Origin of the sequence: Pseudonocardia sp. CA-142604 (genome assembly GCF_050948475.1) — a bacterium.
Taxonomy (GTDB): domain Bacteria; phylum Actinomycetota; class Actinomycetes; order Mycobacteriales; family Pseudonocardiaceae; genus Pseudonocardia; species Pseudonocardia alaniniphila.
In genome coordinates this window covers 3,112,501-3,169,488 of sequence record NZ_CP192045.1, presented here as the reverse complement: position 1 = coordinate 3,169,488, position 56,988 = coordinate 3,112,501, and the positions used below count along the sequence as shown (strand labels likewise).

Sequence of the window (56,988 nt, the reverse complement as noted above, 5' to 3'; positions counted from 1 at the left end):
CGCAGCGGGATGTTCGCACGGACTCCGTGGGGCAGGATCCAACTACGGGCCTCGTCCTCGACGCTGATGTGGTGCCTGCCCATCACCACCGCCCTCCTTCCGGCGCGTCGGCGTGCACACCGTGTAGCTCCGCGGTGATCGCCTCGTTACGGCCGTCGCGGTCGGTGCACTCGCGCCAGTCGATGCGCGAGTCGTCGGTCCAGGTCTGGTGGGTGCTCTGCGGGGTGGGTGGCATGGGTCCTCCCGGGCTCGGCGTCGCGGTGACGCAGCCCGGGGTCAGCGCGCCCGGGGCGGGGGCCCGCAGGGACGGCGGCGGTTCCGGCTCGCCCATGCCGGCGGGATCGCGCTGGCCGTTTTCCGACGGTTGGTCGGCGTGTGCGCGGTGTCGCTGGCATGGTGTGGGCCGGGTTCGTCGGCGCTCGCCCTGCCGCGGTGTGCTGCCGTCGGGCGGCCCGAGACGCCGAGCAGCAGGCGTGCGCGACCGGCCGGTGTGACCACGTGCTGATCTACTGGTCGTCGTGGCAGCGGTATGGGCTCGAAGACGATTCGTCATCAGGAGGTCACTCGTACCGTCGCAGCGCCCTGGGTCGCGGGGAAACCACGAATCGACATGAGGGCCGCTGAACGTTGTCGGCTTCGCGGCACGGCGGACGTTGCCCTCGCTCCGCCGAGCGGGGCCGCCGGATGCGGTCGGTGAGACCGTGGATGGCCTCACCGACCGAGTGGGGATGGGCGTCAGCCGTCTTCTCGGTGACTGTCGCTGACGGTGTCCGCGTCGACGTTCTGCTCGATGGCCCCCGTTGCCTCGTCGACCTCCTGGCCCGTCGCCTGCATGGCGTTGGTCTCGTTATCGGTGGCGTTCTGGTTTTCGCCGTCAGCGCCACCGCCCGCCTGCTCCGCGTCGGTCGTGGAGGCGTCCGGGGTGAGCACGAGCTGCTCGACCGGGGACAGCGGGTAGCCCCACCGCTGCAACGCAGCGAAGTAGGCGCGGGTCTCGCTGCTAGGGGTGCGCCAGCTGTGCCGCCCGGTGCCCTGCTCGCCGGCACCAAGCAAGATCGCCAGCATCAGCATGGTCGCCCGGATCGGCGTGGCCGTCTCCGCCGCGGCGGCGATGGGGTTGGTCGAACCGTGGTCGACTACGGCGTCCATGCCCAGCAGCTGGCGGGCGGTGGCGTGGCCGGACTCCATGGCCCTGCGCACGTCGTGGCTGCCCCGACCGAGCGTGGCCGCGATGAACTGGACCGCGTCCTTCGGAGCCGACTTGCGGGCCAGAAACGTGGTCCGCAACCACTCGCGCCGGACCGTGGTCGCCGAGTCCCAGTCCTTGTTGTTCGCGATCACCCGGCGGCGTTCGGCCTTCTCCGCCTCACTCATCCGACCACCCGGACGACCACCACCACCTGCCGGCGCTGCCGAGGTGTTGTCCCAGCGCGCACTGTGCCCGTTCGCTTCCGCGTCGATGCACACCTCGGTGGTGGTGAGCGTGGCTTCGCGGGCGCCCCAGCCGCGGCGGACCTCGACACAGACGGCCTGGCCCGGGCAAGCCTGGTGGGCCACGGGGGTCAGCTCGGTGCCGCTGGGATCCGCCGCGCTGGGCCGCAACCCACTGATCGGCGACGCCCCATCAGCTTCGGTGACGACCCGGACACCGGCGGCGGTGAGCTCGGCTACCCGCTCGGCGACCAGACGTTGTTCCTCACGCTGGTCACGCAACCGCTGCGCGACGTGGTCGAACTGGGCCGGCTCGCTCTGCGCGGTAACGGTCAGGGCCTTGACCGCCTCAACACCCTTCTCGCTGCCATCATCGAACTCGGCGATCACCGCGACCTGATCCAGCGGAATGTCGTACCGGTTCAACACCGCCGCCGCGAGCTCGCTGCGCGCGACCGCAGTGGTGACCTTGACCCGCTTCACCGGAGTGTGGGTCCGGCGAGCGATCTGACCCGCCGTCAACCCCAAGTCCAGCAGCTGCTGATGGGCCGCCACCTCCTCCGCCTCGGAATTGCCCGCCCGGTGCAGGTTCTCCTCGAGCTGATCCACAATCCGCTCGATCTGCCCCGCACTGTCCTCCTCCGGGTCGGCGTCCGGCTCGACCAGAACCCGCACCTGGGCCAGGCCGGCCTCGATCGCGGCCAAGGTGCGGCGCTTACCCTTGCGCACCACCAGCGCCCCATCCTCGGCCCGGCGGCGGACCTGAATCGGCTCCCGAACGCCACGGTCACGGATCGAACGGACGAACCCCTGGTCCAGGACAACCTGGCGGCGGATGTTCGGGCCGACGATCAGCTCGCGTGGGTCAGCCTGCAAGAGTTCGCCGAGCGGATTCTCGGAGTCGCTTGCGTGAAGCTCGGCGCCGGAATCTGGGTGGATCTCGTGCTGATCGAGCTGTGGGTCAGTCATTGCGGGCTCCTAGCCGCTTGGCCGCTGTCGCTGTGCTGCAGCGGATGGTGTGTCCCGGTGTGGGACGCACCCCGCTCGGCAGCGCTCGCCCGGCTCGGCCGGAGGTTCCGGCTGGCCCGCCCGGCGTGGACCAGCAGGCGATGCACACACACGACGCCGAAGAAGCTGGTTCACCCGGCGCGGGCCGGCACGGGTTCATCGGCATAGAGACCGGGCGGCGATGCCAAGGTGCGTCGGCCCACTCGGAGCCGACAACGCGCGCGGCAATCGGCCCGCGGCCACAGAAGGCCAAGCCGGATCCCTGGCCAGCCGCATCTTCACGCGGACGTCGATGAAAGCCGTTAACGATCCAGCTGGCATAAGAAATATGTGGGCGATGTCCTTCGCGACGAGCCCGTGCACCATCACGCAGACCTCGAGCCGCATCGGCTCGAAGAGGTCGGCGGTCCGCAGACCCCGCATCGCCAGCTCCGACACGCGACTCACCCGGGGACGATGCGCCCAGTCGAAACGACCACGGCCCGTTCGCCCGTGGCTCGGTCGCCCAGTGGACTGTCGTCTGCGACGCGTCTCCGGGGAACAGACGCCGAGGACGACGATCGGCTCTGGCCCCGGTCTGCCGCGTTCAGCAGAGCTGACAGCAGTTATCCACAGTTGATCGATCCCGACTACCCATGCGTTATCGACAGGGAACACGCTCTGACCTCGTGAGAGCACAGAGCCACCACCGTATGGCCACGCATGGACCACGTCGCGGGCACTCGCGCCAGCAGGCTGAGGGACGGCTTTACCTATTCCGTTCACCGTCCCTGCTGGAGAAGTTGATGAAGCCAAACGAGCGCCGACTCGGAACCGCCGAGCGCGCAGAACCCCGCATCAGCCAAAAGGAGCTCTACCGCGTCACAGAGGCAATGGCGCTGCTGTCAATAGGTCGCAGCGTCATCTACGAGCTCCTGAGGAGCGGACGGCTTCGATCGGTGCGCGAAGGCCGAACACGTCTGATCCCGGCTTCCGCGATCAGCGAATATGTTGCGCTTCTCGAACGGGAGGCCGACACCGACGGCTTCGGCGCTGTGTCATGACATCCCGGCGAAGTCGCGGAGAAGGCGGGCTCCATTGGGACGAGGGGCGGCAGCGCTGGATCGCGACGGCCAATCTCGGGTTCGATTCCCGCGGAAAGCGGATCACCCGAAAGGCAAGCGGCACTACCAAAACCGACGCCAAGAACAAGCTGCGCAACATGCTCCGCGAGCACGAGGACGGCCTCACAGTCACGGCCGCGAACAACTACACCGTGACCGACGCCGTGCGCGATTGGCTCGCGTTCGGGCTTGCGGGTCGTTCGGCGAGCACGACCGCCAACTACCGCACCATCGCCGAGACACACATCATCGCCCCACTCGGGGCGCGCCGACTTCGCGATCTGTCGGCCGACGATGTCGACCGCTGGCTGCTCGCGGAATCTCGCAAGGTCAGCACGCGCACACTCCGACTCATGCACTCGCTGCTCAACCGCGCGATGCGACACGCAATGGCACGCGACAAGGTCAAACGAAACGTGGTAGCGCTGTGCGACGTACCGACCGGACTGCAAGGACGGCCCTCGAAGTCGCTGACCTTCGAACAAGCCGAGGCGGTACTGGCCGCTGCCGAGGGTTCACTACTCCACGCATACATCGTGATGTCGCTGCTGACCGGCGCCCGAACCGAGGAACTGCGCGCGCTGCACTGGCACGAGGTCGACCTCAACGGCCGTCCGGACGCCGGCCCACCGATACCCCCATCGGTCGCGGTCTACCGATCGATCCGCGCCGGCGGCGATACCAAGACCGTCAAGTCACGACGGCGACTCGCGATGCCACAACGCTGTGTCGACGCCCTCCGCCGCCACCGCGACCACTCGCCACACCCACCACCACCAGACGCGCTGGTGTTCGCCACGGCCAACGGCACCGCGCTCGACGCCCACAACGTCCGTCGGTCATTCCGCCGCGTAATCTCCGCCGCCGGCCTCAACCCTGCCGCGTGGACGCCCCGCGAACTCCGCCACAGCTTCGTGTCCCTGCTCTCGGCGTCGGGAGTCCGGATCGAGGACATCTCCCGCCTGGTCGGACACAGCGGCACCGCCGTGACCGAACGGGTCTACCGCCACCAACTGCAGGCCGTGCTCGACGAGGGCACCACCGCGATGGACGACCTCTTCCCACGCGACGAGCGAGACAGTCACTCAGATAGTCACTCAGCAAGAAACCATGATCGAGAACCTGCGTCCCACGACTTCAGGCTCAGGCGAGGTACGAGCCCTCCCGCCCAGCCTTTCCGCAGGTAGAAACGCTGATGGGCGGCTCCCCCGACGTAGGGAACCGCCCATCGTGCCGTCGGGACGACAGGATTTGAACCTGCGACCCCTTGACCCCCAGTCAAGTGCGCTACCAAGCTGCGCCACGTCCCGGCCGCCCCCGAGGGAGCGCGATCAGCTTACCCCATCGCCAATCCGCCCCCACCGGCCGGTCGCGGCTCCCCCCACTGCCCCGGTAGCCCCACTCGCCCGCCCGCTCTCGCCCGGATGTCCGGGGATCACGGCCCGGCCAGTCTCTGACGCGCCGGGCCAGGACACCACCGCCCTCGGTCGCCCTTCTGAGGCGACCTTCGTGGGTACCGTCCGGTAACCGTCAGATTCCGGAGGGTTGGGCCAACAGGTCTGCAACCGCTGCGTCGATGAAGGCGGTGTCGACCGGGTTGGCGCCGCCGCCCGCGAAGTGGCCCCAGACTCCGGGGATCACGCGCAGCTCGGCGTTCTGCATGTGCGAGACCGCCCACTTCTCGTCCTCGGGAGGGAAGTAGAGGTCCTTCTCCGCCGGCATCACGATGGCGCGGGCTCGGATCGAGGCCAACGCCTCCTCCGTGGACCCGAAGCCCGGCGTGGTGCCGACATCTCCCCGCCACCAGGTGTCGAGCATCGTCAGGAGGTTGTTGGGGTCGCGGTCGTCGAGGAAGAAGCCCTCCCAGAAGCCGACGGCGAAGTCCTCGAGCGAGGTGAACCCGAGCTCGCGCCATACCTCGTCCCAGTAGAACGCCTGGGAGAACCCCCAGCCCGCGTAGATCCGGGCGAACGCGCGCAGGCCGCGTACCGGCAAGGCGTCCGGCGCGTACCAGCCCTCGGCGAAGGCGGCGTCGGCGCGCATGGCCCAGCGGAGGGAGTCCAGGAAGACCTGGTTGTGCGGGGCCGTCCGCGATGACCCGCAGAACGGCAGCATCCGCTGCACCATCTCCGGGTGACTGACGGCCCACTGATAGGTCTGCCCCGCACCCATCGACCAGCCGAGCACGAGCGGGAGCGTCTCGATCCCGAACACCTCGGTGACGAGGCGGTGCTGCGACGCCACGTTGTCGCGGACCGAGATCCGCGGGAACCGGGCCCGGTCCCACGGCGGCGGCGTGTTCGACGCCGACGAGCTCAGGCCGTTGCCGAGCATGTTCGGCACGATGATGAACCAGCGATCGGGGTCGAGTGCCATGCCCTCGCCGATCAGCCACTCGTTGTCCCAGTGCCTGCCCGAGTACCAGGTCGGGTAGACGATCGCGTTGTCCTTCGCCGCGTTGAGCGTCCCGTAGGTCTGGTAGGCCACCTTCGCCGGGCGCAGCGTCGCGCCGCACTCGAGGGTGAAGTCCGGGATCTCGTGGACGTCGTAGGGCGCGTCCGGGCCGGTCATGACGACACCGCGCAACTCCCCCGGTCCGCGGACACAGGGCCCGAGGCCGACGGCTTGATGTCGAAGTCGAAGATCGCTGTGGGCAGGTATAGCGAGCAACAGGCGTTCGGGATGTCGACCACACCGCTCACCCGGCCCTCGATCGGCGCCGAGCCGAGCAGCAGGTAGGCCTGCGCACCGGAGTAGCCGAACTTCTTGAGGTACTCGACGGCGTTCAGGCACGCGTTCCGGTAGGCGGCGGTGGCGTCGTTGTAGAGCTGGGTGTCGCTCGTGTGGTCCACGCCGATGCCGATGAACGTGACGAACTCCGAGTAGCGCGGCTCGACGTTGCCGGGCATGAGGATCGGGTTGGTGGTGACGCCGTAGGTCTCCATGCCGCCCTTGATCAGGTCGACGTGGAAGTCGATGAACCCGCCCATCTCGATGGCGCCGCAGAACGTGATCTCGCCGTCGCCCTGGCTGAAGTGCAGGTCGCCGCCGGAGAACAGCGCCCCGGGCACGTGCACCGGGTAGAAGACGCGCGAGCCGCGGGTGAAGTTCTTGATGTCGTGGTTGCCGCCGTTCTCCCGGGCGGGAACGGTGCGGGCGCCGTCGCGGCCGATGGCCGACAGCGCGTCGCCGGTGGCGGTGCCGCCGAGCACGGACTCCTCCAGCGGCGGGAGGGCGAGCGGCGGGACGCGGTCCGGGTCCGTGGCGATCAGCGCGCGCTCGCGGGCGTTCCAGCGGGCCAGGAGATCGGCGGACGGTGCGGTGCCGAACAGGCCGGGGTGCGTGATTCCGGTGTACTCGACACCGGGGATGTGCCGGGAGGTGGCCTTCTGCCCGGCGAAGTCCCAGATGGCCTTGTAGGCGTCCGGGAAGGTGTCGGTGAGGAAGCCGCCGCCGTTGTGCTTCGCGAAGATCCCGGTGTAGCCCCAGCCCTGGCCGGGGGCATCACCGACCTCCTGGGGCACCGGGCCGAGGTCGAGGATGTCGACGACGAGCAGGTCGCCCGGCTCGGCACCCTCCACGTAGATGGGCCCGGACAGCATGTGCGCGTGGGTCAGGTCGACGTCGCGGACGTCGTTGGCGGAGTCGTTGTTGCCGATCTGCCCGTCGGTCCACTCACGACACTCGACCCTGATCGACTGGCCGGGGCGCACGGTGACCGCGGGCGGGATGTCCGGATGCCAGCGGTTGTGGCCGGGTACCGCCTGGTCGCGCATGGACTTGGCCTGGTCGACGGAGAACACGACATCGGGCATGAGGACCTCCGGAAGGCGCGTGCGGTTGCGATCGGGTCAGGGGCGGGGCAGCCGGGCGTGACGCGGGTCCCTGGTGACGGGCGTGGCCCGGCGGGACCGGCCGGGGACGGACGTCACGACCGGCGGGGAGTCGGCGCTCTGCTCGCCGGCGTCGAGCGCTCGGCGCAATGAGGGGTCGAGCCTGCGGAGGGCCGGGCCGCCGAAGACTCGGCGGGCGACCTCCCCGCAGTCGGGGCAGCTCGCCGGGTCGGCGGCCTCCGCCATCGGCCGGACGAGTTCGAAGTCATCACCCGAGGGGCACCGGTATGCGTAGGTCGGCACGGCTGGTCACCTCCTGGAGCTGAAACTGTCAGATGAAACTATTTTGATCAAAACATCGAGTCAAGCCTGGAGCTGGGCGACGACGTCCAGGTCCAGTCCGTCGGCGCGGGCCAGGTAGACGCTCTGCATCAGGTGGTTGCCCGCCATCCGAACCGTCCCACGTGGACTGTCGTAGGCGAGGGTCTCGGCGGCTGCTGAGAGCTCGTCGGACCCGAGAGTCCCGGCCCTCTCGGCCAGCCTCGCCAGCAACGTCACGCCCTCGTAACAGGATTCGCCGAGCGATCCGGGCACCGGGGCCTGTACGCCGAATCGCGCGGCGTAACGGCGGGAGAAGTCGAGTCCGGACGCTGTGGCGAGCGCTTCGAAGTAGCCGGACGCGGCGTAGAGCTCACGGGTGGCGGCTGCGCCTGTGGCGAAGACCATGTTCTCGTCCATGAGGGGGCTGAGCCGTACGCACGCGTTGTCCAGCCCGACGGCGGCGAACGCGCGGTTGAACCGGACGGCGTCCGAGCCGACCAGCAGCATCAGCACGCCGTCGGCACCGCTGCGCTCGACGCGTTCGACGGCCGCAGCGAAGTCCTGGGTGCCCAGCGGCACGAACACCTCGTCGAGGATCCGGATGTCAGGCGAGTGCTGCGCGAAGCGGCGCGCCACCGCCGCGGAGGCGAGCGGCCACACGTAGTCGTCCCCGACCACACACCACGTCCGGACGCCGAGTTCGCCCGCCATCCAGCGAAGCGCCGGGAGCAGCTGCCGGTCGGGCGTCTCCCCCGCCATGAACACGCCCGGGGTTCGCTCGCCGCCCTCGTACAAGGGGCTGTACACGTAGGGCACACGGCCGGACACGAGCGGCGCGAGCTGCTGGCGGACCGCAGAGATGTGCCAGCCCGTGACCGCCTCGACCGATCCCGTGCTGAGCAGCATGTCGATGTCGCCTGCCACCACCTGCGGGGCGCGTCCGCCGTCGACGACCTGGAGCCGCAGCTCCCGCCCCAGCACCCCGCCGGCTGCGTTGACCTCGTCGGCCGCCAGCAGACCGCACGCCTCGCACGACGGGCCCACGATCGCCGCCGGCCCGCTGCGCGGTACCACGAAGGCGACTTCCAGCGTGTCACGGCTCATGGCTCATCCCCGGTCCCGCTCTCACCCGGTGTCGAGGTGACTTCGTGCGATATATGGCTTCCTGCCGTTGACGATGCCCGACGACGAGGCCCGATGAGGAGACCCCGTCGGTGACAGTGTTTACGATGACGACGGCTACGTCACGCGGCCGAAGGAGGATGACGTGACCCTCTCTCGGGTGCCTGCGGCTGACCCGTCCGCGCTCACGACCGCGGTTCCGGAGCTGCTCGGCCAGGTGGCGTACCAGATGTCCCGCCGCCTCGAGGCCGCGCTCGGCCCGGACGGCCCGACGCTCGAGCAGTGGCGGGTGCTCGCCCTGCTCGCCGACGGGACCGGCCGCCCCATGACGGAGATCGCGGGTCACGTGCGGGTGCCCCCGCCCACCCTCACCAAGATCGTCGACCGGCTCGTGGACCGGGCGCTGGTGTACCGGCGGGCCGACGAGGTCGATCGGCGGCGCGTACTCGTGTTCCTGTCCGAGCACGGCCGCAGGACCCACGCCCGCCTCGCACCGGCCGTGGCAGGTGTCGCGGAGGCGCTGGTCGACGAGCTCGGCGCCCAGGACGCCGCGCGGCTCGCGCAACTGCTGGAGCGATTGCGCGCGCTCCCGGCCTGACCGCGGGCTACGCGGGCTGTTCCTCGCGAGCCGGGGCGGCGGGGGGCGGCACGGTGCGCAACGGGAAGCTCGCCTGCACGACGAACCCGGCGTCCACCACGGGTCCCCACGAGAGCCGGCCGCCCACCGACTCGACGCGCTCGGCGAGGCCTGTCAGGCCGGCTCCACCGCCGCCCAGCGGCTCGCGCCGCGACCGCACCGGAGAGGCCGGGGCAGAGTTGCCGACCTGCACCTCCAGTTCGTGCGGGAGCCACCGCAGGTCGACGCGGACGGCGGTGCCGGGCGCGTGGCGGGCGGCGTTCGTCAGCGACTCCTGCACCACGCGGTAGACGGCACGCTCGACGGCGGGGGCGGCATCGCCGGGTGTGCCGGTGTGCTGCAGCTCGACGTCGACGCCTGCGGCCCGCGACCCGTCCACGAGGGCCGCGAGGCCCGTCAGCCCTGGGGTGTGCTCCTGCCCGTCGAGCATGCCGAGAGCGACCCGCATCTCCGCCAGAGATCGCTTGGCGAGCGCCCGGAGCTGCTCGGCCCCACGGCGCGTCTCGTCCTCCGTGGTGGTGGTGGCGATCGCCGCGGCCCCCACCGCGATCAGTGTGGCGTGATGGCCGACCGAGTCGTGGATCTCCCGGCCGATCCGTGCCCGCTCCTGCGCCCGAGCCGCCTCCTGGGAGGCTGCGAGTGCTTTCTCACGCGCGCGTTCGAGGTCTCGGAGGCTCTCCGTCAGGCGTTCCCGGGTGGTCATGAGCAGGCCCAGTGAGGTGGGCGCGATGGCGTACAGCGCGACGAACGCCACGGTGAGCACGATCCGCTGCCAGGGCAGCGCCTGGGTCAACAGCACCGGGGTGACGGCCGCGACGACCGGGGGCACGAGCCACGGAACGGTGGTCGCCGCGCGTGCGCCGCGCCTGCCGAGGGCGTAGAGCGCGACCAGTGCGGCGGGCCATGCGAGACCGCCCGCGAGGCCCCACAGAGCGGCGAGGACGGCGAGTGGGGGCCAGATGTGGCGCAGCGGCAGCAGCCCGCAGGCCACGAGGGCCGCGGACACCGACCACGAGAAGGGTGGCACCGCCCAGAGCACCGCGATCGCCGGCACCGAGATGACGGCCAGCTCCGTGGCGAGACGACGTAGTCGCATCCAGCTCATCTTCACATTCCCCCCGCTCAGGGCACCCGTCACGCACTCCTCACGTGATGCCCCAGTTCTGCGCCATCAGCGCTGCCTGCACCCGGTTCTCCGCCCCGAGCTTGGTGAGCAGTGCCGAGACGTACTTCTTGACGGTGGCCTCGGCGAGCCCCAGCCGGGACGCGATCGCGGCGTTCGACTCGCCGGCCGCGAGCCCGCGCAGCACCTGCTGCTCGCGCAAGGTCAGCCCGGCGGGCGGCGGCGAGGGCCACCCGGCCGCGAGGCGGGGCAGCAACCGGGCTGTGATGCGCGGGTCGAGCACGGCGCCGCCGGCGGCGAGGTCGCGTACGGCCCGGATGAGCGCGTCGGGATCGGTGTCCTTGAGCAGGAAGCCCTGCACCCCGATCCGCAGCGCCTCGGCGACGTAGTCGTCGTGGTCGAAGGTGGTGAGGATCGCGGCGGGCGGGGCGTCGGGCCGGGCCCGCAGGACGCGCAGGGCCGAGAGTCCGTCGGTGCCCGGCATCTGGACGTCGGCGAGCACCACGTCGGGCCGGTGGGCGTCGACGGCGGCGAGCAGTTCGGCCCCGTCTCCGGCCTGGCCGACCACTCGTACCGAGCCCCCCGCTTCGAGGACCGTGCGCAGCCCGGCGAGCATCAGGGGCTCGTCGTCGGCGAGCACCACACGGACGGGCGCCCTCCCCTGCGCCCCGTCGACCGCCATGTGGCCGAGAGTAACCGGAGCACACCGGTCATCCCCAACCCCGCTCAGCGCTTGCGGGGCCGCTTCTCGCGCACCCGTACGGAGATCCGCACCGGTGACCCGGTGAACCCGAACTCCTCGCGGAGCCGCCGCTCCAGGAAGCGCCGGTAGCCCGCCTCCAGGAACCCGCTCGTGAACAGGACGAACGTCGGCGGCCGCGTCTGGGCCTGGGTCGCGAACAGAACCTTCGGCTGCTTTCCCCCACGCACCGGCGGCGGGGTCGCTGCGACCACCTCGGCCAGCCAGCCGTTGAGCCTGCCGGTGGGGATCCGCCGGTCCCAGGACTGCAGCGCGGTGCGCAACGCGGGGGCGATCTTCGCGACAGCACGGCCGGTCAGGGCGGAGACGTTGACCCGTTCGGCCCATTGGACGCGCACGAGGTCGCGCTCCAGCTCGCGCTTCATCGCGAGCCGCCGTTCCTCGTCGACGAGATCCCACTTGTTGAAAACGAGCACGAGGGCCCGGCCAGCCTCCTCCACCATCCCGATCACACGCTGGTCCTGCTCGGCGATGGGCTCGCCGGCGTCGATCAGGACGACCGCGACCTCCGCGGCCTCGATCGCCGCGCGGGTGCGCAGGCTCGCGTAGTACTCCATGCCGCTCGCGGTGTGGACGCGCTTGCGCAGGCCCGCGGTGTCGACGAACCGCCACACCTCGCCGTCCAGCTCGACGAGCGAGTCGACGGGGTCGACGGTGGTGCCCGCGACGTCGTGGACGACCGAGCGGACCTCGCCGGACACGCGGTTGAGCAGGCTGGACTTGCCGACGTTCGGCTTGCCGACCAGCGCCACCCGGCGTGGGCCCGCGGTGCCCCCACCGGGAAGGTCCCGCGGGCTCTCCGGCAGTGCCTCGAGCACGGCGTCGAGCAGATCGCCCGAACCGCGGCCGTGCAGGCCGCTGACGGGGTGGGGTTCGCCGAGCCCGAGCCGCCACAGGGAGGCGGTGTCCGAGGTCAGCCGGTCGTCGTCGACCTTCGTGGCGGCGAGCAGGACGGGCCGGTCCGAGCGGCGCAGCACCCTGGCCACGGCCTCGTCGGTGGTGGTGGCGCCGACGCTCGCGTCGACCACCAGCAGCACCGCGTCGGCGGTCTGGATGGCCAGCTCCGCCTGCGCGGCGACGGCGGCCTGCAGCCCGGTGGCGTCGGGCTCCCAGCCGCCGGTGTCGACGAGCGTGAACCGGCGGCCGTTCCAGAGCGCGTCGTAGGCGATGCGGTCGCGGGTGACGCCCGGAATGTCCTGCACCACGGCCTCACGGCGCCCGATCAGCCGGTTGACCAGCGTGGACTTGCCGACGTTCGGACGCCCGACGACGGCCAGCACCGGCGCGGGCGGCAGCACATCCGACGAGGCGAAGCCCTCGTCGCCGGACCCGGGGCCGTCCTCGTCGTCTGCGCTCACGAACTCGCCGGGGTGGAGCCCCAGCGCTGCCATCGCGGCGACGTCACCGTCGTCGATCGGCCGGGTGTCGTTGCTCGGCCCCACCCGCGGGCCCTCGGTACCACTCACGTCCTGCTCCGAACATCATCGAGTTCACGGACCATCCCGGCCAGCTCGGCCCGGACGGTCTCGGTGGCGGTGGCCAGGCCGGCCCGGCCACCACCGGTGGCCACGGTCAGCGGCTCTCCCACGAGAACGTCCACCTTGGGGCGCCACCGCCTGCCCGAACCATCGGGACGGCGAGTACCCCGGCAGACCACCGGGAGCACCTCGGCTCCCGAGGTGCGGGCCAGCCAGGCCGCCCCGTGCTGCGCGGCCGCGACCTCGCCCGCGCCCCGCGTGCCCTCGGGGAAGACCCCGATCAGGCCACCGGCACGCAGGACGTCGAGCGCGGTCGTCAGCGCCCGTCGGTCGGGCTCTCCGCGCCGTACCGGGAGCTGCCCGATCCGCGGCAGCCACCAGCCGATCACGCCTGAGAACATCTCCTGCTTGGTGAGGAACACCGCGCGGCGTCCCAGTAGTCCGAACAGCAGCGGCCCGTCGACGAACGCGCTGTGGTTCGCGACGAGCACGACCGCTCCGGTGGCCGGGATGCGGTCGCGGTGGTGCACCCGCACCTGGTAGAGGGGCAGGAAGAGCCACGTGCCGACCCAGCGGGCGAGGTCGTGCAGCCATGGCAGTGAGCCAGGCGGTAGATCGTCGCTCACGTCAGGAGACCTCTCTCCCGTACCAGCCGCAGCAGCTCCTCCAGCACGGCGTCGACGCTGAGGTCGTCGGTGTCGAGCACGACGGCGTCGGCGGCCGCGTGCAGCGGCGAGGTCTTGCGCGTGGAGTCGAGGCGGTCACGGCGCCGGACGTCGGCCAGCACCGTGCCGATGTCCGCGCTGCGACCCGCCTTGCGGTCCTGGGCGCCGCGGCGGGCGGCCCGGACCTGCTCCGATGCCGTGAGGTACACCTTCAGCGGGGCGTCCGGCACCACGACGCTGCCGATGTCGCGGCCCTCCACCACGATGCCGCCCTCGGTCGCGAGCGCATCGGCCACGATCGCGCGCTGCCGCTCCACCAGCGCCGTGCGCACGGCGGGCACGGCCGAGACCGCGCTCACCGCTGCCGTCACCTCGGGGCCGCGGATCTCGGTCTCGACGTCCTCGTCGGCCAGCAGGATCCGGGGCTCGCCCGGATCGACGACCGACCGCAGGTCGGGCACGGCGGCGAGCGCGACGCTCCCGGTGGCAGGCTCCGAGCCCTCGAGGCCCGCGCGTAGCACCGCCAGGGTGAGCGCCCGGTACATGGCACCGGTGTCGAGGTACGCGGCCGAGCCTGCGAGGGCCAGGCGCCGCGAGACCGTGGACTTCCCGGTGCCCGAGGGGCCGTCCATCGCAACGACCCCGCGCAACCGCCCTGTCACCGTTCGCCCCTGTCCGGGCCAGCGGCCCTACCACCTTGCCGCACGCCGTTCGCGGATCGCGACCCATCATGCCGTGCAGGCCGACGATGATCTCAGCTCGGGGCCGAAACCGCAGGTCGCGAAGCCCTCGAAGGCTACTGGGGCAGATCGGTGCGCAGCGCCGTGGCTCCCCGCAGGTACACGTGCCGCAACTGGGCGCGCGACCGTTCGGTCTCCACGTGCGCGAGCAGTCGCAGGGTGCGCGGCAGAGCCCCCGGAACCGCGATCTCCGACGCGCAGAGCAGCGGCACGTCGGTCAGGCCGAGCAGGCGCGCCGCGTACGCGGGGAACTCGGCGGTGAGGTCCGGCGTGGCCGTGAAGACGATCGAGATGATGTCGTCGGCCGTCAGTTCGTTGCGTTCGAGCACGGTGCTGACGAGCTCCGCCGAACCGTCGAGGATCTCCTGCCTGCTGTCGCCGTCCACCTGGATCGCACCGCGTACCGCGCGAACCGCCACCGTCACATCCCGACCGAGCGGTAGAGCGACCCCACCTCGTGGTGGGTGAGCGGACGGAAGCGCCCCGGCCGCTGGTCACCGAGGCGCACGTCGCCGATGGCCGTGCGCACCAGGCGCTGCACCGGGAACCCGACCTCGTCGAGCAGCCTGCGGACCACGTGCTTGCGCCCCTCGTGGATCACCAGCTCCACCAGGGACCGTCCGGCGGTGGAGTCCACGAGCTTGAACGAGTGGACCGCGACGAGGCCGTCCTCCAGCTCGATGCCCTCGCGCAGCCTGCGCCCGAGGTCACGCGGCACCTGGCCGATGACCTCGGCGAGGTAGGTCTTCTCCACCTCGTACGACGGGTGCATGAGGCGGTGGCCGAGCTCGCCGTCGTTGGTGAGCAGCAAGAGCCCCTCGGTGTCGGCGTCGAGCCGCCCGACGTGGAACAGCCGCGCGCGAGGTGCACCGTCGAAGTGCTCGTCGACGATGCCACGCTCGACGACGAGGTCGCCGACGCACGGCCTGCCGCGGTCGTCGGACATCGTGGAGAGGATCCCCCGGGGTTTGTTCAGCGCCAGGTGCACGAGGTCGTCGCGCAGCACGATCCGGGCCCCGTCGACGTGCACCACCGCGGTGTCGGGGTCGATCCTGCGGCCCATCTCGCGCACGATCTTGCCGTCGACGCTCACCCGGCCCGCCGCGATCAGCTCTTCCGCCGCACGGCGGGACGCGACGCCGGCCTGGGCCAGCACCTTCTGCAGCCGCACCCCATCGGGCCGGGCTTCCGTACTCATCTGACTCATCTCGATGCTCATGTCTCGGTACTCAGTCGTCACAACTCGTCGATCGCGTCCACATCGGGCAGCAGCGGCGCCAGGGCCGGCAGCTCCTCCAGCGACGACAGTCCGAGCCGTTCGAGGAACAGCTCGGTGGTGCAGAACAGGGTGCCCTGCGTGGAAGGATCCGCCCCTGCCTCCTGCACGAGCCCGCGGGTGAGAAGCGTGCGCAGCACACCGTCGCAGTTCACCCCGCGAACGGCCGACACCCGGGCCCGCGTGACGGGCTGCCGGTACGCCACCACCGCAAGCGTCTCCAGCGCCGCCCGCGTGAGACGGGCGCGCTGGCCGTCGAGCAACAGGCGCTCGACGTAGGGGGCGTAGGCGTCGCGTGTGTAGAACCGCCATCCCCCTCCCGTCTTGCGCAGGTCGATGCCGCGCCCTGTCTCGGCGTAGTCCGCCGACAGGCGCAGCAGCGCCGCACGCACCCGCGCGACGGGCTCCTGCACGGCCAGCGCGAGGGCCTCGTCCTCGGTGGGGGCGTCGACCACGAGCAGCAGCGCTTCGAGGGCGCCGTCGAGCTCGGCGTCGCCCAGCGTGATCTCGTCCGGGCCGATCTCGCCGGGGGTGTCCTGGTCCGGGCCGATCTGTTCCGGGGAGACGGGCCCGGCGTCGTCGGGACCGTCGGGATCGGGAGAGGTGCTCACATCCATGAGGCTCACTGGCCTGTCGTCACTCATCACTCTCGTCGGGGCCGGCCGCCTGTGCGGTACCGGGCTCGGGGAGGGATCCAGGCTGGTCAGGCGGACTCCAGCGTACCGTCAGCTCGCCGAACGGTTCGGGCTGCTCCAAGTGGACGGTGGCCTCGCGGTAGAGCTCCAGCAGGGCGAGGAACCGCGCCACCACCTCGAGCGGCCCGGCGCAGTCCGCGGTGAGCACCGCGAAGGTGGCCACACCCAGCTCGGCGAGCCGCTCCCGCAGGATCGCGACGTGCTCGGACACCGACACCTTGGCGGCGTGCAGGTGGTCGAGGCCCACCGTCGGCGGTGGCTTGGGCCGGAACACCGAGGCGGCCAGGTCGGCGAACGTGGCAGGGTCGACCCCCAGCAGCACCTCGGGCAGCAGCGCGGCGAACCGCTCCTCCAGCGCCACCGACCGCGGGAACCGGCGCATCGCCCCGGCCTCGAGCTCCACGAACAGCGCCGCCACCTGCTTGTACGCGCGGTACTGCAGGAGCCGGGCGAAGAGCAGGTCACGCGCCTCCAGCAGCGCGAGGTCCTCCTCGTCCTCGACGTCGGCGTCGGGCAGCAGCCGGGCCGCCTTGAGGTCGAGCAGGGTGGCCGCGATCACCAGGAACTCGGTGGTCTCGTCGAGGTCGGCGTCATCACCGAGCGCGGCGAGGTGTGCGATGAAGTCGTCGGTGACGGTGTGCAGCGCCATCTCGGTGATGTCGAGCTCGTGCTTCCCGATCAGCTGCAGCAGCAGGTCGAACGGGCCCTCGAAGTTGTGCAGGCGCACCTGGAACCGCGGCCGTCCGCCGTCGAGCAGCGGGGGACCGTCCTCGACCGGCGCTCCGGTCTCGACCAACGTCACCGTGCGATGACCTCGCGCGCCAGCAGGCGGTACGCCTCGGCGCCGTTCGATGTGGGGGCCCAGCTGGTGATGGGCTCGCCTGCCACGGTGGTCTCCGGGAACCGCACGGTGCGGTTGATCACGGACTCGAACACGAGGTCGCCGAACGCCTCGATCACCCGCTGGCGGACCTCACGGGTGTGCAGCGTGCGTGGGTCGAACATCGTGGCCAGGATGCCGAGGATCCGCAGGTCGGGGTTGAGCCGCTGCTGCACCTTGTCGATCGTGTCCATCAGCAGCGCCACGCCCCGCAGGCTGAAGAACTCGCAGGCCAGCGGGATCAGGATCTGGTCGGCGCAGGCGAGCGCGTTGATCGTGAGCAGGCCGAGCGAGGGCTGGCAGTCGATGAGGACGACGTCGTACCGGTCGAGCACGGGCTTGATCGCGCGGCCGAGCGACTGCTCGCGCCCGACCTCGGTGACGAGCTGCACCTCGGCGGCGGACAGGTCGATGTTGCTCGGCAGCAGGTGCATGCCCTCGACGGAGGTCTCGCGGATCACGTCGTCGATCTCGACGTCCTGCTCCATGAGCAGGTTGTAGATCGTGGTGTCGAGCTCGTGAGCCTGCACACCCAGGCCGACCGACAGCGCACCCTGCGGGTCGAAGTCGACGAGGAGCACCTTGCGGCCGTACTCGGCCAGCGCCGCACCGAGGTTGATCGTGGAGGTCGTCTTGCCGACGCCGCCCTTCTGGTTCGCCACCGCGATGACCCGCGCCGGGCCGTGCTCTGTGAGGGGGGCCGGCTCCGGTACCTGGGCATGCGACCTCCCGACTCCGTCGTGTTCGGCGGCGTCGTGGTCCTCGTCGAGCGGCTCCGGGCTGGGGGCGAAGGGCCGCGGTGTGTCCAATGCGGGCTCCGGTCTTCGGCGGGCGACCCATGGCGGGTCGATCCCGGCAGACTAGGAGGCCGGGTTGACGACGGGCAACGCGCCCCGCCGTACGCCGGCCGACTGATCGGCGCAGGTCGGCCGACCGCTGCCCAACGCTACCCGTGACAGCGCCCGCGCGTTGCGGGGGCAGGTGCCTCGCGGCGGTCAGGTCACCAGCTGCACACCCGCGGCCACGAGCTCGCGCACGGCAGGGGCGCCCGGCTCGGCGTCGGTGACGATCCCGGTCACCTCGGAGAGCGGGAGCACCGCGAAACGGGAGGCCGCACCGATCTTCTCGGAGCTGGCCAGCACGTAGGTGTCGGCGGCCCGCCGGGAGAGCGCGCGTTTCATGGCGGCCTCGTCGGCGTCGCCGGTGGTGAGCCCCGCCTCGTGGTGCACGCCGGTGACGCCCAGCAGGAAGACGTCGGCGGTCACTGCCTGCGCAGCTTCCACAGCGGCCGCACCGCAGGTGACCAGGGAGTGCTTGAAGAGGCGGCCGCCGAGCAGGAACACCTCGACGTCGCGGTGGTCCACGAGGGCCGCGGCCACCGACGGGCTGTGCGTCACTACGGTGGCCGCGAGGTCGAGCGGGAGCGCCCGCACGACGGCGAGCGCCGTCGTGCCCCCGTCGAGGATCGCGGTGCCGCCCGGCGTGACGAGGCCTGCGGCGATGCTCGCGACCCGCGCCTTGCTCCCCGGTTCCACGTGCTCGCGCCCGGCGACGTCGGCGATCGCAGGCGAGACCGGCAGGGCACCGCCGTAGACCCGCTGGCAGAGACCGGCCGCGGCGAGCTCACGCAGGTCGCGCCGGACGCTGTCCTCCGAGACGCCGAGCTCGTCGGCGATGTCCTTGGCCACGATCCGCCCCTCGCTGCGGAGGCGGGCGAGGAGCAGGTCACGACGCTGCGCCGCAAGCATGCATGTTCTCCCTTGCTTCTGCCGACTTTTGCACGTTACCGTGCTGAATGTGACGAAACCACTGATGATCCTGATCGCCGGCCCCTACCGCTCCGGTACGGACGACGACCCCGCCCTGATGGCGGCCAACCTGGCGCGGCTGGAGGAGGCGGCCTGGCCGATCTTCCAGGCCGGGCACGTGCCGATGATCGGAGAGTGGGTGGCGCTGCCCGTGCTGCGCGGAGCCGGCGCCACGGGTGTGACCGACCCGCTGGCGCAGCAGGTCATGTACCCCACCGCGCACCGGCTGCTGCAGCACTGCGACGCGGTCCTGCGCCTGCCTGGCGCGTCGACCGGGGCGGACCAGGACGTCGCCATCGCACGCGAGCGCGGCATCCCCGTCTACGCCGACCTCGCCGAGATCCCCGGGATGGAATCGCTAACCGAGCGCACGGGGGTGTGAGGTCGCGTAGACCTCGCGCAGCGTGTCGACCGTGACGCTCGTGTAGATCTGGGTGGTGGTCACCGACGCGTGGCCGAGCAGTTCCTGCACCACCCGCACGTCCGCGCCGCCGGCAAGCAGGTGGGTGGCGAAACAGTGCCGCAGCGTGTGCGGGGAGACGTCGGTGGCGAGCCCGGCCGCCTCCGCCGCGCCCCGTAGGGCATGCCAGGCGCTCTGCCGCGACAGCCGCGCCCCGCGGGCATTGAGCAGGAGTGCCGGTGTGCCGCGGCCGCGCGCGGCGAGAGCAGGACGGGCCCGCACCAGGTAGGCGTCGACGGCGGCGAGCGCCGGGCGTCCCACGGGGACGATCCGCTGCTTGCCGCCCTTGCCGCGCAGCAGCACGGTGCGGCCCGCGATGTCGAGGTCGTCCCGATCGATCCCGACGGCCTCGGAGATCCGCGCGCCCGTGGAGTACAGCAGTTCGAGCAGCGCGCGGTCGCGCAGCGCGCCTGGTCCGTCACCGACACAGCCGGCGAGCAGCTGCTCCACCTGGTCGAGGGTGAGCGCGCGCGGCAGCCGGGCCGGCAGCGCAGGCGGGCGCACCTCGCGGGCGACGTCGTCGTTCAGCAGCCCGTCGCGCACCGCGAACCGGTGCAGCCCGCGCACTGCCGCGAGTGCACGGGCGGCCGACGACGCCGCCAGCGGCGACGGTCCACTGCGCAGGGCCGTCACGAAGCCGGCGACGTCGCCCTCCTGCACGGCAGCGAGGTCGTCGATCCCGAGGGTCTCGAGGTACTGGAGGTAGCGCCGCAGGTCGGTGCCGTAGGAGCGCAGGGTGTTGGCAGCGCTCCCCCGCTCCACCGTCATGTGGTGCAGGAACGCCTCCACCACGTCAGCAGGTCGGGCACCCACGGCGGCATCCTCCCGCACGGCGGCCTCGAAGCCGTGCAGGCACGTGTCACGAGAGTGCGGGGATCACCTCGCGCTCGAACAGCTCGATGCCCGAACGGTCGTAGGCGGCCTCCGGGAAGTTGAAGATCCCGTAGCTCATCCCCAGCTCACGCAGCTTGCCGAGCTTCTCGACGATCTGCTCGGGCGTGCCGAACGCGGCCGAGCCCCGGTAGGACTCCGCGTTGCTCTCGGCGCGCTCCGCCCCCACGTGCGGCGCCAGCCGGGCCTTCAGCGTCTCGATCCGCCGCTCGGCCTCCGCCTCCGAGCTGCCGATCGCCACGTTGAAGTTCGTCGAGCGCACGATCGCGTCGAAGTCGGTGCCCACCGTGTCGCAGTGCTTCCTGAGCACCTCGGACTTGTGGGCGAAGACCTCGGCGTCACCGCCGCCGATGTTGGCGTACTGCCCGTACTTCGCCACGATCTTCAACGTCACCTTCTCGCCGCCCCCGGCGATCCACAGCGGGATGCCGCCCTTCTGCAGCGGGAGGGGCCGGACGATCGCGTCGCTCACCTGGTACTGCTTGCCGTCCAGGCTGGCGACACCCTCGGTCCAGGCCTGACGCATGATCTGGACACCCTCGTCGAGCATCCGCAGCCGCTCCGGCGCCGACGGGAAGCCGTAGCCGTAGGCGCGCCACTCGTGCTCGTACCAGCCGGCGCCGATACCCATCTCGATACGGCCACCGGAGACGATGTCGCAGGTGGCTGCCACCTTCGCGAGGTAGACCGGGTTGCGGTAGCTCATGCACGTGCACATCTGCCCGAGCCGCACCCGCTCGGTCACCGCACCGAACGCCGACATCAGCGTCCACGCCTCGTGGGTCGCCTGGTCGGTGGGAACGGGAACGGTGTGGAAGTGGTCGTAGACCCAGATCGACTCCCATGGGCCCGCGTCGGCGTGCTGCGCGAGCCCCTTCATCGCCTGCCACTGGTCGGCGGGGTCGATACCGACCAGATCGTGTCGCCATCCTTGGGGAACGAACATTCCGAAGCGCATACCGGTCACGGACCTGAATAGTAGGACGGATCAGCACCCAGCACCCGCCCGTGCAGTGTGCACAGCGAGAGGGCCACCACCGGGCAATCTGCCTCGTGACCATGTCATCGCCCCTACCTACCGTCGATCCGACGTCGGAGGAGGGTGCGCCATGGCTGCTGCACATGTGGGGGTCGACGACTACGCGCTGGTCCGCGTGCCCCAGGAGAAGCGGTATTCCTGGTGGTCGGTCGCTGTGCAGCGGTTCGGGCAGGTCTCGGCGCTGAGCCAGTTCCTGCTCGGCTCGACCGTCGGATTCGGCATGGGCTTCTGGGACGCGTTCTGGGCGTTCACGCTCGGCGCGGTCATCCTGGAGCTGGTCTGCATCGGCGTCGGGATCATCGGCTGCCGGGAAGGTCTGCAGACTTCCGTACTGACCCGCTGGACAGGGTTCGGCCACGGCGGCAGCGCCGTGGTCGGCGTCGCGATCGGCATCTCGCTGATCGGCTGGTTCGGCATCCAGTCCGGCGTCTCGGCGGAGGGCCTGCTCAGCCTGATCGGCGTGCTGCCGACGTGGGCGTGGTCGCTGCTCTTCGGTCTCGTGGTGACGCTCATCGTGCTGTGGGGCTTCGCGTCGATGAAGTGGGTCGCCTACGTGACCGTGCCCGCCTTCATCGTGCTGGTGGCGTGGTCGGTGGGCAGCGAGCTGTTCGGCCACGACGTGGGCGCGCTCGTCGCGCTACCACCGCCGGGCCCGAGCATGTCGCTGCTGGAGGGCACCACCCTCGTGGCGGGCGGCTTCATCGTCGGGGCCGTGATCACCCCGGACATGACCCGGTTCAACCGCACGTCCGCCGACGTCGTCAAGCAGACCGTCGTCGGCTTCACGATCGGCGAGTACCTCATCGGTATGTCGGGTGTGCTGCTCGCGCACGCGATCCGGTCCGACGACATCATCACGATCGTCACGTCCTCGGTCGGCTGGGTGGGCACGCTGGTGATCATCCTGGGCACGCTGAAGATCAACGACTGGAACCTCTACAGCTCCGGCCTCGGCATCGTGAACTTCATGGGCACCGTGTTCGGCAAGCGTGTGAACCGCGCGATGGTCACGCTGATCATCGGCGTCATCGGCAGCGTGCTGGCCGCAGGTGGCATCCTCGACAGCTTCACCGGGTTCCTCACCCTGCTCGGCATCGCGTTCCCGCCGATCGCCGGGATCATGGTCGCCGAGTACTTCGTGGTGAAGCAGTGGCGCCCCGAGCTGGACCGCTCCCGCGCCGCGGGCACGCTGCCGGAGACCGCGCCCACGTGGGTGCCCGCCACCCTCGTCATCTGGGTGCTCGCCGCACTCGTCGGCCAGTTCGTCGCGTGGGGCCTACCCAGCATCAACTCGCTGATCGCGGCGTTCCTGCTCTACGTCGTTGCCGGAAAGTTCGGGCTCGTCCGGGGGGTCGGGCTCAGCAGAACAGCGGAGGGCACGGAACTGTCCGCCGCACAGCGAGAGGTGGTCTGATGCGGATCGGGATCGACGTCGGCGGCACCAACACCGACGCAGTCCTCATGGACGGCGACCAGGTGCTCGCCGCGGTCAAGGCCCCGACCACGGCGGACGTGACCACGGGCATCGTCATGGCGCTGAACGGGCTGCAGGGCCAGCACCCCTTCCCGCCCGCCGACGTCAGGGCGGTGATGATCGGCACCACGCACTTCATCAACGCGCTGGTCGAGGCCCGGGGGCTGGCCCCGACGGCGGCGCTGCGGCTCGGCCTTCCCGCCACGGCGTCGCTACCGCCGATGGTCGACTGGCCCGACCGGCTCGTCGCGGCCATCTCCGGGCGCGGCTACCTCGCCCACGGCGGGCACGAGTTCGACGGCAGGCCGATCTCCCCGCTCGACGAGGACGAACTGCGCCGCCACGCCGCCGACATGGCCGCACACGGCGTCCGCTCGGTCGCGATCTCGTCGGTGTTCTCGCCGGTCAACACGGAGTTCGAGCAGCGGGCAGCCGAGGTGCTCGGCGAGGAGCTGGGCTCGGACGTGCCGGTGTCGCTCTCCCACGAGATCGGGCGGGTCGGGCTGCTGGAGCGCGAGAACGCCACGATCATCAACGCGGCCCTGCGCGATCTCGCCGCGGGCATCGTCGACGGCCTCGCGGCCTCGATCGCGGGCCACGGCATCACCGCGCCGCTCTACCTCAGCCAGAACGACGGCACCCTGATGGACGTCGAGTTCGCGCGCCGCTACCCGGTGGCCACGTTCGCGTCCGGCCCGACCAACTCGATGCGCGGGGCGGCCGTGCTCTCGGGCCTGGACACCTGCGCGGTCGTGGACGTGGGCGGCACCACCACCGACGTCGGCGTGCTCACCGGCGGCTTCCCCCGGGAGGCCACGGTGGAGGTGAGCGTGGCGGGCATCCGCACCAACTTCCGGATGCCCGACGTGCTGAGCATCGGGCTCGGCGGTGGCAGCCTCGTGCGCGGGCACGGGACGGACGTGACGGTGGGGCCGGACTCCGTCGGCTACCGGCTCACCAAGCAGGCGCTCGTCTTCGGCGGCGATGTCCTCACCGCCACGGACGTGGCCGTGGCGGCGGGCCGGGTCGCGATCGGCGATCCGTCCCTCGTGGCCGAGCTCGCGCCCTCCGATGTCGCAGCGGCGCTGGAACGGATCGCCACCGACGTCGCCGACGTCGTCGACCGGATGCGGATCTCCGCCGACCCGCTACCGGTGGTGGCCGTCGGCGGCGGCTCGGTGCTGCTCCCCGACTCCTTCCCGGGCCTCGGGCCCGTGCACCGGCCGGAGCACTTCGCGGTGGCCAACGCGATCGGCGCGGCGATCGCGCAGGTCGGCGGCGAGGTCGACCGGGTGTTCGCGATCGAGCCCGGTCGTCGTGACGCCGCCGTGGACGAGGCCCGTCAGGAGGCGGTGGACCGTGCGGTGGTGGCGGGTGCCGACCCGGCCACCGTCGCGATCGTCGACTTCGACGAGGTTCCCATCCCCTACCTGCCGGGGAACGCGACCCGCATCCGCTGCAAGGCGGTGGGCGACCTGCGCATCGAGCACGTGGCCGGGCGGCACGCATGACCGGCACGCTGACCCCGCCAGTCACCGCGATCGACGTGGACGACCTGGAGTCGCTCGCCCGCGGCGCGGCCGCGCTCGGCACCGGCGGCGGGGGCGACCCGTACATCGGGCGGCTCCTCGCGGCCCAGGCGTTGCGGGAGTACGGCCCTGTCCAGCTCGTCGCGCCGGCGCAGTTGCCCGACAGCGCCACCGTCTTCCCGGTCGCGATGATGGGCGCGCCCACCGTGATGGTGGAGAAGACGCCCTCGGTGGAGCGCATCGGGCACGCGGTCGCCGCGCTCGCAGAGCACCTGGGCGTCACGCCGACGCATATCGCGTGCATCGAGGCAGGCGGGGTGAACTCCACGTTCCCGCTGGTCGCCGCGGCACAGCTGGGGCTCCCGCTGGTGGACGGCGACGGCATGGGCCGCGCCTTCCCCGAGCTGCAGATGGTGCTGCCGACGTTGCACGGCGTTGCGGCCACACCGATGTCGATCGGAGACGAGAAGGGCAATATCGGGCTGCTCACGTCCATCGACAACCACTGGGCGGAGTCCCTCGCGCGCTCGCTGACGATCACGATGGGCTGCGCTGCGATCATCTCGAACTACGTGATGACCGGCGCGCAGGCGCGCGAAGGGCTCGTGGCCGGGACGCTCAGCCTGTGCACCCGGATCGGGCGGCGTGTAGAGCAGGTGCGCGCCGAGCACGGTGACGCGGTGCGCGCGGTGGCCGACGAGCTCGGCGGTCGGGTGCTGCACACCGGCAAGGTCGTCGACGTCGCACGGCGTACCACCACCGGCTTCGCCCGCGGCAGCGCGGTGATCACCGGCGCGGGCGGCGACCTGACCCTGGAGTTCCAGAACGAGCACCTGGTCGCCCTGCGCGATGGCCGGGTGGAGGTCACCACACCGGACCTGATCATCGTGCTCGACACCGACTCGGGCGAGCCGGTCACCACCGAGGCGCTGCGGTTCGGCCACCGCGTGAGCGTGCTCGCCGCGCCCGCCGACGAACGCTGGCACTCCCCTGCCGGCATCGCGCTCGTCGGCCCGCGGTACTTCGGCTACGACACGGATCCTGTCCGCTTCGACGCCCGGGAGCAGCCGTGACGTGGACGCTGGACCCGCATTACCTGCCCGACCTCGCTCGCGGCGCGGCGCTGCTCGGCACGGGTGGCGGGGGTGACCCGCACATCGGCAGGCTCATGGTCGAGGCGGCGATCCGCGAGCACGGGCCGGTCACGGTGCTCGACCCCGACGAGGTCGACGACGCCGCGTTCGTCGTGCCGACCGCGATGATGGGCGCGCCGACCGTGATGGTGGAGAAGATCCCGCGCGGTGACGAGGCGGTGATCGCCCTGCGCACCCTGGAACGCCATCTCGGACGCTCCGCCGACGCCACGATGCCGATCGAGTGCGGCGGCATCAACTCGATGATCCCGCTGGTCGTGGCCGCGACCACCGGTCTTCCCGTGGTGGACGCCGACGGGATGGGCCGGGCGTTCCCCGAACTGCAGATGGAGACGTTCGGCGTCTACGGCGTGCCGGGCTCGCCCATGGTCGTCGCGGGCGACCACGGCGAGACGGTCACGATCGACACCGGGGCGGACAACCGGCGGATGGAGTGGCTGGCGCGCGGCGCGACCATCCGGATGGGGGGCGCGGCGCTGATCGCCGACTACCCGATGTCCGGCGCCGACGTGAAACGCACGGCGGTGCCGCGCACCCTCTCGCTCGGCCTGTCGCTCGGGCGGGCACTGCGGGAGGCCCGCGAACAGCTACGCGACCCGATCTCCGCGCTCGCCGAGGCCCTCGCCCCCACCGCTTACTCGCACCTGCGCGTGCTCTTCGCGGGCAAGGTCGCCGACGTGGAGCGCCGCACCGTCGACGGGTTCGCCAAGGGCCGGGCGCGGTTCGTCTCGTTCGACGGCACCTCGACGCTGCGCACGGTCTTCCAGAACGAGAACCTCGTAGCCGAGGTCGACGGCGTCGTGACCTGCATCGTTCCCGACCTGATCTGCGTGCTGGAAGCGGAGTCCGGGGAGCCCATCACCACGGAGACGCTGCGCTACGGGCAGCGCGTGGTGGTCGTCGGCATCTCCACCCCCGCGATCATGCGCACGTCCGAGGCGCTGGCGGTGTTCGGACCAGCCTGTTTCGGGCTGACGGAGGAGTTCCGGCCGGTCGAGGACGCCGTGCCGGTGAGCTGAGCGCTTCACCCGTTCGTGACACCCGCTTGCGACGATGCAGCGATGACCGGAGCACGCCTCGCGGCGAGCGATGTGGACGCGCTGGTGGTCGGGCTGATGTTCCTGGGGTCGGGCGGTGGCGGCGACCCCCAGCCGTTCCGGCACGCGCTGCGCGAGGCGCTGGCCGGCGCCGAGATGGTGCTGCACGATCCCGCCGACCTCGGTGACGCTCCCGTCGTCGCCGTCGGGATGCTCGGCGCCACCCGGGTGCTCACCGAGAAACTCCCGAGCGGCCGGGAGATCACCACCGCCGTGCGCGCTCTGGCCCGGTGGACCGGCGTCGAACCGGCCGCCGTCATGCCGTACGAGGCCGCAGGCCTCAACGGGGCGATGGCCGTGGCCGCCGCGTGCGAGCTGGGTCTCCCGCTGGTGGACGCCGATCTGATGGGCCGCGCGCTGCCGCGCCTCGACCAGCTCACCCGCGCCGTCGCCGGTGGCCCGGTCACGCCCTACGCGATGGCCGAGCCCACCGGCGAGATCGTGCTGGTCGACGACGCGGGGCCGGACGCGCTGGAGCGCCTCGCCCGCTCCGTCGTGGCGCAAGGCGGTGGCTGGGCAGGCGGGGCGCTCGCCCCGGTGCCGGCGACGCGCACCCGCACCGACTCCTGCGTCGGCACCCTCGCCCGGGCGCTGTGCCTCGGGCGCGCACACGCGGCTCTCGCCCGACCGACCGCGGACGAGGTCGCCGCCGCCCTGGGCGGCCGGGTGCTCGCCGCGGGGCGGACGGTGGAGATCGCCCGCCAGTCCTCGGCGTCGTTCGGCCGGGCCGGCATCGCGGTCGTGGACGACAGGCCGGCAGGCGGCGTGCTGCGCGTCGAGGCGGAGAACGAGTACCTCCTCGCCCTCCTCGACGGTGAGCCGGTGGCGAGCTGTCCCGACCTGATCTGCCTGCTCGACCGCCGCACGGCCACCCCGATCGCGGTGGACGGACTCCGGCTCGGCGACGACGTGCTCGCCGTGGTGCTGCCCGGCCCGCCGTGGTGGAGCGCGAACGCCGAGCGGCTGCGGCACGTCGACCCGCGCGCCTTCGGTCTGGACTGCGACGCCGTGCTGCTACCGGGCGCCACGGCGCCGTCCGATCTGGCGGGGATCCCGGCGTGACGGGTCCGGGCCCGCCCCCGGTCGCCCTGCGCGCGCTGCTCGCCCACCCCGACTGGGCCGGGGTGTCCGTGCTGGCCGGCGACGCCGACACGCTCTCGGCCTCGGTCCCGGTTCACGACGTGCGAACGATCCCCGATCTGCGCGCCGATCCCTCCGGCCCGCCCGGCGCACTGCTCGCCGTTGCGCTGTCGGGCGACCGGGAGGACTGGCACCTCGACGTGCTGCTGCGACGGGCGGGCGCCGCCGACGTCGCCGCGGTGATGCTGCCCGGACCGCAACCGCTGCGGACGGCGAGCCGCCTGCTCGCCGACCGCGTCGGGCTCACCGTGCTCGGCGCGGGCGATCCGCTCGCGGCTGCACTGGCCGCCACCCGCCTCCTGCGCGAGTCCGAGCAGGTCGTCGCCGAGTTGGTGACGCGCACCGCGACGGCCTGCGCCTCCGTCACGGGCGGCGTCGACGAGCTCGTGGCCGAGCTCGCCAGGGTGTGGCGCCGCCCGGTGTGGCTGCTCGACGGCAGGGGCGAGGTGGCATCGGGGCCCGAGCCGGGGCCACCCACCGGATCGTCGACGGTCACGGTGCTGCGCCGGGCCGTCGGGCCGAAGTGGCCGCTGTCGGGCTACCTGGCCGCATCGGTGCCCACGGGTATCCCGGCCGAGCTCACGGCCGTCACCGCCGGGCTGGCTGTCGCCGCCGGTGCGGTCGGGCAGCGCATGGCCGAGCAACGGCTCGCTCTGGAGCGCGACGCCCGGCTGCGCATGTCCCTGCTGGCGGAACTCGTCCAGACCGCCGCCGAGCCGGACGCGGCCACCCGGCGGCGCGCCCTGGACGCGGGCTGGCAGCTCGAGGGCTGGCACGTGGGGATCCGCATCGACGTCCCGGGCACGGTCGACCCGGTCACCACGCGCCCGGAGGTGCTGCGCGCGTTCCACACCGCACACCTGCGCGCGTTCGTCGTCGAGCAGGGCTCCGGCTGGGGTGCATGGTCGACCTTTCCCGAGGAACCGCCACCCGAGCAGTTGCAGCGCCACGCGACGGCCGCCCGCAGGGCGCAGTGGCTGCTGCGCTCGTCCCTGCCGAGCGCGATGGGGGTCGGACGCGTGCACCGTGGCGCCGCCGGGCTGGCCCGCACCCTCGGCGAGGCCGGCGACGCGGCCCGGCTGGCCGGAGCACGATCGGCAAGCGGGTACTTCGTGCACGTGGACCGGCTCGGGCTCGGTCAGCTGCTGCTGGGCTGGACCCGCACCGACACGTTCCTCCCGGCGGCCCGCTCGATGCTGGAGCCGCTGCGCGACCAGCCGGGCGACCTGCTCACCACGCTGACGGCCTACCTCGACGCGGAGTCCTCACTCACCGAGACCGCCGCGGTGCTCGGCGTCCACCGCAACACCGTGACCGCCCGGATCGCCAGGGCCCAGGAGCTACTGGGGATGGAGCTCACCGACCCCGACGAGCGGCTCGCCCTGCACCTGGCCTGCCGCAGCGTGCTGTTCCACACCTGACGGCGACGAACGGGCCACGCGAATCCGCCATCGCAGCCATCGCCGGACACTGTTGGACGTTCGGACTTCCCGAAACATAGCGTTGCAGACGAACGCGAGCCGGAAAGGACAACCACCGATGCAGTACCGAAAGATCGGGAATTCAGGACTTCGTGTCTCACGACTCGTTCTGGGCACGCTGAACGTCGGAAGTCATGAACAATTCGCTCCACTGGGCGGTCTCGACCAGCCCACCGCACAGCGTCTCATCGAGATCGCGATGGACGCCGGTGTGAACATGATCGACACCGCTGATCTCTACTCCCACGGGCAGGCCGAGGAGATCGTCGGAGCGTCCCTCAAGGGCCGCCGCGACGACGTGCTCATCGCCACCAAGGCGCGTTTCCCGTCCGGAGCCGGCCCGAACGACGCGGGGTCGTCGCGCTTCCACCTCACGCGCGCTGTGGAGGCGTCGCTGCATCGCCTCGGCACCGACTACATCGATCTGCTCTACCTGCACCAGTGGGACGGCGAGACGCCGCTGGAAGAGACGTTGCAGACCCTCGACCAGCTGGTCCGCGACGGCAAGGTCCGCTACACGGGCGTGTCGAACTTCTCCGGGTGGCAGGTCGCGAAGACCGCTGCGGTGGCCCGCGCGCACGACTTCATCCCACCCATCGCACAGCAGATCTACTACACGCCCGAGGCCCGGGAGGCCGAGTACGAGATCATCCCGGCCGCCGTCGACAGCGGCCTGGGAACGCTCGTCTGGAGCCCGCTCGGCCAGAGCCTGCTCAGCGGCAAGGTGCGGCGTGGCAGGCCCGTCCCGCCCACCACCCGGCAGGGCACGGATTGGCCCGAGCCTTACGTCGCCGACCGCGAGCGGGCGTTCGACATCATCGACGTGCTCGTCTGCGTCGCGGAGGATCGCGGGGTCTCCGTGCCTCAGGTCGTGCTGTCATGGCTGCTCAACCGGCCCGGCATCACCGGCGCGGTGTTCGGTGCCCGCAACGAGGAGCAGCTGCGCGACGACCTCGCCGCCGTCGACCTCGTGCTCACCGAGGACGAGACGCGGCAGATCGACGAGGTCACCCAGCCGGCCGTGCAGTACCCGTTCTGGCACCGGGCGATGCTCGCCACGGACCGTCCCGACCGCGGCGAGGCGCCGTATCTCGACGGATACGCATCCACCATCGCCCGGTCCTGAGCGTCGGGACGGGGCCTCGGGCTCAGTCGACGAGGGCCGACGACCGTCCCGCGGTCGCGCCGCCGATGCCCTTCCGCATCTCGGCCATGGTCTCCGTCGAGAACATCATCTTCGCGAGCAGCCGCGCCGGAGGCCGGCTCTCGGCAGTGGTGACGAAATGGACGGCCCATTGCAGGTCCGGTTCGACGAACGGACGCCGGACCAAGCCGTCCGCCTGCGGCTTGTTGGCCAGCGAAGCCGGGATCAACGCGACGCCCAGCCCACGGTGCACGAGTTCGAGGAGCATGTGCACGTCGTTGACGCTGAACGCGGTGCGCCGTACGAGACGGCGCGAGGCGAACGCGGAATCGACGATCCGGCGGGCCGTCCAGGTCGTGTCGAAGTCGACGAAGGCGTGCTCCTCGAAATCCGTCCACCCGGTGTCGTCCCGTGTCGCCAGCGCGTGGGTGGGGGCCATCACCAGCTCGAAGCCGTCGCGGGCGACCTCGAACGAGTCCAGCTCACCCCTGGCGAGCGGCGACACGAAACTGCCGGGCTGCGCCAGGAGGGCGGCGCCCAGCTCGCCGTGGTGCAGCCGATCGACGAGTGTCTGCGAGCCGAGCTGCTCGAACCGGACCGAGACACCGGGGAATCGTTCCTGGAACGTGGCGAGCAGGTCGGGCAGATCGACCAGGTCGCCCAAGCACTGCTCCGTGCCCACGCCGAGCAGCCCGGACACCTCGTCCGGCCCGGCCGCGAGCTCACGTTGAGCCGCATGCGCATCACGCAGCATGCGCCGGGCTCGCGGGAGGAACGCGTGGCCTGCAGGGGCGAGAGTGACCGTTCGCGACGTCCGGTCGAACAGTTGCGTGCGCAGTTCGCGCTCCAGCGCACGAATCGACGACGACAGCCCGGACTGCGTCACGTACATGATTTCGGCGGCCCGGGTGAAATTGAGCTCTTCGGCCACCGCGACGAAGAACTCGATCTGGCGGATGTCCATGCGCCTCCTCGTTGTTCGATGTCGCGGGTGACCGCCGAACAATCGTCTGACGAGACTGGTGATTCTACCGTCGGCTCCGCGCGGCCGAGCCCGCGATGATCCGCGCCGTCACCGCCGGGCGGAAGGACCGCCCGAACCGACCTGCTCCCACCCGCGTCGCGGCGGGCGCCCGCCGGACCGGGTGCGGTAGACGATGTAGGGACGGAAGAGGTAGCCGATCGGTGCGGTGAAGGCGTGCACGAGGCGCGTGAACGGCCAGAGCGCGAACAGTGCCATGCCGATCAGCGTGTGGATCTTGAACGCGAGACTCGACCGTGCCATCGACTCGATGTCGGGTTGGAGCACGAACAAGGACCGGAACCACGGTGAGACGGAGTCCCGGTAGTTGTGCTCCTCGCCCCCGCCTGCGCCGAGCAGGGTGGTCGTCAGCCCGGCGACGATGGCCGCCACCAGCACGACGTACATCAGCTTGTCGTTGCGGGTCGTGGCACGGAAGACGGGCCCGGTGGTGCGGCGGCGGTAGATCAGGATCCCGATCCCGACCAGCGTGCAGATTCCCGCGATGCCACCGAGCACGAACGCCTGGACGTGGTAGCCCTGCTCGGTGAGCCCGATCGCCGAGGTCCAGCTCTCCGGGATGAGCAGGCCGATCACGTGCCCGATGACCACGACGAGGATTCCGAAGTGGAACAGCGGACTGCCGATGCGCAGCAGGCGTGACTCGTAGAGCTCCGAGGAGCGGGTGGTCCAGCCGAACTTGTCGTAGCGGTAGCGCCAGATCGTCCCACCGACGAGCACCACGACCATGACGTACGGCAGCACGCCCCACAGCATCACGTCGAGCAGCGTCATCGGCGGTCTCCCTGCGTGAACGTGACCGGTGCGATCGAGAAGGGCGTGAGCTCCAGCCCCACCTGCTCACGCGGTGGTCCCCGCCGGGCCAGCTCCTTGGCCGCCGCCACGGTCTCGGGCGACGGGCCCGGCAGCAGCGCGCACACCGCGGCCACGGGCTCGGCGTAGGGCGTGCCTGCATCGCGGAGCGCGAGCCGGAGCAGTTCGAGCCCGGGGCGATGTTCCTGTAGCAACGCCAACCCGCCGGTGAGGTCGGTGGTGGCGGCGAACTCCAGCACGACGGGCAGGAAGTCGGGCAGCTCGGTTCCCGTGAGCTGTACCCCTGCCTCCCGGAAACGCGCCTTCAGTGCCGCCAGCGCCGCGCCGCGGCGCCGGGTGTCGCCGTCGGACCACCAGGTCAGGTAGAGGCAGCACCGCCTGCGCTCGTCGAAGATCGAGACGTAGTGGCGGGCGAGGTCGGTCTCGGTCTTGCCCGCGACGACGTCGAGGAAGCGCAGCAGAGGTGTCCGGGCGGGCGCATCGATGCTGGTGAGGGCCTCGCGGACCAGGGGAAAGTCGGCGCGTACCCGATGGTTGGGGTACTGCAGGCACACCGACGCCGCCTGCAGGACCACCGCGCTGTCGCGTTCGCCGCTCATTGCCCGGCCGTCCCGTCCCGACGTGGTGGGAACAGGCCGTCGGGACGGCCCCGGCCGTCCCAGTTCAGGAGGTTCACCCGGCCTCCGTGGCCGCCGGTCGGCGACACGGCATCGCTCGTCTGCCGGTCGCGCAACGCGTGGAAGGTCTCGACCGAGACCGGTGACGGTCGACCGGACGACTCACCGAACGGGCCGCTGTCGAGCATCCCGGGCCCTCCGTCGGCGTCGAGGCTGCAGGCGAGCTCCTCGAGCTGGTGGGCATCCCCCTCGTGCGCCGTGGGGATGACGTAGCGCTCCTCGTACTTGGCGATCGCGAGCAGCCGGTAGAGCTCGACGAGGTCGGCGCCGGTGGTGCCCACCGCCGTGGCGATCGACTCGTCGCTGTCACGGCCGAGCGTGACGTCGCGCATGTACGAGCGCATCGCGGCGAGCTTGAGCAGCACCTCGCGCACCGGTGCCGGGTCGCCCGCGGTGAACAGCTCCGCCAGGTATCCGATCGGTATCCGCAGCGCGTCGACGGCACCGAACAGGTTGCCGGCGTCCTCGCCGTCGTGGCCGGTCTCGGTCAGGCGGTCGACCACCGGCGAGAGCGGCGGGACGTACCAGACCATCGGCATCGTGCGGAACTCCGGATGCAGGGGCAACGCCACCCGGTAGACCTTGGCGAGGCGGTACACCGGCGAGCGGCGGGCCGCGTCCAGCCAGTCCTCCGGGATCCCGTCGTGGCGGGCCGCGGCGAGCACCTGCGGATCGTGCGGGTCCAGGAGCACGTCGAGCTGGGCGCGGTAGAGCTCCTTCTCGTCGGCCACCGATGCCGCCTCGCCGACCCGGTCGGCGTCGTAGAGGACGAGCCCGAGGTAGCGCAGCCGCCCCACGCACGTCTCGCTGCACACGGTGGGCAGGCCGACCTCGATGCGCGGATAGCAGAGGGTGCACTTCTCGGCCTTGCCCGTGCGGTGGTTGAAGTAGACCTTCTTGTACGGGCAGCCGGTGACGCACATCCGCCAGCCGCGGCAGCGGTCCTGGTCGACGAGCACGATGCCGTCCTCGGCGCGCTTGTACATCGCCCCTGACGGGCACGACGCCACGCACGACGGGTTGAGGCAGTGCTCGCAGATCCGGGGCAGGAAGAACATGAACGCCTGCTCGTAGGACAGCTTCACGGCGTCCTCGGACTCGCGCCGCAGCCGCTGGACGATCGGGTCGAGCGGGGCGAGCTCGGGAGCACCGCCCAGGTCGTCGTCCCAGTTCGCGCTCCACTCCACGGCCATCGGCTGTCCGGAGATCAACGAGCGCGGCTGCGCGACCGGGAAGTCGTCGCCGAGTGGAGCCTCGGTGAGGGTTTCGTAGTCGTAGGTCCAGGGCTCGTAGTAGTCCTGGATCGTCGGCAGCACCGGGTTGGCGAAGATCGAGAAGAGCTTTGCGCACCCGGCCACCGGCGCGCAGCGCGAGGCGGCCACGCCGGTTGCGCACCCAGCCGCCGCGCCAGCGTTCCTGGTCGGCGAACCGCCGCGGGTAGCCCTGACCGGGACGCGTCTCGACGTTGTTGAACCAGACGTACTCGGTGCCCGCGCGGTTGGTCCATGCCTGCTTGCAGGTGACCGAACACGTGTGGCATCCGATGCACTTGTCGAGGTTCATGACCATGGCCATCTGCGCCATCACGCGCATGTCAGTACCTCACCGTCTGCTCGCGGCGGCGCACGACCGTGACCTCGTCGCGCTGGTTGCCGGTGGGGCCGAGGTAGTTGAAGGCGAAGGAGAGCTGCGCGTAGCCACCGATCAGGTGCGTGGGTTTGAGCATGATCCGGGTCAGTGAGTTGTGGATCCCTCCGCGTCGCGCGGTCGTCTCGGAGAGCGGGACGTTCACCAGCCGCTCCTGCGCGTGATAGACGAACGACGTGCCGGTGGGCAGGCGATGGGTGACGATCGCGCGCGCCACCAGCACACCGTTGCGGTTGACCGCCTCCACCCAGTCGTTGTCGCGCACCCCGATCGCGGCCGCGTCGGCCTCGCTCAGCCACACGGTCGGGCCGCCGCGGGACAGCGAGAGCATGAACAGGTTGTCCTGGTACTCGGAGTGGATGGACCACTTCGAGTGCGGCGTCAGATAGCGCACGGTCACCGACGTGCCGCCGGAGTCGCCGATGCGTGGCTCGCCGAACAACCGGTGCATGTCCAGGGGCTGACGGAAGACCGGCAGCGTCTCACCGAACTCGTGCATCCACTCGTGGTCGAGCAGGAAGTGCATGCGCCCGGTGAGCGTGTGCCACGGCTTCCGCCGCTCGACGTTGACGGTGAACGGCGCGTAGCGCCGCCCTCCGGTCTCGCTCCCCGACCACTCCGGGCTCGTCAGCACCGGCACCGGGCGGGCCTGGGTGTCGGCGAACGAGATCCGCCGTTCCTCGCTGCCCTCCGCGAGATCCGCGAGTCGCTTTCCGGTTCGCCGTTCGAGCTCACGGAACCCCGCAACGGCGAGCCTGCCGTTCGTCGTGGCCGAGAACGCGAGGATCGCCTCGGCCATCTTGGCGTCGGTGTCGATCGCCGGGCGCCCCGCACCCGCCCCTTCCGGCATGACGCCGCCGCTGGCCGCCAGGTCGGCGACCTCCGCGTCCGGGTGGTAGGTGACGCCCTTGGTGCTGATCCCGAGCCGTTCCACGAGCGGACCGACCGTCGCCATCTTGTCCGCGACCGCCGCGTAGTCGCGTTCCACGACCACGAACCCCGGCATGGTGCGCCCGGGCGCCGCCTCGACCTCGCCGGCCCGCCAGTCCCGGACCTCTCCGCCGGGCTGCGCCGTCTCACCGGGCGTGTCGTGCTGCAGCGGCGCCGCGACGACGTCGCGACGGGTGCCGAGCCGGACCGCGGCGAGCTCGGAGAACCGGCGGGCGATGGCATGGAAGGCGTCGAAGTCGGTGCGGGACTCGAACGGTGGATCGATCGCCGGGCTGAACGCGTGCACGAACGGATGCATGTCGGTGGTGCTCAGATCGTGCTTCTCGTACCAGGTGGCCGCGGGCAGCACGACGTCCGACAGCAGCGTGGAGCTGGTCATCCGGAAGTCGAGCGAGAGCAGCAGGTCGAGCTTGCCCTGCGGCGGTGTCTCCCCGCGCCATCGCACGTCGCGGGGGCGCAGGTCGGGAGGGGCCTGCTCGGCGAGCAGGTTGTCGTGCGTGCCGAGCAGGTGCCGCAGGAAGTACTCGTCGCCCTTGGCCGACGAGCCGAGCAGGTTGGCGCGCCACAGCGTGAGGCACCGCGGCCAGTTCGCCGGCGCATCGGGATCCTCGACCGCGAACCGCAGGCTGCCGTCCTGCAGCCTGCGCGTGACGTACGCGGGCACCTCCTCCCCCGCAGCGGCAGCCTCGTCGGCGACGTCGAGCGGGTTGCGGTCGAACTGCGGATACGACGGCATCCAGCCCAGCCGCGCCGACAACGCGACCGCATCCATCGTGTGCATCGCGGAGAGGCGGCCCCGCGCGAGCGGTGAGGCGAGAGCGTCGGCGCGGTAGCGGTCGTAACGCCACTGGTCGGTGTGCGTGTACCAGTACGCCGTGCCGATCATCGTGCGTGGCGGGCGCTGCCAGTCGGCCGCCATCGCCATCGTCGCCCAGCCGCTTGCCGGACGGCACTTCTCCTGCCCGACATAGTGCGCCCAGCCGCCGCCGTTGCGGCCCATCGACCCGGTGAGCATCAACAGCGCCAGCACCGCCCGGTAAGTGGCGTCACCGTGGAACCACTGGCAGATGCCGCCGCCCATGATGATCATGGTGCGGCCCTGCGACTCCTCGGCGTTCCGCGCCATCTCCCGCGCCACCTGCACGGCCTGGGCCGCAGGCACCGAGGTGATCGGCTCCTGCCACGCCGGGGTGCAGGGTTCTGCGTGGTCGTCGTATCCGGACGGCCAGGTGCCGGGCAGGCCCTCGCGGCGCACGCCGTACTGGGCGAGCATCAGGTCGAACACGGTGGTGACGAGCCGCCCGCCCACCTCGACGACCGGGACGCCCCGGTGCATCACGGCGCCCGATCCGTCGAGTGCGTCGAAGCGTGGCAACAGCACCTCGACCGCACGGTCCGTTCCGGCGGCGGTCAGCTGCGGGACGACACCGGCGAGGTCGAGGTTCCAGCGCCCGATCCCGGACTCGGCGTGGCGAAAGCCCAGCGACCCGTTCGGCACCACGGCCTCTCCGGTGCGCGAGTCGATCAGCACGGTCTTCCACGCGGCCTCCGCGGACTCGTCCCCGAGGTCGGCGGCGGTAAGGAAACGGCCCGGTACGAAGCCGCCGTCCTGCCTGTCGAGCGTCACCAGGAACGGCATGTCCGTGTACTGCGACACGAAGTCGGTGAAGAACGGCACCGAGCGCTGCACGAAGAACTCGGTGAGGATCACATGCCCCATGGCCATCGCCAGCGCGCCGTCCGTGCCGGGCTGGGCGGGCAGCCACGTGTCGGCGAACTTCGTGTTGTCGGCGTAGTCCGGCGAGACCACGACGACCTTCTGCCCCCGGTAGCGCGCCTCGGCCATCCAGTGGGCGTCCGGCGTGCGGGTGATCGGCACGTTCGAGCCCCACATCAGCAGGTACGTGGCGTTCCACCAGTCCCCGGACTCCGGGACGTCGGTCTGGTCGCCGAACACCTGCGGTGAGGCGACCGGCAGGTCGGCGTACCAGTCGTAGAACGACGTCATGGACCCGCCGATCAGCTCGATGAAGCGCGAGCCGGCCGCGTGGCTCACCATCGACATCGCCGGGATCGGCGAGAAGCCCGCGATCCGGTCGGGTCCGTAGGTGGCGATCGTGTGGACGTGAGCAGCGGCGACGATCTCGACGGCCTCGTCCCACGTCGCGCGGACGTGGCCGCCCTTGCCCCGCGCGCGCTGGTAGCGCCGCCGCTTGTCGGGGTCGCCCGTGATCTCCGCCCACGCCGCGACCGGGTCCCCGAGCCGCGCCTTCGCCTCCCGGTACATCTCGGCGAGCACACCCCGCACGTACGGGTACCGCACCCGGGTGGGCGAGTAGGTGTACCAGGAGAAGGCGGCGCCACGAGGGCAGCCGCGCGGCTCGTACTCCGGGGAGTCCGGCCCGACCGACGGGTAGTCGGTCTCCTGGCTCTCCCAGGTGATGATCCCGTCCTTGACGTAGACCTTCCACGAGCACGAACCGGTGCAGTTGACCCCGTGGGTCGAGCGGACGACCTTGTCGTGGCTCCACCGGTCGCGGTAGAAGACGTCACCGTCGCGGCCGCCCTCGCGGTAGACCGCACGCAGGTCGTCGGACACGGAACGGCGGGTGAAGAAGCGCCCCGTTCGCAGTAGAGCATCGACGACCGGTCCGTCGGTCGCCTCCCGATCGCCTCCTCGGACCGCCATCCGGGCCTCCCCAGGGATGTGATCACCATCACAATACAGCCACCTTTGGTACTACGCTGGCTCGCTGACCTGGACGGACGCGCCGCGAGGAGGCGAGATGGCCAAGCCGACGAGCGCGGAGGCGGCCCTCGATGCCCAGCCCCCGCCGGGCCCGCTGGCGTCGTACTTCCCCGGCTATTTCGCGATGGTCATGGCCACGGGGATCATCGCGATCGGGTGCCGGTCGCTCGGCATCCCCTGGCTCGGCGAGGTGCTCTACGTCATCGCCGCCGTGGCCTACGTCGTCATCGCGGCGCTCACGACAGCCCGGCTCGTCCGCTACCCGAGGCTCGTGACGGCCGACATCACGAGTCACGCCAAGGGCTTCGCGTTCACCACCGCCGTGGCAGGCACGGAGGTGCTCGGCGCGGCGAGCCTGATCCTCTTCGGCTGGTGGCAGCTCGCCCTCGCCCTGTGGTGGGTCGGGGTCGCGCTCTGGGCGGTGCTGGTCTACACGACCCTCATCGCGGTCGTGCTGTCCGTGGAGAAACCCGGCTTCGGCGCCATCAACGGAACATGGTTCCTGCTCACCGTCTCGACCGAATCGATCGCCGTGCTCGGCGCACTGCTGCTACCGCAGATCGGCGGTGAAGCGCTCGCCTTCGCCTGCCTCGCGTTCTTCTGCCTCGGAATCCTGCTCTACGTGATCGTCATGACGATGATCTTCACGCGCTGGACCTTCTACCGCCTCCGCCCTGCCGACGAGGATCCACCGACCTGGATCGCCGCCGGCGCCGTGGCGATCACCACCCTGGCGGGCTCGAACCTGCTTCTCGCCCGCACGGCGGACCCTCTGCTCGAACGTATGGCACCCGCGATCGAACTGTTCGTCGTACTGGCGTGGGCGACCGCGACGTTCTGGTTCCCGCTCATGATCGCGATCGGCGTGTGGAAACACATCGTGAACCGCTTCCCGCTGCGCTATCACCCCTCGTACTGGGCGCTGGTCTTCCCGCTGGGCATGTATGCGGTCGCCACCGTCAAGATGAGGCTCGCGATCGAGCTCGGCATGCTCGCCTGGCTACCCGTGGTCGCGCTGGCGATCGCGCTGGTCGCGTGGGCGGCAACCTTCTTCGGCCTCATCCACCACGTCACGCGCGCTACGACCGCCGGTTGACCCGGCATCCCCGCCACGCTCGAGCGGCTCACCGTCGTCGCGACGAAGCATGATGGTCTCCATGGTGGCGTGGCCGGTGACCGCGACGGTGCAGGAGACCCTCGGGGCCGCCGGGGTGTGGCGCGGCGCCGAGCTCATGCTCGATGCGGCCGTGACGATCGCCAGCCCCAGCTGGTGGGGAGCGGACTCTCGGCGATGGTCGGTGCGCTCACCCGTTCCCGACCGGTTGGCGGGCACCGCAGCGTTCGTGAAGCTCATGGAGCCGCACGCGCACGCCTACGTCGATCTCGCGACGGCGTTCGCCCTCGCCCGGGAAGCGGGCGAGGCCGGGATCGGGCCCCGCGTCCACCTCGCCGACGTCGACCGCGGTCTGCTCGTGATGGAGGACCTCACCGAGCTCGCCGCCACCGCCACACTCGACCGGTTCGACGACCTCGACCGCGTCGAGCAGCTCGTGGCGCTGCGGCGGGAGGTGCACGGCCTCCCCGGCTGCACGCGCCGCGCCACGGTCTTCGACGACATTCGCGACGCACACCGGCTCGTCGTCGACGCCGGCGGCGCGCTGCCGGAGGACTTCCCGTGGATGGTGCGCATGCTCGGCACGGCCGAGGAGCGGATCGCAGCGAGCGGCTACGACCTCGTGCCCTGCCACGGCGACGGCAACGTCTCCAACGTCCTCATCGCACACGGGGACGGGAGCCTTCGGCTCGTCGACTGGGACTGCGCGGCGCTCATGGACCCGCTGCAGGACCTCGGCGTGCTGCTGCAGGAACTGGGTACGTCCGACGTCGACGCCCGGGCGGTGTTCGAGATGTACTGGGGCACCTCGGACGACGCCCTGTTCGACCGGTGCCGCGTGTACGGCATCGCCGACGCGGTCCGCTGGGGCCTCGTCGGCGCCTACGCCGACGCCGCGCGCCCGGGCACCCACGAGTACGCGAAGTTCTCCGGCTGGCAGTTCCTGCGCGCCCGGGCGGGCCTGCGCGACCCACATCTCGATGACAGGCTGCGGAGCCTCTAGTGGCGGCATGCTCATGACTGACGACACCGTGGGCCGTGTCCTCGGCACGGCCCGCACCGACGCCGAACGCGCGGTGGAGAAGGCGCTGGGCGCCGTCACGGCCTGGTCCGGCAGGCACATCCGGTACGCACCCGTCTCCGGTGGCCTGCAGAACAGCAACTGGTGCGTCACGGTGGAGGGCGCGCCCAGCCGATACTTCATGAAGATCCCCGGCGCAGGCAGCGAGGCCTTCATCGACCGCGAGGTCGCGAACCAGGCGGCCCGGCTGGCGGCCGGCTTGGGGATCGGGCCGGGGATGGTGCTCTTCGACGCCGGCAGCGGGGTCGAGGTGGCCGAGTTCCTCGAGGACTACCGGGCCTGCACCACCGGCGACTTCACGCAGCCCGAGCTCGCGCACCAGGTGATCACGCTCTACCGGACGCTGCACTCGGGCGAGCCGCTCTCCCTCACCAAGACCGTCTTCGCCATGATCGACGAGCACCTGGACCAGGTGCGGGAGCTAGGGGCCGCCCTGCCGGCGGGCACGGACCTGATCCTCGCCGAGTACGCGGTGGCCAGGAGGGCGCTCGAGGCCACGGGCGTGGACCTCGTGCCGTGCCACAACGACTCCAAGCCCGGCAACTTCCTCATCGGCACCGGGGACGACACCCTGCCGATGAAGATGATCGACTTCGAGTTCGCGTCCAACAACGACCGCGCCTACGACCTGGCGGTGCTCGTCACGGAGATGTTCTTCGGCGAGCGGCAGACTCTGGAGCTCGTCGAGAGCTACTACGGCTCCGCCACCCGTGCCCTGACCGCGCGGGTGCAGCTGTTCACCGCCCTGGCCGACCTCAAATGGGGCCTGTGGGGATGTCTGCAGAGCAGGCTGAACCAGGCATGGGACTTCGACTACCACAAGTACGGGCTCTGGAAGCTCATGCGGTGCCGGATGAAGATCGCCGACGACCGCTGGCCGGGCTGGCTCACGGCCGTCTGACCAGCTCTCGCGGGTCACCCGAGCGACAAGTCCGACGAAACCGTCAGCGAGCTACATACAGCGCGTGTACGGGCACAGAGGCACGAAATCCCGGTACCGTCGTTGACATGAGCACGCCCGGCCCCCGTCCCATGCGCATCGGCAATGCGGAGCGGGAAGCGGCCGTGCGTGCCCTCGGGGAGCACTACGCGCAGGGCCGGCTCGACCAGGAGGAGTACGAGGAGCGCACGACCGCCGCGTACGCCGCCCGCACCAGCGATGACCTCGTGCCGCTCTTCGAGGATCTCCCCCGCGACGAGCAGACCACCACCGTGCTGCCTGCGCCCACCGTCGCCACGCCCGCCCGCCGTGACTCGCGTGACCCCGAAGCGCCGTACGGACGCGAGCCGACGACCGGGATGCCCTACTCCGATCGGTACAAGGTCGTGGCCGGCGTACTGCAGCTGCTGCTGCCGTTCGGGATCGGGCGGTTCTACACCGGCCACATGGGGATCGCCGTCGCCCAGCTGCTGCTGTCGTTCGTCGTCATCGGCGTGGTCTGGGCCTTCATCGACGGCATCGTGATCCTCGCCGGGCGGCCCACCGACCCGCGTGGACGTCCCCTGCGTCCCTGATCCGTCGCGCCCCTTACTCCTTCTGGCGCTTCCGCTCAGCGAAGCGCGTGGGCCTGTCCTGCCACGGGGCGTCCGCCGGCCGTGCCGCTGCGGGCACACCGGCGATGGCATGGGCGGCGAGCACCCCGGCCACCGTCGCCCCGTTGACGATCGTGCCCGAGAGCACCATCCGCACCGCGACGGACAGCGAGATCCAGCGGGTGGACAGGTCCGCCTCCTCGTCGTCACCCAGCTCCGGGCGGCCGACCTCGGTGAGGTCACGCGCGAGGTACACCCGCACCGACTCGTCGGAGAAGCCCGGGGAGGCCACGACGTCGACCAGCGTGGACCACTCGGCGGCGGCCAGCCCGGCCTCTTCCGCGAGTTCCCGCTTCGCGGTGTCGAGCGGGTTCTCCCCGTCGACGTCGAGCAGGCCGGCGGGCAGCTCCCAGAGCCGCCGTCCCACCGGGTGGCGGTACTGGTGGATCACCATCAGCCGGTCGTCGGCGTCCAGGGCCGCGATCGCGACGGCTCCCGGGTGCTCCAGGATCTCCCGGACGGCGACGCCCCCGCCGGGCATCACCACCTCGTCGGCGCGCAGCGCCATCACCGCGCCGGCATAGATGTCGTTGCTCGCCTTGACCGGGAAGTCGTGACGCGGGGCGGTCATGACGGCGCTCCGTTGACCCCAGCTGCCGCGCGTTCGCGGGCGGGCAGCTCCACCGGCAGCCGGTCGGCGGCCCGGTAGTCGAGAGCGGCCCGGACGAACGCGCTGAACAACGGGTGCGGACGCGTCGGGCGGCTCTTGAGCTCGGGGTGCGCCTGGGTGCCGACGAAGAACGGATGGACATCGACCGGCAGTTCGACGAACTCCACCAGCGTGCCGTCCGGCGAGGTGCCGCCGAACACCAGGCCGGCCTCCTCCAACCGTTTGCGATAGGCGTTGTTGACCTCGTACCGGTGCCGGTGCCGCTCCGACACCTCCCGGGTGCCGTACGCCCCCGCGACCACGGTGCCGGCACCGAGGGTGGCGGGGTAGGCCCCGAGCCGCATCGTGCCGCCCATATCGCGCTGACCTGCGACGACGTCACGCTGGTCGGCCATCGTCGAGATCACCGGATGCGGCGTGCGCTCGTCGAACTCGGAGGAGTTGGCGTCGCTCAGGTTCCCGAGCGAGCGCGCTGCCTCGATCACCATGCACTGCAGCCCGAGGCACAGGCCGAGGACGGGGATGCGGCGCGTGCGGGCGTGCCGGACGGCGCCGAGCTTGCCCTCGATCCCCCGCACACCGAAGCCGCCGGGGATCAGGACGCCGTCCATGCCCTCCAACGCGGCCGCCGCACCCGCGGGGGTGCGGCACTCGTCGGACTGCACCCACACGATCTCGACGCGCGCGCGATGGGCGAACCCGCCCGCTCGCAGCGCCTCCGTGACCGAGAGGTAGGCGTCGGGGAGGTCGACGTACTTGCCGACGAGCGCGATCCGCGCCGTCTCGTCGGGATGGTGGACGCGGTCGAGCAGGTTGCCCCACACCGTCCAGTCGACGTCCCGGAAGGGCAGCGAGAGCCTGCGCACCACGTACGCGTCGAGCCCCTCCCGGTGCAGCACGCGGGGGATGTCGTAGATCGAGGGCGCGTCGGGGGCGGCGACGACACCATCGGTTTCCACGTCGCACATGAGGCTGATCTTGCGCTTCATGTCGTCCGGGATCTCCCGGTCGGCACGCAGCACCAGCGCGTCGGGCTGGATACCGATGTTGCGCAGCGCCGCCACCGAGTGCTGCGTCGGCTTCGTCTTGAGCTCCCCCGACGGGGCGAGGTAGGGCACCAGCGAGACGTGCAGGAAGAAGCAGTTGTCCCGGCCCACGTCGTGACGGACCTGGCGGACGGCCTCCAGGAACGGCAGCGACTCGATGTCGCCGACCGTGCCGCCCACCTCGGTGATCACGATGTCGGGCGTGATCCCGTCCTCGTCGGGCTCGCCCATGGCGAGGATGCGGTCCTTGATCTCGTTGGTGATGTGCGGGATGACCTGGACCGTGTCGCCGAGGTACTCGCCACGGCGCTCCTTGGCGATCACGGACGAGTAGACCTGGCCGGTGGTGACGTTGGCGTTGCCGTGGAGGTTCCGGTCGAGGAAGCGCTCGTAGTGGCCGATGTCGAGGTCGGTTTCGGCGCCGTCCTCGGTGACGAAGACCTCGCCGTGCTGGAAGGGGTTCATCGTGCCCGGATCCACGTTCAGGTAGGGATCCAATTTCTGCATGATGACCCGGAGGCCGCGAGATGTGAGCAATTGCCCGAGGCTCGAGGCGGTCAGACCCTTACCCAGCGAGGACGCGACCCCGCCGGTGACGAACAGATGACGCGTCGCGCGAGGCTGCACGGGGTTTCAGGGTACATAGGACGCGCGGCGCCGGCCGCTCCCACCCGCCACTTGCGACACGCTTCGCCCCTTTTGCGGTGCAAAAATCACCAAAGGTGAGATCCCGACCGCCCACCGTGATCGGGTGTCACGCCGCGGGCGCCGCGCCGTCGGCGGCCGTCGTAGCGGTGCCGTAGCGGCCCGCACGCCCGTCGAGCTGCTCGCGCAGCGCCAGCACCGCCGAGACCTGACCGGCGCCGGTCTGCACGTCGTCGACCGTGGAGAGCGAGGCGGTGACGTTCGGGTCGGCCCTGGCCACCCCCACGGGCCCGGTCGCGTCGGCCGAACCCGTGCGGCCCGCCAGCACCGCACCACCTCCGGCCCGGTCGAGCTGCGCCGCCAGGCGCGCCGTGACGGCTGCCGCGTCGGCGCCGTCGATGCCCGGGACGGCGCCGCCGGTGAGCACGAGCACCAGGTCGGCCGGGCGGGGCCGTTCCCCCGGCGTGACGAACCCGGTGGACATGAGCCCGGTGAGCACCGCGTCGGCCTGCTCCGGCGTGACCTGCCCGGACGACTTCAGCAGGACACCACTCAGGAGACCACCCACCAGGCTGCCGGTGTCGGACGCAGCAGGCAGTTGCGCTCCGGTCGGCAGCAACTGTGAGGTCAGCTCACGAAGCTGGTCGGCACGCGCTGGGTCGCCGACGGCGTCGGTCAGGGCGATCTCGCCGCCGATGGTGGCTCCTGACGGCCCGAGCAGCGCCCGCACGGCGTCGCGGTCGGCGGGGTCGGCGCCCACGGTCACCAGCGCGACGGTGCGGCCCTGCAGCAACCCCCGGACCGCCGCCGGGCCGGTGCGCCGCGCGAACTCGTCGGCGCCGCGCTGGGCGGCGGCCAAGGCATCACGCTGCGCCGTCAGCGTCTGGACCTGCCCGCCCAGATCGTCGGCCCGAGCGGCGACGGCCGAGAGCAACCGGTCCGACACACCGCTCGCACCCAGCACGACGCCGACCGCGAGCGCGAGGAACACGGCACCGATCGACACCGCGTGGTAGCGAAGGGAGATCACCGCAGCCATCCCGTGACGTAATCGAGGAGCGCTCTCCAGCTCTGGCTCAACCACGTCACCGCGGCATCGCCCGCGTGCGACACGAGCAGGGCGGTGGCGAGCGCCACCAGCGCGGCGACGACCATCAGCAGGATCGCCCCGAACGTGATGCGGCTGCGGTAGAGCGTGGCGATCACCCGGCCGTCGACGAGGATGCCGCCGAGCTGCAACCGCGTGAGGAACGTCGAGGCGTTGCTTCCCGAACGCCCGCGATCGAGGAACTCGGCCATGCTCGCGGACAGCCCCACGGTGACCACCAGCGACGCACCGTCGTGCGCGGCGATCAGCAGCGCGAGGTCCTCGGCGTTGGCCGTGCTCGGGAACGTCACCGCCCCGGCCCCGAGATCCTGCACGCGGTGCAGGCCAGGGGCGTGACCGTCGGCGAATGCCGGGACGACGACGTCGGCGCCGCAGGTGAGCGCCTCTGTGGACACCTCGCTCGGGTCGCCGACGATCAGCTGCGGCCGGTATCCGGCCGCGAGTAGCACGTCCGCCCCGGCCCCGACCCCCACCAACACCGGCCGCTGGTCCCGGATGAAGTGTTTGAGCCGCGCGAGCTCCGCCGCGTGGTCGAACCCGGCGGCGACCACGAGCACCTGCCGGCCGGCCAGCTCGACCTCGACCTGGGGGACACCCGCGCCGTCCAGCAGCATCGCGCGCTCGCTGCGCATGAACTCGATGGTGTTGGCCGCGAACGCCTCGAGCTGGTGGCTGAGCCCGGACTTCGCCTCCACCATGGCGTCGGCCACCATGTCGGCCGTCTGCTCGACGCCATCGGCGAGGCGCAGCTCGCCTGCGTACACGATGCCGTCGAGCAGCCGGATGCGGCTGCCGTCCTTGATGGCGTGCAGCGCCTCGGCGCCGACGTCGTCGACCAGCATGATCCCCGCGTCGATGAGCGCTTCCGGGCCCAGGTTCGGGAACCGCCCGGAGATCGACGGGGACGCGTTGACGACGGCCACCACTCCCGCCGCGACGAGGGCGTCGGCGGTGGCTCGATCGAGGTCGACCTGGTCGAGCACCGCGATCTCCCCCGGTTTGACGCGGCGGAGCAGACCGTCGGTGCGCCGGTCGACCCGCGCAGTGCCCGCGAGCCCCGGGAGCACGGGCCGCGAGCGGTGCAACAGACCGGAGATCTTCATTCCAGGCACCCCCCTTCCATGGTGGCACTGTGGCATCCGGCGCTGTCGACACGACGAAGGCACGCCGAGCGATCACCCGCACGCACGGGGCGGGACGAACAGGACTATCAGGCGCGAGTAGCCGCTCTCCGGCGACTCTTCGCCCCAGCGCTGCCCGCTCCGGCGCTCTTCGGGCCGGCGCCGTTCACGGCAGCGCGACCCGCCGCCGCGCGGTCGGCCTCACGGTGGGCCCGGGCCGCTCCCAGCAGCTCCTCGGCATGGGCGCGGCCGGTGTCGGTGTCGTCGAGCCCTGCCAGCATCCGCGCGAGCTCGACGATGCGGTCGCTCTCGGCCAGCGTGCGCACCCGGCTACGGGTGGGGCCACCGCCGTCGCGCGCCGACTTGTCGACCACGAGATGCCGGTCGGCGTAGGCGGCGACCTGGGGCAGGTGCGTCACCACGATCACCTGGTGGCGCGCCGCGAGCCGGGCCAGCCGACGCCCGATCTCCACCGCGGCCCGGCCGCCGACGCCCGCGTCGACCTCGTCGAACACCATCGTGGGCACGGGGTCGGCCCCCGCGAGCGCCACCTCCAGCGCCAGCATCACGCGCGAGAGCTCTCCGCCGGACGCTCCCCTGTGCAGGGGCAGCGGCGAGGCACCCGTGTGCGCCACCAGCCGCAGCTCCACCTCGTCGACGCCGTCGGTGCCGGCCACGAGCGTGGCGGACCCGACCAGGAGCGCGTCGGCCGCACCGGGCCCGGCCTCGCGTGGGACAACGGCGACGAGCAGCCGCGCATCGGCCATCGCCAGCCCGCCCAGCTCGGCGGTGGTGTCGGCCGCCAGCCGGGCGGCGGCCTCGGTGCGGGCGGCGGTGACGGCCGCAGCGTGCTCGGCCAGCTCGACGCCCAGTGCGTCGCGGCGCGCGGCGAGCGCCGCGAGTGCCTCGTCGGACGTGTCGAGCCCGGCCAGCCGCTCCTCCGCAGCCTCGACCCAGGCGATCACGCCGTCGATGTCGGCGGCGTACTTGCGGGTGAGCGCCTTGAGCTCGGCCTGCCGCGACAGCACGGACGCCAGCCGCTCCGGATCGGCGTCGAGCCGGTCGAGGTAGCCGGTGAGCTCGGTGCCGACATCGCCGAGAAGCGCGAGCACCTCTTGCAACCGCGTGTCGAGCATGGTGAGCGCCGGGTCGCCCGCGCCGGCGAGACGGTGGCGCGCGTCGCCGATCAGCGCCAATGCGCCCGGCGCGTCCGGGTCGCCGTCCTCGGGGCCGATGAGCGCGAGCTGGGCACCGGCGGCGACCTCGCGCAGCTCGTCGGCCGCGGACAGCCGGTGGGCCAGCTCGGTCAGCTCGACGTCCTCACCGGGCTGAGGGTCGACCGCCCTGATCTCGGTGAGCCCGTGGCGCAGCAGGTCGGCCTCCTGGGCGAGCCGCCGCGCCCCGTCCCGCCGCTCGACGAGCTCGGCGGCCACGCGCTGCCACTCGGCCCGCACGGCCCGGTAGCGCTCCAGCGGCTCGGCCACGACGTCGCCGGCGAAGCGGTCCAGCAAGGCCCGCTGCTCGGCCGGGCGCAGGAGCCGCAGTTGGTCGTTCTGACCGTGGACGGCGAGCGTGACCTCGGCGAGCCGGGACAGCACCCCGACCGGAACCGACCGCCCGCCCAGGTGCGCCCTGGACCGGCCGTCGGCGCTGACGGTGCGGACCGCGATGAGGGTGCCGTCCTCGTCGGCGTCGGCACCCACCTCGTCGGCGACCTTGAGCGCCGCGGGGTCGGCGCTGAAACGCCCCTCGACGACGGCTCGACGTGCGCCGTCGGCCACGCGCGAGGACTCCGCCCGCCCGCCGCCGAGCAGCGACAGCCCTGTGACGACCATGGTCTTGCCCGCACCTGTCTCACCGGTGAGCACCGTGAGCCCCGGATCCAGGTCGAGCGTTGCGTCGTCGATCACGCCGAGGCCCTGGATCCGCATCTCGGCCAGCATGGGGCGAAGCGTACGGCGCCGGCCCGACAACGCCTCAGCTACCGGACTGCGGCGCGCCGCGCCATCCCCTGACGGGCAGGTCGAACTTGCGCACCAACCGGTCCGCGAAGGGCTGCCCGTCCAACCGCACCATCCGCACCGGGTCGTTGCTGCGGGCGAGCTCGACGCGCGCCGCGGGCGGCAGCACCACGTTGCGCCGCCCGTCGCATTCCAGGACGGCAGGCGGGCCGGCCGGGTCGACCTCGATCGCCACCTCGGTGTCCGGCGCGACCACCATCGGCCGGGAGAACAGCGCATGCGCGTTGCTCGGCACCAGCAGCAGCGCCTCCACCTGGGGCCACACCAGCGGCCCACCCGCGGAGAACGCATAGGCGGTGGAGCCGGTTGGAGTGGCGCAGATCACTCCGTCGCACCCGAAGGCCGATACCGGCCGGCCGTCGACCTCGAGGACCACCTCGAGGATCCGCTCCCTGCTGGACTTCTCGACGGTCGCCTCGTTGAGCGCCCACGAGCGGACCAGCACGTGCCCGTTGAGGCGCGCGACGGCGTCGATCGTCATGCGTTCCTCGACGGAGTACTTGCCGTCCACAACCGCGTCGAGGGCCTCGCCCAGCGATTCCTCCTCGGTCTCGGCCAGGAACCCGACCCGTCCGAGGTTCACCCCGAGCAGCGGGACGCCCACCGGACGGGCCATCTCCGCGGCCCGCAGCAGTGTGCCGTCGCCACCGAGCACGAGCACCACCTCAGCGCCCTCGGCACAACCGGGTCGCCCTTCGACGATGCGGGGGGTGAGCGAGGCGGGCAGGTCGCCGTTCTCCACCTCGGCCCACTCCTCGCCGATCACCCGGAGCCGGACGCCGGACGCGGCGAGGCGGTGCGCCACCGCCGCAGCCGTGCGCCGGTTCTTCTCCCGCCCGGCGTGCAGGACGACCAGAATCTCCCTGGTCACGGACCCTCCTCGATCGCCCTGGCCAGCACCAGGTCCTCGGCGTCCTCGCCATGTCGCGACAGCCGAAGGAAGTACTCCACATTTCCGGACGGGCCGGGCAAGGGGCTCGCCACCGCACCGCGCAGCACCAGCCCCAGCGCCCGCGCCGCGGCCGCCACCTCGGTGAGGGCCGCGAGCCGCAGGCCGGGGTCGCGCACCACCCCGCCGACGCCGAGCCGCTGGCGGCCCACCTCGAACTGAGGCTTGACCATCGGCAGCAGCTCACCGTCGGCGCTCGTGCACGCCGTGAGAGCGGGCAGCACGGTGCGCAGCGAGATGAACGACAGGTCGGCGACGACCAGGTCGGCCGGGCCACCGATCGCGTCGGGTTCCAGCGCGCGCACGTTGGTGCGGTCGTGCACCTGCACGCGGGCGTCGCTGCGCAGCCGCCACACCAGCTGCCCGTACCCGACGTCGACGGCCACGACCTGCGCGGCGCCTCGATCGAGCAACACGTCGGTGAACCCACCGGTGGACGCACCGGCGTCGAGGCATCGCAACCCGGTGACGTCCGTGCCGAACGCGTCGAGCGCGCCGATCAGCTTGTGCGCGCCACGGGACGCCCACTCGCGCTCATCGCCCGCGGTGACGGTGACAGGTGTGTCCGGGTCGACGACCGTGGCGGGCTTGCCTGCCGGCACCCCGCGAACGACGACCCGGCCCTGCTCGATCAGCTCGCTCGCCTGCTGTCGCGAACGGGCGTAACCGCGGCGTACCAGCTCGGCGTCGAGACGACGTCGGGTGACCACCGTCACGCAGCGCCGGAAGTTCCCGCGGCGAGTGCCTCGCCAAGCGCGGCGTGCACCCGCTCGAACGCCTCCACGTGCTCGGCGAGCGGCCGGTCGCCCAGACCGTCGAGACCCGCCATTGCGCGGGAGACGATCTCCTGCGGATCGGCGGGCCCTGGCGGAGGGCCCGGCTTGGGCACGGTCATCGGTGCTGCGCTCCCGCATCGTCGGTGCCGGTGTCGCCGCGCGCCCCACGGGCTGCGGGCGCAGCGGCGCCGGTAGCGCCCACGGTAGCCGAGCCGGAGCCAGGCGTGCCGAGCCCGAGCGCACGCAGCGCCCGCTCGGCGACGGGGCCGTCGGCAACGACGGTTGCCGCACCGCCGCCCGCCGCCCAGTGCACCGCGCACAGCGTGCGGAGGGCGTCCAACGGCTCCGTGCCGTCGGACCCGGTGAGCGTCAAACGCCCCGGCCCGGTCACATGCGCGTCCCAACCGGGACGATGCCCGGGCGCGAGTTCCTCGGGCGTGCGGGTGAGCGCTCCGAGGTCGGCAGCGACGTAGTCGGGCCGCAAGGCGGGCGGCGCGGCGAGCAACTCCGCGGGGTCGGAAACGCCGGTCAGAACCAGGAGCGTCGGAAGACCGGCGGCGCGCCCGCCCTCGATGTCGCTGTCCAGCCGGTCGCCCACCATGAGCGCGGACTTCGCCCCGGTGCGCTCCACGGCGGTGTGCAGGAGCTCGGGAGCAGGCTTGCCTGCGACCTGTGGCTCGCGTCCGGTGGCCACCCGCAGCACGGAGACCATGGCGCCGTTGCCCGGCAGCAGTCCGCGTTCGGTCGGCAGGGTGGCGTCCAGGTTGCACGCCACCCACACGGCGCCGGCCCGTAGGGCGACCGATGCCTCGGCCAGCACTCGCCATCCGGTGTCCGGGCTGTGCCCCTCGACCACCGCCACCGCGTCCTCGGCCCGCTCCGTGACGGCCAATCCGGCGGCGACCACCTCGGCGGCCAGCGCGTCCGTGCCGACGACCAGAACCCGCGCGCCCGCAGGCAGCTGGGCGGCGAGCATCGCCGCCGCGGCCTGCGAACTGGTGACCACGTCACCGTCATCGGCCGGGTAGCCGAGCTCCACCAGGTGCGCGGCCACGTCCGAGGGCCGCCGGGAGGCGTTGTTGGTGACGTAGAACGTAGGCACGCCGCGTGCGAGCGCCGACTTCACCGCCTCCACCGCACCCGGCACGGCTCCCCGACCCCGGTACAGCGTGCCGTCCAGGTCGGCGAGCACTGCGTCGTGGCGGCTGAGGAGGTCGGCCGCGTCTGTCGTGTGGGTGGTCACGGCCGCGAGTCCCGTGCTGAGTCATGCACGTCCCCGCCGGAATCGACCAGCTCAGCCCCCTCGACGGGAGCCTTCGCCTTCACGGCCTCGCCCACGGCGTCCTCTCCCGGTGCGTCGTCCTCGCCCGCACTGCCGGCCGGCGGTGCTGCGGTGTCCTCAGCATCGTCCACGCCCTCGGCGAGCTCCCCACCACCCAGGCCCTCATCCGCCTTCGGCGCAGCGCCCCTCTGGGCGTCCTCGGCCCGCGGGACGGAAGCCCCACCCGACTCCTCGCGAGCTTCGACCTCATCGGCCGGGGCGGTGGTCTCCTGGAGTTGCTGGTCGGCATCCTCCGCCGCGGTGCGCCCGAGCGGCTCCTCGCCACTCTCGCCGTCCGCATCGGCAGACTCCCCGCTGCCCAGGGCGTCTTCACCGGGCGGGACGGAAGCGGGACCCGACTCCTCGGGAGCTTCGACCTCATCCGCCCGGGCGGTGGTCTCCTCGACTTCCCGATCGGCATCCTCCGCCGCGGTGCGCCCAAGCGGCTCCTCGCCACCCGCGGCGTCCGCATCGGCAGACTCCCCGCGACGCAGATCCTGCGGCTCGGGCTCGTCGTCCGTGTCGACCCCGGATTCGTCGAACTCCTCGGGCCCGAACTCGATGTCCTCATCGGGGAGCGACTCGCCGGTCAGCTCGGCAATGCGGAGATCGGCGTCGGTCTGGCCGTCCGAATCGGCATTGGCGGCGTGCACGAACCATTCCAGCGCGTCGGACTCCCGCCCGGCAGCGAGCAGGTTGTCGGCGTACGCGTAGAACAGGCGCGCGCTCCACGGATCGCGGCGGGCCGGATCCAGCTCCGGCACCTGCAGGCTGATGACGGCGGCGTCCAGCTCACCCAGGTCTCGACGGGCCCCGGCGGCCACGATGAGCAGCTCGATGCTCTCCGCCCGATCCAGCTCACGGACCTCGGGTCCACGGCTCAGGTCGAGCGCCCGCTCCGGGCGCCCCAGAGCACGTTCGATGTCGGCCATCACCGCCAGGTGCCCTGGACCACCACCCATCCGGCGGGCGGCCCGCAGCTCGCTCAGCGCCTCCGCCCATTCGCCTGCGTGGTAGGCCGTGATGCCCGCAGCCTCCCGGACGACGGCGATCCGCGACGCCCGCGTGCGGGCGAACCGGGCGTGCTCGAGCGCGAGCTCAGGGTCCTCGTCGACGAGCATCCCGGCGGCGACGAGGTGGCGGGCCACGCTGTTCGCCGTGTCCTTCTGCAGACCCCTGAGGTCCCGGCGGACCTCAGGATCGAGGCTTGCCGTCGTGATCTCGTCGCTCAGCGGCGGCTCGGAGACACGCGCCACCGGCACGCCCTCGGTGGGACGTCCGCCCGAACGAGACGCAGCCCGTTGCGGGGGACGGCTCCCGGGCGCACCGCCCGGTCCCTCACCCCGACGCTGTCCCGCACCACGACCGCCTGCACCGCGATCGCCGGACCGGGCAGAGCGGCCCCGCTCGGCACCGAAGGAGCGCTCGGTACGAGGACCCCTCGCCGGGCGGCCCCGCTCCTCACGCAGCTCGCTGCCGGCCAGGTCGTCACGGCCCCCGCGCTCAGGGCCCTCGGCGCCCTCGTTGCCGGGACGGTCCGCGCGCTCGTGGTCAGGTGTGGGCGTGGGTGCCTGCGCGGGCGGTTCCTCGCTCCTTCGCTCCTCGACCGGACCGCTGCTCTGTGGTTCGCGCTCGGCCCCGCGCTCCGGGCGCGGGTCCTGCGCGATGTCAGCCCGAGCGGCGTCGGCCGGCGCCGCGTCCTCCCGCGGAGCGGCCGGTCGATCGCTCGTCTGGCCTTCCGGCTGGTTTCCGCCGCTCTCCGGAAGCTCCTGACGCGAGACCTCCGAACGGTCCGCCCATCCGCTGCCGGCGCGCTCGTCCGGTCGCTCGGCTCCACGGCTGCGCGGGCGGTCGTCCCCGCGGTTCGACCCGCGATCGCGGTCGTCACCCTGGTAGCGACCGCGCTGACCGCCGGCCTCGCTCCGGTAACCGCCACGGTCGCGTCGCTCGTCCCCGCGGTGGCTCCCACCGGTCTGTCCGCGGTACGTCGCACGGTCGCCGCGTTCGCCGCCCGAGTCGCCGCGATAGCCACGCCGATCGTCGGACCGGTCCCGGCCGCTCTCGCCGCCTGTCTCACCCCGGTAACCACCGCGGTCGCTCTGGTACCGACCCGCACCGGTGGACTCGCCCCGACGGGCACCGCGGTCATCGCGGTACCGGCTCTCGCCGCCGGTCTCACCCCGGCTGCCACTCCGGTCGTCCCGGTACCGGTCTCCTCCGTATTCGCCGCGGTTGCCGCTGCGGTCGTCGCGCCGGTACTGGCCGCGCTCGCCACCGGAATCGCGGCGATAGCCACCGCTGCGATCGTCCCGGTACTGACCACGCTCGCCACCGGACTGGCCGCGGTACCCGCCGCTGCGTTCATCGCGCCGGTACTGGCCACGCTCGCCACCGGACTGGCCGCGGTAGCCACTGCTGCGGTCGTCGCGCGAGTACTGGCCTCGCTCGCCCCGGTAGCCGCCCCGGTCACCGGCGTCGGAACGACCCCGGTTGGACGCGCGATCACCGCGGTCATCAGCGGTGTATCGGCTCTGCTCGCCACCGCCGGCGCCGCGGTACCCGGTCCGATCGCCGCGGTCGCCGCCCTGATAGCGACCCCGGTCGCCACCGGTTTCACCGCGATACCCCGGGCGGCCTCCACGATCGTCTCTCGCGAACCGACTCCGCTCGCCGGTGGAACCACCGCGGTAGCCACCCCGGTCGCCCCGATCGTCTCCCCGGTACCGGTCCTGGTCTCTGCCGCCTGACGTGCTGCGGTACTGGCCCTGCTCTCGACCACGATCGTCGCGAGACCCGCCGCGACCGCCCTCCGGCGACCGACGCTCGGAGCTCCCGCGATCCGACCAGCCTGCGCCCCTCGTCCGGCCCTCGGACCGGCCTCGGTCCGTGCCACCACTGCGGCTTCTGTCAGGCCGATTCCCGCGTCCACGATCGGTGCCCGAAGCGTCGTCGCGTCGCGAGTACGGCGCATCATCCGAACGTCGACGATCCGAGCCCACGCCACTGCCGGACCACCGCGACCCGTCCGCACCGCCGCGTTCGTAGCGGCTGCCGCCTGCCGAATATCCGCGACGCTCACCAAAGCGGTCGGCACCTCGCCCACCACCGCGCGGACCATCGTCACGCCTGCGATCGTCGCGTCGGGCCGCATCGCGGCTTCCCGAGCCGCCGGTACGCCGATCGCCGGCACCCCACTGCGACTCGCTGCGCGGCCGGTACGGGCGATCCGACTCGCGCGCAGACCAGCCCGAGCCGGTGCGCCCGCCTCCGCCGCCTGTGCGGTCGTCACGGCGGCCGCGCTCGCCGGCGCGGCGCTCCTCGCCCCGCTCCGGGCGGTCGCCGCCGCGTCCCTGCCGATTCTCTGGTCTCCGGGCCCCGTCGCGATCTTCTCGTCGCGGGCGGTTATCGCCGGAACCATCCGCGATACTCACCTGCAGATGATACAAAAAGTGGGCCCCCGCCTTCCGGCGGGGGCCCACAACAAACGTTGAATGTCGGCGACGACCTACTCTCCCACACCCTAACGAGTGCAGTACCATCGGCGCTGGAGGGCTTAGCTTCCGGGTTCGGGATGGGACCGGGCGTTTCCCCTCCGCCACAACCACCGACAACACTATCAACTTATCCCCGACCAGTAACCCGGCCGAGCATTGTGGATGCGAACTCGCACCCCGACCACACAATGTGTTTTGTGTGTTCAGGGTCGCACAGTGGATGCAAACAACTTGTCATGAACAAGCCCTCGGCCTATTAGTACCAGTCAACTCCACCCCTCACAGGGCTTCCATCTCTGGCCTATCAACCCAGTGGTCTGCTGGGGGCCTTAACCACGCAAGGTGGTGGGAGACCTCATCTTGGAACGAGCTTCCCGCTTAGATGCCTTCAGCGGTTATCCCTTCCGAACATAGCCAACCAGCCGTGCCCCTGGCGGGACAACTGGCACACCAGAGGTTCGTCCGTCCCGGTCCTCTCGTACTAGGGACAGCCTTCCTCAAGTCTCCTACGCGCGCGGCGGATAGGGACCGAACTGTCTCACGACGTTCTAAACCCAGCTCGCGTACCGCTTTAATGGGCGAACAGCCCAACCCTTGGGACCTACTCCAGCCCCAGGATGCGACGAGCCGACATCGAGGTGCCAAACCATGCCGTCGATATGGACTCTTGGGCAAGATCAGCCTGTTATCCCCGGGGTACCTTTTATCCGTTGAGCGACACCCCTTCCACCAGGAGGTGCCGGATCACTAGTCCCGACTTTCGTCCCTGCTCGACCTGTCAGTCTCACAGTCAAGCTCCCTTGTGCACTTACACTCAACACCTGATTGCCAACCAGGCTGAGGGAACCTTTGGGCGCCTCCGTTACATTTTGGGAGGCAACCGCCCCAGTTAAACTACCCACCAGGCACTGTCCCTGAACCAGATCATGGCCCGAGGTTGAGACACCCAATTCGACCAGAGTGGTATTTCAACAACGACTCCACAACCACTGGCGTGGCCGCTTCACAGTCTCCCACCTATCCTACACAAGCCGAACCGAGCACCAATACCAAGCTATAGTAAAGGTCCCGGGGTCTTTCCGTCCTGCCGCGCGTAACGAGCATCTTTACTCGTAGTGCAATTTCGCCGAGTCTGTGGTCGAGACAGCGCCCAAGTCGTTACGCCATTCGTGCAGGTCGGAACTTACCCGACAAGGAATTTCGCTACCTTAGGATGGTTATAGTTACCACCGCCGTTTACTGGCGCTTAAATTCTCCGCTTCGCCCCGAAGAGCTAACAGGTCCTCTTAACGTTCCAGCACCGGGCAGGCGTCAGTCCGTATACATCGTCTTGCGACTTCGCACGGACCTGTGTTTTTAGTAAACAGTCGCTTGGGCCTGGTCTCTGCGGCCGCCCAGCCCTAGCCCGCGAAGAGCTTCAAACCAGACGGCCCTCCTTCTCCCGAAGTTACGGAGGTATTTTGCCGAGTTCCTTAACCACAGTTCACTCGATCGCCTCGGTATTCTCTACCTGACCACCTGTGTCGGTTTAGGGTACGGGCCACAACAGCACTCGCTAGAGGCTTTTCTCGGCAGCATGGGATCATCCTACTTCGCCTCAATCGGCTACGCGTCACCTCTCACCCTGCATGACACCCGGATTTACCTAGATGTCGGGCTACGGGCTTACACCAGTACTACCATTCACTGGCGGGACTACCCTCCTGCGTCACCCCATCGCTTGCCTACTACCGGATCGGGTCCCACGCTCCCCCGACAAGGACTCCCGAAGGACTCCAAGCGAGTTCGGATGGTCAGCATCACCGGCCTCAGCACGGACGCACTGTCACGGGCACGGGAATATCAACCCGTTGTCCATCGACTACGCCTGTCGGCCTCGCCTTAGGTCCCGGCTCACCCTGGGCGGATTAACCTGGCCCAGGAACCCTTGGTCATTCGGCG

50 protein-coding genes, 1 tRNA gene, 2 rRNA genes and 1 pseudogene (2 of these 54 cut by a window edge) are annotated in these 56,988 nt (G+C 71.2%); 16 read left to right on the top strand and 38 right to left on the bottom strand.

The genetic code is table 11. The annotated features are described in order from the left end of the window. The 3 genes from ACQPZQ_RS14600 to ACQPZQ_RS14590 form a co-directional block, all read right to left on the bottom strand. On the bottom strand, nt 1-83 hold the 5' end (the start) of the coding sequence (locus ACQPZQ_RS14600; RefSeq protein WP_433295916.1) for a hypothetical protein. 325 nt of this gene lie to the left of the window's left edge; only the first 83 of its 408 coding nucleotides appear in the window; the start codon lies at nt 81-83; the stop codon falls past the left edge of the window. Beyond that, nucleotides 83-235, bottom strand: coding sequence for a hypothetical protein (locus ACQPZQ_RS14595; protein ID WP_433295914.1), 153 nt, complete (start codon nt 233-235; stop codon nt 83-85). The genes ACQPZQ_RS14600 and ACQPZQ_RS14595 overlap by 1 nt, the downstream gene beginning before the upstream one ends. Nucleotides 236-735: 500 nt before the next feature. Continuing rightward, entirely contained in the window at nt 736-2,400 is a 1,665-nt protein-coding gene (locus ACQPZQ_RS14590) for a ParB/RepB/Spo0J family partition protein (protein WP_433295912.1), read from the bottom strand. 824 nt (nt 2,401-3,224) lie between these two features. Here ACQPZQ_RS14590 and ACQPZQ_RS14585 point away from each other — a divergent pair. Further along, nucleotides 3,225-3,482: a helix-turn-helix domain-containing protein gene (locus ACQPZQ_RS14585; RefSeq protein ID WP_433295910.1), complete on the top strand. Its 258-nt coding sequence runs from the start codon at nt 3,225-3,227 to the stop codon at nt 3,480-3,482. 158 nt (nt 3,483-3,640) lie between these two features. Then, a complete protein-coding gene (locus tag ACQPZQ_RS14580; protein ID WP_433295908.1) occupies nt 3,641-4,729 on the top strand; it encodes a tyrosine-type recombinase/integrase in 1,089 nt (362 codons plus the stop codon). A gap of 49 nt (nt 4,730-4,778) precedes the next feature. Here ACQPZQ_RS14580 and ACQPZQ_RS14575 read toward each other — a convergent pair. The 5 genes from ACQPZQ_RS14575 to ACQPZQ_RS14555 form a co-directional block, all read right to left on the bottom strand. Further along, nucleotides 4,779-4,852, bottom strand: a tRNA-Pro gene (locus tag ACQPZQ_RS14575). 220 nt (nt 4,853-5,072) lie between these two features. Beyond that, complete coding sequence (locus tag ACQPZQ_RS14570; RefSeq protein WP_433295906.1) at nt 5,073-6,113, bottom strand: alpha/beta fold hydrolase; 1,041 nt, start codon at nt 6,111-6,113, stop codon at nt 5,073-5,075. Continuing rightward, nucleotides 6,110-7,357 carry a formamidase gene (gene fmdA / locus ACQPZQ_RS14565; protein ID WP_433295904.1) on the bottom strand — a complete coding sequence of 416 codons (1,248 nt, stop codon included), beginning with the start codon at nt 7,355-7,357 and terminating at the stop codon, nt 6,110-6,112. The genes ACQPZQ_RS14570 and fmdA overlap by 4 nt, the downstream gene beginning before the upstream one ends. A gap of 36 nt (nt 7,358-7,393) precedes the next feature. Then, a complete protein-coding gene (locus tag ACQPZQ_RS14560; RefSeq protein WP_433295902.1) occupies nt 7,394-7,678 on the bottom strand; it encodes an FmdB family zinc ribbon protein in 285 nt (94 codons plus the stop codon). A 60-nt stretch (nt 7,679-7,738) separates the two neighbouring features. After that, nucleotides 7,739-8,800 (bottom strand): substrate-binding domain-containing protein, encoded by a 1,062-nt coding sequence (locus ACQPZQ_RS14555; RefSeq protein WP_433295900.1) that lies wholly within the window; start codon nt 8,798-8,800, stop codon nt 7,739-7,741. A gap of 163 nt (nt 8,801-8,963) precedes the next feature. On the opposite strand from ACQPZQ_RS14555, the gene ACQPZQ_RS14550 reads away from it, so the two are divergent. Continuing rightward, a complete protein-coding gene (locus tag ACQPZQ_RS14550) occupies nt 8,964-9,416 on the top strand; it encodes a MarR family winged helix-turn-helix transcriptional regulator (protein WP_433295898.1) in 453 nt (150 codons plus the stop codon). A gap of 7 nt (nt 9,417-9,423) precedes the next feature. On the opposite strand, the gene ACQPZQ_RS14545 is transcribed toward ACQPZQ_RS14550, so the two are convergent. From ACQPZQ_RS14545 to ACQPZQ_RS14495, 11 genes are all read right to left on the bottom strand, one after another. Further along, a complete protein-coding gene (locus tag ACQPZQ_RS14545) occupies nt 9,424-10,593 on the bottom strand; it encodes a sensor histidine kinase (RefSeq protein WP_433295896.1) in 1,170 nt (389 codons plus the stop codon). 7 nt (nt 10,594-10,600) lie between these two features. Next, entirely contained in the window at nt 10,601-11,260 is a 660-nt protein-coding gene (locus ACQPZQ_RS14540; RefSeq protein ID WP_433295894.1) for a response regulator, read from the bottom strand. A gap of 44 nt (nt 11,261-11,304) precedes the next feature. Beyond that, nucleotides 11,305-12,729, bottom strand: a complete 1,425-nt coding sequence (gene der, locus ACQPZQ_RS14535; RefSeq protein ID WP_433299205.1) for a ribosome biogenesis GTPase Der — start codon at nt 12,727-12,729, stop codon at nt 11,305-11,307. Nucleotides 12,730-12,800: 71 nt separating this feature from the next. Beyond that, nucleotides 12,801-13,442, bottom strand: coding sequence for a lysophospholipid acyltransferase family protein (locus ACQPZQ_RS14530; protein ID WP_433295892.1), 642 nt, complete (start codon nt 13,440-13,442; stop codon nt 12,801-12,803). Next, nucleotides 13,439-14,113: a (d)CMP kinase gene (gene cmk / locus ACQPZQ_RS14525; protein WP_433299203.1), complete on the bottom strand. Its 675-nt coding sequence runs from the start codon at nt 14,111-14,113 to the stop codon at nt 13,439-13,441. The genes ACQPZQ_RS14530 and cmk overlap by 4 nt, the downstream gene beginning before the upstream one ends. A 164-nt stretch (nt 14,114-14,277) precedes the next feature. Next, a complete protein-coding gene (gene aroH, locus ACQPZQ_RS14520) occupies nt 14,278-14,640 on the bottom strand; it encodes a chorismate mutase (protein ID WP_433295890.1) in 363 nt (120 codons plus the stop codon). A gap of 2 nt (nt 14,641-14,642) precedes the next feature. Further along, nucleotides 14,643-15,419: a pseudouridine synthase gene (locus tag ACQPZQ_RS14515; protein WP_433295888.1), complete on the bottom strand. Its 777-nt coding sequence runs from the start codon at nt 15,417-15,419 to the stop codon at nt 14,643-14,645. Between the two features lie 38 nt (nt 15,420-15,457). Further along, entirely contained in the window at nt 15,458-16,141 is a 684-nt protein-coding gene (gene scpB, locus ACQPZQ_RS14510) for an SMC-Scp complex subunit ScpB (RefSeq protein ID WP_433295886.1), read from the bottom strand. Beyond that, complete coding sequence (locus ACQPZQ_RS14505) at nt 16,134-16,988, bottom strand: segregation and condensation protein A (RefSeq protein ID WP_433299201.1); 855 nt, start codon at nt 16,986-16,988, stop codon at nt 16,134-16,136. Before ACQPZQ_RS14505 ends, scpB begins: the two co-directional genes overlap by 8 nt. Before the next feature lie 2 nt (nt 16,989-16,990). After that, nucleotides 16,991-17,881 (bottom strand): ParA family protein, encoded by an 891-nt coding sequence (locus ACQPZQ_RS14500; RefSeq protein WP_241042534.1) that lies wholly within the window; start codon nt 17,879-17,881, stop codon nt 16,991-16,993. A 186-nt stretch (nt 17,882-18,067) separates the two neighbouring features. Beyond that, the gene (locus ACQPZQ_RS14495) at nt 18,068-18,820 is read right to left on the bottom strand and encodes a DeoR/GlpR family DNA-binding transcription regulator (RefSeq protein ID WP_433295884.1); all 753 of its coding nucleotides are present in this window, start codon (nt 18,818-18,820) and stop codon (nt 18,068-18,070) included. Nucleotides 18,821-18,869: 49 nt separating this feature from the next. Between ACQPZQ_RS14495 and ACQPZQ_RS14490 the strand changes: the two genes are divergently transcribed. Further along, nucleotides 18,870-19,262: a DUF4406 domain-containing protein gene (locus ACQPZQ_RS14490; protein WP_433295882.1), complete on the top strand. Its 393-nt coding sequence runs from the start codon at nt 18,870-18,872 to the stop codon at nt 19,260-19,262. Here ACQPZQ_RS14490 and ACQPZQ_RS14485 read toward each other — a convergent pair. Together ACQPZQ_RS14485 and ACQPZQ_RS14480 are read right to left on the bottom strand one after the other, a co-directional pair. Further along, nucleotides 19,239-20,132, bottom strand: coding sequence for a site-specific tyrosine recombinase XerD (locus ACQPZQ_RS14485; RefSeq protein ID WP_433299199.1), 894 nt, complete (start codon nt 20,130-20,132; stop codon nt 19,239-19,241). The genes ACQPZQ_RS14490 and ACQPZQ_RS14485 overlap by 24 nt on opposite strands. Before the next feature lie 67 nt (nt 20,133-20,199). After that, the gene (locus ACQPZQ_RS14480) at nt 20,200-21,189 is read right to left on the bottom strand and encodes an LLM class F420-dependent oxidoreductase (protein ID WP_241042556.1); all 990 of its coding nucleotides are present in this window, start codon (nt 21,187-21,189) and stop codon (nt 20,200-20,202) included. Between the two features lie 151 nt (nt 21,190-21,340). On the opposite strand from ACQPZQ_RS14480, the gene ACQPZQ_RS14475 reads away from it, so the two are divergent. The 7 genes from ACQPZQ_RS14475 (at nt 21,341) to ACQPZQ_RS14445 (ending at nt 30,271) form a co-directional block, all read left to right on the top strand. Continuing rightward, on the top strand, nt 21,341-22,684 hold the full coding sequence (locus ACQPZQ_RS14475) for a purine-cytosine permease family protein (protein WP_433295880.1): 1,344 nt from the start codon (nt 21,341-21,343) through the stop codon (nt 22,682-22,684). After that, nucleotides 22,684-24,255 (top strand): hydantoinase/oxoprolinase N-terminal domain-containing protein, encoded by a 1,572-nt coding sequence (locus ACQPZQ_RS14470; protein ID WP_433295878.1) that lies wholly within the window; start codon nt 22,684-22,686, stop codon nt 24,253-24,255. The genes ACQPZQ_RS14475 and ACQPZQ_RS14470 overlap by 1 nt, the downstream gene beginning before the upstream one ends. Beyond that, nucleotides 24,252-25,346 carry a DUF917 domain-containing protein gene (locus ACQPZQ_RS14465; protein ID WP_433295876.1) on the top strand — a complete coding sequence of 365 codons (1,095 nt, stop codon included), beginning with the start codon at nt 24,252-24,254 and terminating at the stop codon, nt 25,344-25,346. The genes ACQPZQ_RS14470 and ACQPZQ_RS14465 overlap by 4 nt, the downstream gene beginning before the upstream one ends. After that, nucleotides 25,343-26,446: a DUF917 domain-containing protein gene (locus tag ACQPZQ_RS14460; RefSeq protein WP_433295874.1), complete on the top strand. Its 1,104-nt coding sequence runs from the start codon at nt 25,343-25,345 to the stop codon at nt 26,444-26,446. Before ACQPZQ_RS14465 ends, ACQPZQ_RS14460 begins: the two co-directional genes overlap by 4 nt. Before the next feature lie 42 nt (nt 26,447-26,488). After that, on the top strand, nt 26,489-27,586 hold the full coding sequence (locus ACQPZQ_RS14455) for a DUF917 domain-containing protein (protein ID WP_433295872.1): 1,098 nt from the start codon (nt 26,489-26,491) through the stop codon (nt 27,584-27,586). Beyond that, complete coding sequence (locus ACQPZQ_RS14450) at nt 27,583-29,085, top strand: PucR family transcriptional regulator (RefSeq protein WP_433295870.1); 1,503 nt, start codon at nt 27,583-27,585, stop codon at nt 29,083-29,085. Before ACQPZQ_RS14455 ends, ACQPZQ_RS14450 begins: the two co-directional genes overlap by 4 nt. A gap of 118 nt (nt 29,086-29,203) precedes the next feature. Next, nucleotides 29,204-30,271, top strand: coding sequence for an aldo/keto reductase (locus tag ACQPZQ_RS14445; protein ID WP_433295868.1), 1,068 nt, complete (start codon nt 29,204-29,206; stop codon nt 30,269-30,271). Between the two features lie 22 nt (nt 30,272-30,293). Here the strand turns inward: ACQPZQ_RS14445 and ACQPZQ_RS14440 are convergent, their stop codons facing one another. From ACQPZQ_RS14440 to ACQPZQ_RS14420, 5 genes and pseudogenes are all read right to left on the bottom strand, one after another. Next, on the bottom strand, nt 30,294-31,253 hold the full coding sequence (locus tag ACQPZQ_RS14440; protein ID WP_433295866.1) for a LysR family transcriptional regulator: 960 nt from the start codon (nt 31,251-31,253) through the stop codon (nt 30,294-30,296). A 108-nt stretch (nt 31,254-31,361) separates the two neighbouring features. Further along, nucleotides 31,362-32,105, bottom strand: a complete 744-nt coding sequence (gene narI, locus ACQPZQ_RS14435) for a respiratory nitrate reductase subunit gamma (RefSeq protein WP_433295864.1) — start codon at nt 32,103-32,105, stop codon at nt 31,362-31,364. After that, complete coding sequence (gene narJ / locus ACQPZQ_RS14430; RefSeq protein ID WP_433295862.1) at nt 32,102-32,743, bottom strand: nitrate reductase molybdenum cofactor assembly chaperone; 642 nt, start codon at nt 32,741-32,743, stop codon at nt 32,102-32,104. Before narJ ends, narI begins: the two co-directional genes overlap by 4 nt. Further along, nucleotides 32,740-34,414 (bottom strand): annotated as a pseudogene (gene narH, locus ACQPZQ_RS14425) (nitrate reductase subunit beta). The gene narJ and the pseudogene narH overlap by 4 nt, the downstream one beginning before the upstream one ends. Nucleotide 34,415: 1 nt before the next feature. Then, the gene (locus tag ACQPZQ_RS14420; RefSeq protein ID WP_433295860.1) at nt 34,416-38,108 is read right to left on the bottom strand and encodes a nitrate reductase subunit alpha; all 3,693 of its coding nucleotides are present in this window, start codon (nt 38,106-38,108) and stop codon (nt 34,416-34,418) included. Nucleotides 38,109-38,205: 97 nt separating this feature from the next. On the opposite strand from ACQPZQ_RS14420, the gene ACQPZQ_RS14415 reads away from it, so the two are divergent. From ACQPZQ_RS14415 to ACQPZQ_RS14400, 4 genes are all read left to right on the top strand, one after another. Then, a complete protein-coding gene (locus ACQPZQ_RS14415; protein ID WP_433295858.1) occupies nt 38,206-39,264 on the top strand; it encodes a tellurite resistance/C4-dicarboxylate transporter family protein in 1,059 nt (352 codons plus the stop codon). 61 nt (nt 39,265-39,325) lie between these two features. Next, nucleotides 39,326-40,285: a phosphotransferase family protein gene (locus ACQPZQ_RS14410; protein WP_433295856.1), complete on the top strand. Its 960-nt coding sequence runs from the start codon at nt 39,326-39,328 to the stop codon at nt 40,283-40,285. Between the two features lie 13 nt (nt 40,286-40,298). Beyond that, nucleotides 40,299-41,264 carry a phosphotransferase gene (locus tag ACQPZQ_RS14405; protein ID WP_433295854.1) on the top strand — a complete coding sequence of 322 codons (966 nt, stop codon included), beginning with the start codon at nt 40,299-40,301 and terminating at the stop codon, nt 41,262-41,264. A gap of 107 nt (nt 41,265-41,371) precedes the next feature. After that, entirely contained in the window at nt 41,372-41,878 is a 507-nt protein-coding gene (locus ACQPZQ_RS14400) for a DUF1707 domain-containing protein (protein WP_433295852.1), read from the top strand. A 13-nt stretch (nt 41,879-41,891) separates the two neighbouring features. Here the strand turns inward: ACQPZQ_RS14400 and ACQPZQ_RS14395 are convergent, their stop codons facing one another. The 10 genes from ACQPZQ_RS14395 to ACQPZQ_RS14350 all read right to left on the bottom strand — a co-directional run bounded on the left by ACQPZQ_RS14395 (nt 41,892) and on the right by ACQPZQ_RS14350 (nt 52,809). Further along, nucleotides 41,892-42,527, bottom strand: coding sequence for an NUDIX domain-containing protein (locus tag ACQPZQ_RS14395; RefSeq protein WP_433295850.1), 636 nt, complete (start codon nt 42,525-42,527; stop codon nt 41,892-41,894). Further along, nucleotides 42,524-44,239, bottom strand: a complete 1,716-nt coding sequence (locus ACQPZQ_RS14390) for a CTP synthase (RefSeq protein ID WP_433295848.1) — start codon at nt 44,237-44,239, stop codon at nt 42,524-42,526. Before ACQPZQ_RS14390 ends, ACQPZQ_RS14395 begins: the two co-directional genes overlap by 4 nt. A gap of 127 nt (nt 44,240-44,366) precedes the next feature. After that, a complete protein-coding gene (locus ACQPZQ_RS14385) occupies nt 44,367-45,287 on the bottom strand; it encodes a copper transporter (protein ID WP_433299196.1) in 921 nt (306 codons plus the stop codon). Further along, nucleotides 45,284-46,468, bottom strand: coding sequence for a putative cytokinetic ring protein SteA (gene steA / locus ACQPZQ_RS14380; protein ID WP_433295846.1), 1,185 nt, complete (start codon nt 46,466-46,468; stop codon nt 45,284-45,286). Before steA ends, ACQPZQ_RS14385 begins: the two co-directional genes overlap by 4 nt. 107 nt (nt 46,469-46,575) lie before the next feature. Next, nucleotides 46,576-48,429, bottom strand: coding sequence for a DNA repair protein RecN (recN, locus tag ACQPZQ_RS14375; protein ID WP_433295844.1), 1,854 nt, complete (start codon nt 48,427-48,429; stop codon nt 46,576-46,578). A gap of 34 nt (nt 48,430-48,463) precedes the next feature. Further along, nucleotides 48,464-49,378 carry an NAD kinase gene (locus ACQPZQ_RS14370; protein ID WP_433295842.1) on the bottom strand — a complete coding sequence of 305 codons (915 nt, stop codon included), beginning with the start codon at nt 49,376-49,378 and terminating at the stop codon, nt 48,464-48,466. Beyond that, entirely contained in the window at nt 49,375-50,166 is a 792-nt protein-coding gene (locus ACQPZQ_RS14365) for a TlyA family RNA methyltransferase (RefSeq protein WP_433299194.1), read from the bottom strand. The genes ACQPZQ_RS14370 and ACQPZQ_RS14365 overlap by 4 nt, the downstream gene beginning before the upstream one ends. Before the next feature lie 2 nt (nt 50,167-50,168). Beyond that, complete coding sequence (locus ACQPZQ_RS14360; RefSeq protein WP_344729358.1) at nt 50,169-50,351, bottom strand: hypothetical protein; 183 nt, start codon at nt 50,349-50,351, stop codon at nt 50,169-50,171. After that, nucleotides 50,348-51,475 carry an HAD-IIA family hydrolase gene (locus ACQPZQ_RS14355; protein ID WP_433295840.1) on the bottom strand — a complete coding sequence of 376 codons (1,128 nt, stop codon included), beginning with the start codon at nt 51,473-51,475 and terminating at the stop codon, nt 50,348-50,350. Before ACQPZQ_RS14355 ends, ACQPZQ_RS14360 begins: the two co-directional genes overlap by 4 nt. Further along, nucleotides 51,472-52,809 (bottom strand): hypothetical protein, encoded by a 1,338-nt coding sequence (locus ACQPZQ_RS14350; protein WP_433295838.1) that lies wholly within the window; start codon nt 52,807-52,809, stop codon nt 51,472-51,474. Before ACQPZQ_RS14350 ends, ACQPZQ_RS14355 begins: the two co-directional genes overlap by 4 nt. Before the next feature lie 45 nt (nt 52,810-52,854). Between ACQPZQ_RS14350 and ACQPZQ_RS14345 the strand changes: the two genes are divergently transcribed. Then, entirely contained in the window at nt 52,855-54,300 is a 1,446-nt protein-coding gene (locus tag ACQPZQ_RS14345) for a hypothetical protein (protein ID WP_433295836.1), read from the top strand. Between the two features lie 745 nt (nt 54,301-55,045). On the opposite strand, the gene rrf is transcribed toward ACQPZQ_RS14345, so the two are convergent. After that, nucleotides 55,046-55,162: ribosomal RNA gene (gene rrf, locus ACQPZQ_RS14340) — 5S ribosomal RNA — on the bottom strand. A gap of 121 nt (nt 55,163-55,283) precedes the next feature. Continuing rightward, a 23S ribosomal RNA gene (locus ACQPZQ_RS14335) occupies nt 55,284-56,988 on the bottom strand; it runs 1,410 nt beyond the window's last position.

What these genes read in the sequence shown, in the direction of transcription:
- ACQPZQ_RS14590 (WP_433295912.1), bottom strand. Translation starts at nt 2,400, where the DNA reads ATGACTGACCCACAGCTCGATCAGCACGAGATCCACCCAGATTCCGGC.
- ACQPZQ_RS14410 (WP_433295856.1), top strand. Translation starts at nt 39,326, where the DNA reads ATGGTGGCGTGGCCGGTGACCGCGACGGTGCAGGAGACCCTCGGGGCC.
- ACQPZQ_RS14595 (WP_433295914.1), bottom strand. Translation starts at nt 235, where the DNA reads ATGCCACCCACCCCGCAGAGCACCCACCAGACCTGGACCGACGACTCG.
- ACQPZQ_RS14570 (WP_433295906.1), bottom strand. Translation starts at nt 6,113, where the DNA reads ATGACCGGCCCGGACGCGCCCTACGACGTCCACGAGATCCCGGACTTC.
- ACQPZQ_RS14495 (WP_433295884.1), bottom strand. Translation starts at nt 18,820, where the DNA reads ATGCTTGCGGCGCAGCGTCGTGACCTGCTCCTCGCCCGCCTCCGCAGC.
- ACQPZQ_RS14405 (WP_433295854.1), top strand. Translation starts at nt 40,299, where the DNA reads ATGACTGACGACACCGTGGGCCGTGTCCTCGGCACGGCCCGCACCGAC.
- ACQPZQ_RS14420 (WP_433295860.1), bottom strand. Translation starts at nt 38,108, where the DNA reads ATGGCGGTCCGAGGAGGCGATCGGGAGGCGACCGACGGACCGGTCGTC.
- scpB (WP_433295886.1), bottom strand. Translation starts at nt 16,141, where the DNA reads ATGAGTGACGACAGGCCAGTGAGCCTCATGGATGTGAGCACCTCTCCC.
- ACQPZQ_RS14540 (WP_433295894.1), bottom strand. Translation starts at nt 11,260, where the DNA reads ATGGCGGTCGACGGGGCGCAGGGGAGGGCGCCCGTCCGTGTGGTGCTC.
- ACQPZQ_RS14580 (WP_433295908.1), top strand. Translation starts at nt 3,641, where the DNA reads ATGCTCCGCGAGCACGAGGACGGCCTCACAGTCACGGCCGCGAACAAC.
- der (WP_433299205.1), bottom strand. Translation starts at nt 12,729, where the DNA reads ATGGCAGCGCTGGGGCTCCACCCCGGCGAGTTCGTGAGCGCAGACGAC.
- ACQPZQ_RS14480 (WP_241042556.1), bottom strand. Translation starts at nt 21,189, where the DNA reads ATGCGCTTCGGAATGTTCGTTCCCCAAGGATGGCGACACGATCTGGTC.
- ACQPZQ_RS14440 (WP_433295866.1), bottom strand. Translation starts at nt 31,253, where the DNA reads ATGGACATCCGCCAGATCGAGTTCTTCGTCGCGGTGGCCGAAGAGCTC.
- ACQPZQ_RS14415 (WP_433295858.1), top strand. Translation starts at nt 38,206, where the DNA reads ATGGCCAAGCCGACGAGCGCGGAGGCGGCCCTCGATGCCCAGCCCCCG.
- ACQPZQ_RS14360 (WP_344729358.1), bottom strand. Translation starts at nt 50,351, where the DNA reads ATGACCGTGCCCAAGCCGGGCCCTCCGCCAGGGCCCGCCGATCCGCAG.
- narI (WP_433295864.1), bottom strand. Translation starts at nt 32,105, where the DNA reads ATGACGCTGCTCGACGTGATGCTGTGGGGCGTGCTGCCGTACGTCATG.
- narJ (WP_433295862.1), bottom strand. Translation starts at nt 32,743, where the DNA reads ATGAGCGGCGAACGCGACAGCGCGGTGGTCCTGCAGGCGGCGTCGGTG.
- fmdA (WP_433295904.1), bottom strand. Translation starts at nt 7,357, where the DNA reads ATGCCCGATGTCGTGTTCTCCGTCGACCAGGCCAAGTCCATGCGCGAC.
- ACQPZQ_RS14395 (WP_433295850.1), bottom strand. Translation starts at nt 42,527, where the DNA reads ATGACCGCCCCGCGTCACGACTTCCCGGTCAAGGCGAGCAACGACATC.
- ACQPZQ_RS14555 (WP_433295900.1), bottom strand. Translation starts at nt 8,800, where the DNA reads ATGAGCCGTGACACGCTGGAAGTCGCCTTCGTGGTACCGCGCAGCGGG.
- steA (WP_433295846.1), bottom strand. Translation starts at nt 46,468, where the DNA reads ATGAAGATCTCCGGTCTGTTGCACCGCTCGCGGCCCGTGCTCCCGGGG.
- ACQPZQ_RS14400 (WP_433295852.1), top strand. Translation starts at nt 41,372, where the DNA reads ATGAGCACGCCCGGCCCCCGTCCCATGCGCATCGGCAATGCGGAGCGG.
- cmk (WP_433299203.1), bottom strand. Translation starts at nt 14,113, where the DNA reads ATGGACGGCCCCTCGGGCACCGGGAAGTCCACGGTCTCGCGGCGCCTG.
- ACQPZQ_RS14455 (WP_433295872.1), top strand. Translation starts at nt 26,489, where the DNA reads ATGACCGGAGCACGCCTCGCGGCGAGCGATGTGGACGCGCTGGTGGTC.
- ACQPZQ_RS14585 (WP_433295910.1), top strand. Translation starts at nt 3,225, where the DNA reads ATGAAGCCAAACGAGCGCCGACTCGGAACCGCCGAGCGCGCAGAACCC.
- ACQPZQ_RS14475 (WP_433295880.1), top strand. Translation starts at nt 21,341, where the DNA reads ATGGCTGCTGCACATGTGGGGGTCGACGACTACGCGCTGGTCCGCGTG.
- ACQPZQ_RS14445 (WP_433295868.1), top strand. Translation starts at nt 29,204, where the DNA reads ATGCAGTACCGAAAGATCGGGAATTCAGGACTTCGTGTCTCACGACTC.
- ACQPZQ_RS14515 (WP_433295888.1), bottom strand. Translation starts at nt 15,419, where the DNA reads ATGAGTACGGAAGCCCGGCCCGATGGGGTGCGGCTGCAGAAGGTGCTG.
- ACQPZQ_RS14465 (WP_433295876.1), top strand. Translation starts at nt 24,252, where the DNA reads ATGACCGGCACGCTGACCCCGCCAGTCACCGCGATCGACGTGGACGAC.
- recN (WP_433295844.1), bottom strand. Translation starts at nt 48,429, where the DNA reads ATGCTGGCCGAGATGCGGATCCAGGGCCTCGGCGTGATCGACGACGCA.
- ACQPZQ_RS14470 (WP_433295878.1), top strand. Translation starts at nt 22,684, where the DNA reads ATGCGGATCGGGATCGACGTCGGCGGCACCAACACCGACGCAGTCCTC.